General features: G+C 66.7%; 66 protein-coding genes, 2 other RNA genes and 1 pseudogene (2 of these 69 running past the window's edge). 43 read left to right on the top strand and 26 right to left on the bottom strand.

From position 1 onward, the window contains the following. On the bottom strand, positions 1–406 hold the beginning of the coding sequence (locus tag U1872_RS15180; RefSeq protein WP_332793754.1) for a 1,9-bis(guanidino)-5-aza-nonane synthase. 644 nt of this gene lie to the left of the window's left edge; only the first 406 of its 1050 coding nucleotides appear in the window; the start codon lies at positions 404–406; its stop codon lies beyond the left edge, outside the window. A 142-nt stretch (positions 407–548) separates the two neighbouring features. Beyond that, positions 549–1784, bottom strand: coding sequence for a type III PLP-dependent enzyme (locus U1872_RS15175; protein WP_332793753.1), 1236 nt, complete (start codon positions 1782–1784; stop codon positions 549–551). Positions 1785–1922: 138 nt separating this feature from the next. Here U1872_RS15175 and U1872_RS15170 point away from each other — a divergent pair, with 138 nt between their 5' ends. The 3 genes from U1872_RS15170 (at position 1923) to U1872_RS15160 (ending at position 4961) form a co-directional block, all read left to right on the top strand. Further along, on the top strand, positions 1923–2891 hold the full coding sequence (locus tag U1872_RS15170) for a threonine ammonia-lyase (RefSeq protein WP_332793752.1): 969 nt from the start codon (positions 1923–1925) through the stop codon (positions 2889–2891). A 66-nt stretch (positions 2892–2957) separates the two neighbouring features. Continuing rightward, a complete protein-coding gene (locus U1872_RS15165; RefSeq protein ID WP_332793751.1) occupies positions 2958–3125 on the top strand; it encodes a hypothetical protein in 168 nt (55 codons plus the stop codon). An 87-nt stretch (positions 3126–3212) separates the two neighbouring features. After that, entirely contained in the window at positions 3213–4961 is a 1749-nt protein-coding gene (locus tag U1872_RS15160) for a chloride channel protein (RefSeq protein ID WP_332793750.1), read from the top strand. A gap of 44 nt (positions 4962–5005) precedes the next feature. On the opposite strand, the gene U1872_RS15155 is transcribed toward U1872_RS15160, so the two are convergent. Then, on the bottom strand, positions 5006–5662 hold the full coding sequence (locus U1872_RS15155; RefSeq protein WP_332793749.1) for an alpha/beta hydrolase: 657 nt from the start codon (positions 5660–5662) through the stop codon (positions 5006–5008). Between the two features lie 115 nt (positions 5663–5777). Here U1872_RS15155 and U1872_RS15150 point away from each other — a divergent pair, with 115 nt between their 5' ends. From U1872_RS15150 to U1872_RS15115, 8 genes are all read left to right on the top strand, one after another. Continuing rightward, positions 5778–6863 (top strand): cysteine desulfurase family protein, encoded by a 1086-nt coding sequence (locus U1872_RS15150; RefSeq protein ID WP_332793748.1) that lies wholly within the window; start codon positions 5778–5780, stop codon positions 6861–6863. After that, positions 6860–7954, top strand: a complete 1095-nt coding sequence (locus U1872_RS15145) for a cysteine desulfurase family protein (protein WP_332793747.1) — start codon at positions 6860–6862, stop codon at positions 7952–7954. Before U1872_RS15150 ends, U1872_RS15145 begins: the two co-directional genes overlap by 4 nt. Next, on the top strand, positions 7951–8283 hold the full coding sequence (locus U1872_RS15140; protein WP_332793746.1) for a 2Fe-2S iron-sulfur cluster-binding protein: 333 nt from the start codon (positions 7951–7953) through the stop codon (positions 8281–8283). The genes U1872_RS15145 and U1872_RS15140 overlap by 4 nt, the downstream gene beginning before the upstream one ends. Before the next feature lie 45 nt (positions 8284–8328). Then, the gene (locus tag U1872_RS15135) at positions 8329–8544 is read left to right on the top strand and encodes a hypothetical protein (RefSeq protein ID WP_332793745.1); all 216 of its coding nucleotides are present in this window, start codon (positions 8329–8331) and stop codon (positions 8542–8544) included. Between the two features lie 67 nt (positions 8545–8611). Next, an RNA gene (gene ffs, locus U1872_RS15130) (signal recognition particle sRNA small type) lies at positions 8612–8707 on the top strand. Positions 8708–8928: 221 nt separating this feature from the next. Continuing rightward, entirely contained in the window at positions 8929–10581 is a 1653-nt protein-coding gene (locus U1872_RS15125; protein ID WP_332793744.1) for a DNA polymerase III subunit gamma/tau, read from the top strand. Then, the gene (locus U1872_RS15120; protein WP_332793743.1) at positions 10578–10901 is read left to right on the top strand and encodes a YbaB/EbfC family nucleoid-associated protein; all 324 of its coding nucleotides are present in this window, start codon (positions 10578–10580) and stop codon (positions 10899–10901) included. Before U1872_RS15125 ends, U1872_RS15120 begins: the two co-directional genes overlap by 4 nt. A 67-nt stretch (positions 10902–10968) precedes the next feature. Further along, entirely contained in the window at positions 10969–11175 is a 207-nt protein-coding gene (locus U1872_RS15115) for a hypothetical protein (RefSeq protein WP_332793742.1), read from the top strand. A 1-nt stretch (position 11176) separates the two neighbouring features. Here the strand turns inward: U1872_RS15115 and mtgA are convergent, their stop codons facing one another. Genes mtgA through U1872_RS15095 form a run of 4 tightly spaced genes read right to left on the bottom strand, consistent with a single transcriptional unit; the run spans position 11177 to position 15232 of the window. Further along, positions 11177–11923, bottom strand: a complete 747-nt coding sequence (gene mtgA, locus U1872_RS15110; RefSeq protein WP_443025390.1) for a monofunctional biosynthetic peptidoglycan transglycosylase — start codon at positions 11921–11923, stop codon at positions 11177–11179. Positions 11924–11946: 23 nt separating this feature from the next. Next, positions 11947–13314 carry a flavin monoamine oxidase family protein gene (locus U1872_RS15105; RefSeq protein ID WP_332793741.1) on the bottom strand — a complete coding sequence of 456 codons (1368 nt, stop codon included), beginning with the start codon at positions 13312–13314 and terminating at the stop codon, positions 11947–11949. Positions 13315–13318: 4 nt separating this feature from the next. Next, entirely contained in the window at positions 13319–14224 is a 906-nt protein-coding gene (gene rpoH / locus U1872_RS15100; protein WP_332793740.1) for an RNA polymerase sigma factor RpoH, read from the bottom strand. Between the two features lie 57 nt (positions 14225–14281). Continuing rightward, positions 14282–15232 (bottom strand): RluA family pseudouridine synthase, encoded by a 951-nt coding sequence (locus U1872_RS15095; protein WP_332793739.1) that lies wholly within the window; start codon positions 15230–15232, stop codon positions 14282–14284. A gap of 16 nt (positions 15233–15248) precedes the next feature. On the opposite strand from U1872_RS15095, the gene U1872_RS15090 reads away from it, so the two are divergent. The 11 genes from U1872_RS15090 to U1872_RS15040 all read left to right on the top strand — a co-directional run bounded on the left by U1872_RS15090 (position 15249) and on the right by U1872_RS15040 (position 23663). Then, entirely contained in the window at positions 15249–15671 is a 423-nt protein-coding gene (locus tag U1872_RS15090) for a M67 family metallopeptidase (protein WP_332793738.1), read from the top strand. Between the two features lie 40 nt (positions 15672–15711). Beyond that, positions 15712–16356 carry a histidine phosphotransferase family protein gene (locus U1872_RS15085; RefSeq protein WP_332793737.1) on the top strand — a complete coding sequence of 215 codons (645 nt, stop codon included), beginning with the start codon at positions 15712–15714 and terminating at the stop codon, positions 16354–16356. Positions 16357–16423: 67 nt separating this feature from the next. Continuing rightward, positions 16424–18715 carry a chemotaxis protein CheA gene (locus U1872_RS15080; RefSeq protein WP_332793736.1) on the top strand — a complete coding sequence of 764 codons (2292 nt, stop codon included), beginning with the start codon at positions 16424–16426 and terminating at the stop codon, positions 18713–18715. Continuing rightward, positions 18715–19143, top strand: a complete 429-nt coding sequence (locus tag U1872_RS15075) for a chemotaxis protein CheW (RefSeq protein ID WP_332793735.1) — start codon at positions 18715–18717, stop codon at positions 19141–19143. Before U1872_RS15080 ends, U1872_RS15075 begins: the two co-directional genes overlap by 1 nt. 90 nt (positions 19144–19233) lie before the next feature. Further along, positions 19234–19599 carry a response regulator gene (locus U1872_RS15070; protein ID WP_332793734.1) on the top strand — a complete coding sequence of 122 codons (366 nt, stop codon included), beginning with the start codon at positions 19234–19236 and terminating at the stop codon, positions 19597–19599. 13 nt (positions 19600–19612) lie between these two features. Next, a complete protein-coding gene (gene cheB, locus U1872_RS15065) occupies positions 19613–20692 on the top strand; it encodes a chemotaxis-specific protein-glutamate methyltransferase CheB (RefSeq protein ID WP_332793733.1) in 1080 nt (359 codons plus the stop codon). Between the two features lie 59 nt (positions 20693–20751). Further along, entirely contained in the window at positions 20752–21549 is a 798-nt protein-coding gene (locus tag U1872_RS15060; RefSeq protein ID WP_332793881.1) for a CheR family methyltransferase, read from the top strand. A gap of 74 nt (positions 21550–21623) precedes the next feature. Beyond that, the gene (locus U1872_RS15055; protein ID WP_332793732.1) at positions 21624–22313 is read left to right on the top strand and encodes an N-acetylmuramoyl-L-alanine amidase; all 690 of its coding nucleotides are present in this window, start codon (positions 21624–21626) and stop codon (positions 22311–22313) included. Between the two features lie 11 nt (positions 22314–22324). After that, positions 22325–22705, top strand: an RNA gene (gene rnpB / locus U1872_RS15050) — RNase P RNA component class A. A gap of 63 nt (positions 22706–22768) precedes the next feature. Next, positions 22769–23314: a J domain-containing protein gene (locus U1872_RS15045; protein ID WP_332793731.1), complete on the top strand. Its 546-nt coding sequence runs from the start codon at positions 22769–22771 to the stop codon at positions 23312–23314. A gap of 10 nt (positions 23315–23324) precedes the next feature. Continuing rightward, on the top strand, positions 23325–23663 hold the full coding sequence (locus tag U1872_RS15040) for a hypothetical protein (protein WP_332793730.1): 339 nt from the start codon (positions 23325–23327) through the stop codon (positions 23661–23663). Here the strand turns inward: U1872_RS15040 and U1872_RS15035 are convergent. Both U1872_RS15035 and U1872_RS15030 read right to left on the bottom strand, forming a co-directional pair. Next, a complete protein-coding gene (locus U1872_RS15035; RefSeq protein ID WP_332793729.1) occupies positions 23643–23777 on the bottom strand; it encodes a hypothetical protein in 135 nt (44 codons plus the stop codon). The genes U1872_RS15040 and U1872_RS15035 overlap by 21 nt on opposite strands. A 102-nt stretch (positions 23778–23879) precedes the next feature. Continuing rightward, on the bottom strand, positions 23880–24953 hold the full coding sequence (locus U1872_RS15030) for a serine hydrolase domain-containing protein (protein WP_332793728.1): 1074 nt from the start codon (positions 24951–24953) through the stop codon (positions 23880–23882). Between the two features lie 24 nt (positions 24954–24977). On the opposite strand from U1872_RS15030, the gene U1872_RS15025 reads away from it, so the two are divergent. After that, positions 24978–25322, top strand: coding sequence for a hypothetical protein (locus U1872_RS15025; RefSeq protein WP_332793727.1), 345 nt, complete (start codon positions 24978–24980; stop codon positions 25320–25322). 12 nt (positions 25323–25334) lie between these two features. Here the strand turns inward: U1872_RS15025 and U1872_RS15020 are convergent, their stop codons facing one another. From U1872_RS15020 to U1872_RS14975, 10 genes are all read right to left on the bottom strand, one after another. Further along, positions 25335–25745: a SufE family protein gene (locus U1872_RS15020; protein ID WP_332793726.1), complete on the bottom strand. Its 411-nt coding sequence runs from the start codon at positions 25743–25745 to the stop codon at positions 25335–25337. Positions 25746–25919: 174 nt separating this feature from the next. Further along, positions 25920–26162, bottom strand: a complete 243-nt coding sequence (locus U1872_RS15015; protein WP_332793725.1) for a hypothetical protein — start codon at positions 26160–26162, stop codon at positions 25920–25922. Positions 26163–26192: 30 nt separating this feature from the next. Further along, positions 26193–26474, bottom strand: coding sequence for a hypothetical protein (locus U1872_RS15010; RefSeq protein WP_332793724.1), 282 nt, complete (start codon positions 26472–26474; stop codon positions 26193–26195). Between the two features lie 193 nt (positions 26475–26667). Then, positions 26668–26940, bottom strand: coding sequence for a hypothetical protein (locus tag U1872_RS15005; RefSeq protein ID WP_332793723.1), 273 nt, complete (start codon positions 26938–26940; stop codon positions 26668–26670). 38 nt (positions 26941–26978) lie between these two features. Beyond that, positions 26979–27257: a hypothetical protein gene (locus U1872_RS15000; RefSeq protein WP_332793722.1), complete on the bottom strand. Its 279-nt coding sequence runs from the start codon at positions 27255–27257 to the stop codon at positions 26979–26981. 14 nt (positions 27258–27271) lie between these two features. Continuing rightward, positions 27272–27565: a hypothetical protein gene (locus tag U1872_RS14995; RefSeq protein ID WP_332793721.1), complete on the bottom strand. Its 294-nt coding sequence runs from the start codon at positions 27563–27565 to the stop codon at positions 27272–27274. A gap of 41 nt (positions 27566–27606) precedes the next feature. Then, positions 27607–27984 carry an envelope stress response membrane protein PspC gene (gene pspC / locus U1872_RS14990; protein WP_332793720.1) on the bottom strand — a complete coding sequence of 126 codons (378 nt, stop codon included), beginning with the start codon at positions 27982–27984 and terminating at the stop codon, positions 27607–27609. 1 nt (position 27985) lies between these two features. Beyond that, on the bottom strand, positions 27986–28255 hold the full coding sequence (pspB, locus tag U1872_RS14985) for an envelope stress response membrane protein PspB (RefSeq protein WP_332793719.1): 270 nt from the start codon (positions 28253–28255) through the stop codon (positions 27986–27988). A 1-nt stretch (position 28256) separates the two neighbouring features. Further along, positions 28257–28925 carry a phage shock protein PspA gene (gene pspA / locus U1872_RS14980; RefSeq protein ID WP_332793718.1) on the bottom strand — a complete coding sequence of 223 codons (669 nt, stop codon included), beginning with the start codon at positions 28923–28925 and terminating at the stop codon, positions 28257–28259. Positions 28926–28970: 45 nt separating this feature from the next. Further along, a complete protein-coding gene (locus U1872_RS14975) occupies positions 28971–29129 on the bottom strand; it encodes a hypothetical protein (protein WP_332793717.1) in 159 nt (52 codons plus the stop codon). A gap of 159 nt (positions 29130–29288) precedes the next feature. Here U1872_RS14975 and pspF point away from each other — a divergent pair, with 159 nt between their 5' ends. After that, complete coding sequence (gene pspF / locus U1872_RS14970; RefSeq protein WP_332793716.1) at positions 29289–30335, top strand: phage shock protein operon transcriptional activator; 1047 nt, start codon at positions 29289–29291, stop codon at positions 30333–30335. A gap of 64 nt (positions 30336–30399) precedes the next feature. Continuing rightward, on the top strand, positions 30400–31005 hold the full coding sequence (locus U1872_RS14965) for a superoxide dismutase (RefSeq protein ID WP_332793715.1): 606 nt from the start codon (positions 30400–30402) through the stop codon (positions 31003–31005). A gap of 485 nt (positions 31006–31490) precedes the next feature. On the opposite strand, the gene U1872_RS14960 is transcribed toward U1872_RS14965, so the two are convergent. The 4 genes from U1872_RS14960 to U1872_RS14945 all read right to left on the bottom strand — a co-directional run bounded on the left by U1872_RS14960 (position 31491) and on the right by U1872_RS14945 (position 36099). Beyond that, the gene (locus tag U1872_RS14960) at positions 31491–32111 is read right to left on the bottom strand and encodes an inner membrane-spanning protein YciB (protein ID WP_332793714.1); all 621 of its coding nucleotides are present in this window, start codon (positions 32109–32111) and stop codon (positions 31491–31493) included. Then, positions 32108–33037: a signal recognition particle-docking protein FtsY gene (ftsY, locus tag U1872_RS14955; protein ID WP_332793713.1), complete on the bottom strand. Its 930-nt coding sequence runs from the start codon at positions 33035–33037 to the stop codon at positions 32108–32110. The genes U1872_RS14960 and ftsY overlap by 4 nt, the downstream gene beginning before the upstream one ends. Next, a complete protein-coding gene (mtaB, locus tag U1872_RS14950) occupies positions 33034–34386 on the bottom strand; it encodes a tRNA (N(6)-L-threonylcarbamoyladenosine(37)-C(2))-methylthiotransferase MtaB (protein WP_332793712.1) in 1353 nt (450 codons plus the stop codon). Before mtaB ends, ftsY begins: the two co-directional genes overlap by 4 nt. Before the next feature lie 75 nt (positions 34387–34461). Next, a complete protein-coding gene (locus tag U1872_RS14945; protein WP_332793711.1) occupies positions 34462–36099 on the bottom strand; it encodes a putative bifunctional diguanylate cyclase/phosphodiesterase in 1638 nt (545 codons plus the stop codon). A gap of 229 nt (positions 36100–36328) precedes the next feature. On the opposite strand from U1872_RS14945, the gene ffh reads away from it, so the two are divergent. From ffh to rimM, 3 genes and pseudogenes are all read left to right on the top strand, one after another. Beyond that, entirely contained in the window at positions 36329–37819 is a 1491-nt protein-coding gene (ffh, locus tag U1872_RS14940; protein WP_332793710.1) for a signal recognition particle protein, read from the top strand. A 42-nt stretch (positions 37820–37861) separates the two neighbouring features. Then, positions 37862–38329: pseudogene (gene rpsP / locus U1872_RS14935) on the top strand (30S ribosomal protein S16); the annotation flags it as partial. Between the two features lie 119 nt (positions 38330–38448). Beyond that, positions 38449–38967: a ribosome maturation factor RimM gene (gene rimM / locus U1872_RS14930; protein ID WP_332793709.1), complete on the top strand. Its 519-nt coding sequence runs from the start codon at positions 38449–38451 to the stop codon at positions 38965–38967. On the opposite strand, the gene U1872_RS14925 is transcribed toward rimM, so the two are convergent. After that, positions 38957–39862 (bottom strand): NAD(P)/FAD-dependent oxidoreductase, encoded by a 906-nt coding sequence (locus U1872_RS14925; protein ID WP_332793880.1) that lies wholly within the window; start codon positions 39860–39862, stop codon positions 38957–38959. The two genes, rimM and U1872_RS14925, sit on opposite strands and share 11 nt — an antisense overlap. 93 nt (positions 39863–39955) lie before the next feature. On the opposite strand from U1872_RS14925, the gene U1872_RS14920 reads away from it, so the two are divergent. From U1872_RS14920 to U1872_RS14895, 6 genes are all read left to right on the top strand, one after another. Beyond that, on the top strand, positions 39956–40300 hold the full coding sequence (locus U1872_RS14920) for an AbrB/MazE/SpoVT family DNA-binding domain-containing protein (RefSeq protein WP_332793708.1): 345 nt from the start codon (positions 39956–39958) through the stop codon (positions 40298–40300). Next, the gene (locus U1872_RS14915; RefSeq protein WP_332793707.1) at positions 40297–40671 is read left to right on the top strand and encodes a type II toxin-antitoxin system VapC family toxin; all 375 of its coding nucleotides are present in this window, start codon (positions 40297–40299) and stop codon (positions 40669–40671) included. Before U1872_RS14920 ends, U1872_RS14915 begins: the two co-directional genes overlap by 4 nt. Beyond that, positions 40668–41399, top strand: coding sequence for a tRNA (guanosine(37)-N1)-methyltransferase TrmD (trmD, locus tag U1872_RS14910; RefSeq protein ID WP_332793706.1), 732 nt, complete (start codon positions 40668–40670; stop codon positions 41397–41399). Before U1872_RS14915 ends, trmD begins: the two co-directional genes overlap by 4 nt. A gap of 1 nt (position 41400) precedes the next feature. Then, positions 41401–41793: a 50S ribosomal protein L19 gene (gene rplS, locus U1872_RS14905; RefSeq protein ID WP_010186138.1), complete on the top strand. Its 393-nt coding sequence runs from the start codon at positions 41401–41403 to the stop codon at positions 41791–41793. A 333-nt stretch (positions 41794–42126) separates the two neighbouring features. After that, positions 42127–43140 carry a trypsin-like serine peptidase gene (locus tag U1872_RS14900; protein WP_332793705.1) on the top strand — a complete coding sequence of 338 codons (1014 nt, stop codon included), beginning with the start codon at positions 42127–42129 and terminating at the stop codon, positions 43138–43140. Between the two features lie 60 nt (positions 43141–43200). Continuing rightward, entirely contained in the window at positions 43201–43446 is a 246-nt protein-coding gene (locus U1872_RS14895) for a hypothetical protein (protein ID WP_332793704.1), read from the top strand. A 54-nt stretch (positions 43447–43500) separates the two neighbouring features. Here U1872_RS14895 and U1872_RS14890 read toward each other — a convergent pair whose 3' ends face one another. Both U1872_RS14890 and U1872_RS14885 read right to left on the bottom strand, forming a co-directional pair. Further along, positions 43501–44193: a pentapeptide repeat-containing protein gene (locus U1872_RS14890; protein ID WP_332793703.1), complete on the bottom strand. Its 693-nt coding sequence runs from the start codon at positions 44191–44193 to the stop codon at positions 43501–43503. Between the two features lie 51 nt (positions 44194–44244). Next, positions 44245–45114, bottom strand: coding sequence for an alpha/beta hydrolase (locus U1872_RS14885; protein WP_332793702.1), 870 nt, complete (start codon positions 45112–45114; stop codon positions 44245–44247). A 91-nt stretch (positions 45115–45205) separates the two neighbouring features. On the opposite strand from U1872_RS14885, the gene U1872_RS14880 reads away from it, so the two are divergent. The 9 genes from U1872_RS14880 to U1872_RS14840 all read left to right on the top strand — a co-directional run. Further along, on the top strand, positions 45206–46564 hold the full coding sequence (locus U1872_RS14880) for a DUF418 domain-containing protein (RefSeq protein WP_332793701.1): 1359 nt from the start codon (positions 45206–45208) through the stop codon (positions 46562–46564). 82 nt (positions 46565–46646) lie between these two features. Continuing rightward, complete coding sequence (locus U1872_RS14875) at positions 46647–48881, top strand: S9 family peptidase (protein WP_332793700.1); 2235 nt, start codon at positions 46647–46649, stop codon at positions 48879–48881. 147 nt (positions 48882–49028) lie between these two features. Continuing rightward, on the top strand, positions 49029–49745 hold the full coding sequence (locus U1872_RS14870; RefSeq protein ID WP_332793699.1) for an MgtC/SapB family protein: 717 nt from the start codon (positions 49029–49031) through the stop codon (positions 49743–49745). A gap of 61 nt (positions 49746–49806) precedes the next feature. Further along, positions 49807–50835 (top strand): aspartate-semialdehyde dehydrogenase, encoded by a 1029-nt coding sequence (locus U1872_RS14865; protein WP_332793698.1) that lies wholly within the window; start codon positions 49807–49809, stop codon positions 50833–50835. Continuing rightward, the gene (locus tag U1872_RS14860) at positions 50835–51356 is read left to right on the top strand and encodes a hypothetical protein (RefSeq protein WP_332793697.1); all 522 of its coding nucleotides are present in this window, start codon (positions 50835–50837) and stop codon (positions 51354–51356) included. Before U1872_RS14865 ends, U1872_RS14860 begins: the two co-directional genes overlap by 1 nt. Beyond that, positions 51353–51796, top strand: a complete 444-nt coding sequence (locus U1872_RS14855; RefSeq protein ID WP_332793696.1) for a GFA family protein — start codon at positions 51353–51355, stop codon at positions 51794–51796. The genes U1872_RS14860 and U1872_RS14855 overlap by 4 nt, the downstream gene beginning before the upstream one ends. Continuing rightward, a complete protein-coding gene (locus tag U1872_RS14850; RefSeq protein ID WP_332793695.1) occupies positions 51793–52239 on the top strand; it encodes a GFA family protein in 447 nt (148 codons plus the stop codon). Before U1872_RS14855 ends, U1872_RS14850 begins: the two co-directional genes overlap by 4 nt. Further along, complete coding sequence (locus tag U1872_RS14845) at positions 52220–52981, top strand: alpha/beta fold hydrolase (protein ID WP_332793694.1); 762 nt, start codon at positions 52220–52222, stop codon at positions 52979–52981. Before U1872_RS14850 ends, U1872_RS14845 begins: the two co-directional genes overlap by 20 nt. A gap of 52 nt (positions 52982–53033) precedes the next feature. Next, positions 53034–53370: the start of a M2 family metallopeptidase gene (locus tag U1872_RS14840; protein ID WP_332793693.1), read on the top strand. 1502 nt of this gene lie beyond the right edge of the window; the window shows 337 of its 1839 coding nt (coding positions 1–337); the start codon lies at positions 53034–53036; the stop codon falls past the right edge of the window.

Genomic DNA, 53370 nt, shown 5'->3' with positions numbered 1-53370 from the left:
AGGTGTCGTAGATCCGGTCGATCAGCAGCGAGCGCAGCGTGTCGTCGTCGGGCACTTCGAGCGCCTGGTAATGCTTGTGGCCAAGGCCTTCGAAGAAATCCATGTCGACGATCGACGCGCCGGTCGCGACGACGCCGTCGATCATGTTGTTGCGCAGCAGCTCGGCATAGAGATCCATGCAGCCGCCCGCCGAAGTCGAACCGGCGATGACGAGGAAGATCGAGCAATCCTTGTCGGCGAGCATCTGGTTGTAGATGTCGGTCGCGCGGCCGAGGTCGCGGCTGGTGAAGCTCATCTTCTTCATCGCGTCGACGATCGGGCGCGCGTCGAACTTGGTGATGTCGATATGCTCGACGGTGGTCGAGAGGAGCTCGGCCTTGCGGTTGGTGGTGGCGATGTCGTTCATCAAAGTCTCCATATTCCCCTCCCGCTTGCGGGAGGGGTTAGGGGAGGGCATGTCGACCCGCGTCCCCAATGATTACAGGCCCTCCCCCGACCCCTCCCGCAAGCGGGAGGGGAGGAGGTCAGGCGATAGTGCTTGTATCGTGTTACAGCGTGACGACGTTCGAAGCGACCTCTGGCTGCTCGTCGCCATACACCTCTTCGCCGTACAGCGACACCATCGGCTCGTCGTCGACGATCACCGTCTCGTCCGAACCAAAGCCGTTGAACGCGGTGCGCATCGCTGAACCATAAGCGCCGAGCATCCCGATCTCGAGATAGTCGCCGGCCTTCACGTCGGCGGGCAAATAGAACGGGCCCACCATATGGTCCATGTCGTCGCAGGTCGGGCCGTAGAAGCTGAACGGCATGTCCTTCGAACGGCTCTCGGGCTCGCGCAGCAGCTCGACCGGGAAACGCCAGCCGATATGCGCCGCATCGAACAGCGCGCCATAGGCGCCGTCGTTGATGAACAGCTCGTCGCCACGACGCTTTTCGACGCGCACCACGATCGAGCTATACTCGGCGCACAAAGCACGGCCGGGCTCGCACCACAGCTCCGACGAATAGCTGACCGGCAGCGATTCGAACGTGCGGTGGATCGTCTCGAAATAGCGCTCGAGCGGAGGCGGCTCCATCCCCGGATAGGAGGAGGGGAATCCACCGCCGACGTCGATCACGTCGACCGTCACCGCTGCGTCGACGATCGCCGCGCGGACACGCTCGAGCGCGTTCGAATAGGCTTCGGGCGTCATCGCTTGCGAACCGACATGGAAGCAGATGCCGAGCGCATCCGCGGCCTGGCGAGCGCGGAACAGCAGTTCCTTGGTCTCGCCCGGCGCCGCGCCGAACTTCGACGCGAGGCTCAGCTTGCTATGCTCCGACGAGACGCGGAGGCGGACGCACAGCGTCAGATCCTCGGCGCCATCGGTCGCATCGACGATCTTCTCGAGCTCTTCCACGCTGTCGAGAGAGAAGGTCTTCACGCCATGATCGAAATAGGCCGCACGAATCGCCTCGGGCGCCTTGACCGGGTGCATGAAGCACAGGGTCGCGCCCGGCAGCGTCGACGCAACCAGCCGCACCTCGGCGATCGACGCCACGTCATAATGCGTGATGCCATTGTCCCACAGGATCTTGAGCAGATCCGGAGACGGGTTCGCCTTGACCGCATACATCGAGCGACCCGGGAACTTCTCCGCGAAGAACCGGGCCGCACGCGCAGCAGCGTGCGGGCGAACGAGCGTTACCGGCTGAACCGGCTTCTGCTTAGCGATGTCGATGCCAGCAATGGCAGTCGAAGGGGTGGTCGCTAACCCCAGCGCGCGATGTAGATTGTGCAATTCAAGGGACCTCCAATGTCCGCAGACAAGTTCACGAAAACACTGCCTTGCGGTTGGAAGTCCCATGGGGCAGCGGATGGGCGAAATAGGGTCACGCTTTTGCAATGTAAAGCGGTTTTGGACCCCTGGAGATGACACGTGACAATTTTGAGACAACCGACGCGCGCAGGGGTGCGCGACGCCGCCGCCAAGGTCGCCGCGATCGTCCCGCCGACCCCACTATTCGTCGTGGATTTCCAAGGGATTGCGATCGCTTTCAAGGCCGAGTGTCTGCAACCGATCGGGGCTTTCAAGCTGCGCGGGGCGTGGCACCGATTGACCGCGATCGAGCCCGATTTTCGCGGGCGCGGCGTGGTGGCCTTCTCGTCGGGCAACCATGCGCAGGGAGTCGCCTGGGCAGCGCGCCGGCTGGGGATGCCGGCGACGATCGTGATGCCCGCCGATGCGCCCAAGGCGAAACGCGAGGGGACGCTGGCGCTGGGCGCCGAAGTGGTGAGCTACGACCGTGCGACCGAGAGCCGCGAGAAGATCGCCGCGCGACTCGCCGAGGCGCGGGGCGCGGTGCTGGTGCCGAGCTTCGACGATCCGTGGGTGATCGAGGGCCAGGGCAGCGCGGGGATCGAGGCGGCGGCGCAGATGGCGGCGGCGGGGCTGGGGAGCCCGACTTGCGTGGTCGTCCCGTGCGGTGGCGGGGGGCTCGCCGCTGGGCTTGCGCTGGCCTTGCCCGAGGCTGCCGTCACCGTGGTCGAGCCCGAGGGGTGGGACGACATGCGGCGCTCGCTCGAGGCCGGGTGGATCGAGCCGGTCGGCGAGTCGCCGCCGCCGACGGCGTGCGATGCGCTGCAGACGCTGCGGGTGTCGCCGCTCACCTTTGACGTGCTGTCGCGGCGTGGTGCGGCCGGGGTGGCGGTGAGCGAGCGCGAGACCCGCGCGGCGCAGCGCTGGGCGGCGGAACGGCTGCGATTGGTGGTCGAGCCGGGCGGTGCCGTCGCGCTGGCCGCGTTGCTCGCCGGCAAGGTGCGCGCCGAGCCGGGGTTGCTGGTGCTGCTGTCGGGTGGAAATGTCGATCTGGCGGCGTATGGCGCGGTACTGGCGGGGACCGACTGATCCTCCCCGGCACGGGGAGGATCAGCGACGGTCGACTTTGCGCGTGCGTTGAAGCTAGGGTCGGGCATGACTGCGCTCGAAGGCCTCGCCCCCGCCATCGCCATGCTTGCCGCGTTCGCCTGCCTGATCGGCGGCGGCGTGCTGATTGCCAAGCGGCAGAATGTCCGCAAGGGCGTGCTGATGCTGGTGATGGCCGCGGTGCTGGTCGGCAACGTGGTGATCTGGACGTTGTAGTGCGCTGGGGTAGCGCACTGGGGTAGCGCGCTGGCACCCGCGGCAGCGTCGCGCTAGAGGCGCGACTTCCTAACGGTCGGACCGCCTTTGTCTCTTTCTCGCCGCCTGATTCTTCCTTGGGCCTGGGCTCGTCGGCGTCTCCGCTCGAGCGAAGCCGCGTTCATCCTGCTGGCAGTGCTGGTTGGCGGCGCGGCGGGGCTGGGCAGCATCGTGCTCGGCGCGATCGCGCGCACGCTGCAGCATGTCCTGTTCGCGGTGCCGCACGCTGCGCGGCTGAGCGGGATCGGCGCGATGCCGACCTTGGCGCTGTTCGCGCTCCCGCTTGGCGGGGTCGTTCTGGCGCTCTTCTCGTGGGCGACGCACGCGCGCAAGCGGCGGATGATCGACGCGGTCGAGGCGAACGCCTTGCATGGCGGGCGCATGTCGATGCCCGACAGTCTGGTGATCTCGGGGCAGACGGTGTTGTCGAACGGCTTCGGCGCCTCGGTCGGGCTCGAGGCGGCCTATGCGCAGATCGGCGGGGCACTCGCCGCGCTCGCCGGCGGCGCGATGCGCTTGCGTCGCGCCGATCTGCGCAATCTCGTCGGCGCCGGCTCGGGTGCCGCGATCGCCGCGGCGTTCGGCGCGCCGCTGGCGGGCGCCTTCTACGCGTTCGAGATCGTCATCGGCGCCTATACGCCCTCGGCGATCGCGCCGGTCGCCGCGGCGGCGATCACCGCGGTGTTCGTGTCGCAGGCCTTCGGTATCCAGCCTTATGTCATAGAGACCGTGTCGGGCGCGGTGACCGAGACGCACCATTATCTGATCTACGCGGTGCTCGGCATCGTGTGCGCCGCCCTGGGAATCGCGCTGATGCGCGCGGTGGCTCTGGTCGAGGCGGGGCTGCGCCGTGCTGCGGTGCCCGATTGGTCACGGCCGGTGCTGGGCGGGCTGCTGCTGATGCCGATCGCCGCGGTATCGCCGCAAATCCTGTCCGCGGGGCATGGCGCGCTGCACATGGATCTCGCGGAAGGGATCTCGCTCGGCTTTCTCGCGACGATCCTGCTCGCGAAATGCGCCGCGTCGATCGTCTCGCTCGGGTTCGGCTTTCGCGGCGGGCTGTTCTTCGCCTCGCTGTTCGTGGGGACGTTGGTCGGGCATCTCTTCGCGGGCTGTTTGAACGCTGCGGTCGGGTTCGAGGTGATCGATCCGCACAATGCGGCGCTGGTCGGAATGGCCGCGCTTGCGGTGGCGATCGTCGGTGCGCCGATGACGATGGCGATGCTGGTGCTCGAGGCGACGCACGATTTCTCGCTGACCGGCGCGGTGCTGGCGGCGTCGCTCGTCTCGTCGACGGTGGTGCGCGAGACGTTCGGCTACAGCTTCTCGACATGGCGGCTACATCTGCGCGGCGAGACCATCAAGAGCGCGCGCGACATCGGCTGGGTGCGCAGCCTGACCGCCGGGCGGATGATGCGGCGCGAGCCTGCGGCGACACTCGCGAGCACGACGATCGCCGTATTCCGCCGCCAATTCCCGCTCGGCGCGACAAGCCGCGTCGTGCTTGCAGACGAGGCCGGGCGCTATGCCGGGATCGCGCAGGTGCCGACCGCTTATGCCGAAACGCTCGATCCGGCGGCAGCGGTGGGGAGCATCGCGATCCATCGCGACGCGGCGCTCGCGCCCGACATGGATATTGCAGCGGTGATGCAGCGCTTCGATGCGTCGGGCGCCGATGAACTGGCGGTGCTCGATGCCGAGCGGCATGTGCTGGGGCTGCTCTCGGAAGGTTTCGTCCGGCGGCGCTATGCCGAAGAGCTCGACAAGGCGCAGCGCGCGTTGTTCGGCGAAACCTGAGAAGGTGGCACCCGCCGCCTTGAAGCGACGGGTGCCGGAGTCGATCAGCGAATCGGCGAGTTCGGGTCGAGCCGCATGTCGAGATACTTGTCCACGCTGCCCATCAGCTGCGGCATTTCATGCTCGAAGAAATGGTTCGCCTTGGGGATCGTGTCGTGGTGGATCGTGATGTGCTTCTGCGTGCGCAGCTTGTCGACGAGCTTCTGCGTCGCGAGCGGCGGCGAGACCTCGTCATTCTCGGCCTGGATGATGATTCCGCTCGCCGGGCACGGCGCGAGGAAGGTGAAGTCGTACATATTCGCCGGCGGCGCGACCGAGATGAAGCCGCGGATCTCCGGGCGGCGCATAAGCAGCTGCATGCCGATCCACGCGCCGAAGCTGACGCCGGCGATCCAGGTGGTCTGCGCCTCGGCGTGGAAGCTCTGCACCCAGTCGAGCGCCGACGCCGCGTCGGACAGCTCGCCCACGCCGTTGTCGAAGGTGCCCTGGCTCTTGCCGACGCCGCGGAAGTTGAAGCGCAGCGTCGCGAAGCCACGGCGCTGGAAGGTCTTGTAGAGCTCCATCACGATGTGGTTGTTCATCGTGCCGCCGGCCTGCGGATGTGGGTGCAGGATCATCGCGACAGGTGCGCGCGGGCGGGGTCCGGGGGCGAAACGACCTTCGAGGCGACCATCGGGGCCGGGAAAAATGACTTCTGGCATCGGACCTGCTGACTGTAGAATGTGAGGCGCGGCCCGTGGGATATGGGCGCGGGGACGTTGTGGGCTATATAGGCAAAGTCCCGCTTTTCGCAATCATAACGGAGCCGACCCGCTTTTGACCGACCGTCCCACTTCCCGCCTGTATCTTGATCATGCCGCGACGACGCCGCTGCTGCCCGCCGCGATCGCCGCGATGGAGGCCGGGATGCGCGGTTGGGCGAACCCGTCCTCGCCGCATGCCGAGGGGCGTGCGGCACGCGCCGCGCTCGAGGCGGCACGCCGGGCGATCGCGTCGGCTTATGGCTGGAGCGGCGAGACGATCCTGACGAGCGGGGGGAGCGAAGCGCTGGGGATCGCGCTCGGGCGGAGCGTGGCGGAGCGGCGGTTGATCTCGGCGGTCGAGCATGACGCGGTGATTCGCGCGGGCGGCGATGCGGGCGTTCTGCCGGTCGACGAGACGGGGTTGCTCGATCTTGCCGCGCTCGAGGCGGCGCTCAGTGGCGCGCGGGCGATCGTCGGCGTGCAATGGTGCAACAGCGAAACCGGCGTGCGCCAGCCGATCGGGGAGATTGCGGCGATCGTCCACGCTGCGGGAGCGCTGTTGCTCGTCGACGGCGCGCAAATGCCGGCGAGCGCCGCCGCTGACGTGGTCGCGCATGCGGATTTTCTGGCGATATCGGCGCACAAGCGCGGTGGCCCGCCGGGGATCGGAGCGCTGCTGGTCCGCGACATCGCGACGCTCGTGCCGACCGGGGGGCAGGAGCGCGGCTATCGCGGCGGGACCGAGAATGTGCCCGCCGCGCTCGGCTTCGCCGCTGCGCTCGCCGAAGCGGAGGACGTCGCGGCGATGCTGCCACTGCGCGCGAAGCTCGACGACGCGATCGTTCGTTCGGGCGGGCAGGTGGTCGCGGCCGATGCGCCGCGGCATCCCGCGATCGGCGCGTATCGCATGCCGGGGTTGGCGGCGGCGACGCAGCTGATCCGCTTCGACATGGCGGGAATCGCGGTGTCGGCGGGGAGTGCGTGCTCGTCGGGGAGCATGAAGCCGAGCCATGTGCTCGGCGCGATGGGGTGGAGCGTCGAGGGGGCGCGCGAGGTGGTCCGCGTCAGCTTCGGGCGCTCGACCAGCGAGGCGGACGTCGATCGCTTCATCGCCGAGTGGCGCGGCGTCGTCCGCTCGGCGCGCGTGTTCGCGGCATGATCTACCTCGATTATCAGGCGACGACGCCACTCGCGCCCGAGGCGCTCGATGCGATGCTGCCGTGGCTGCGCGACCAGCATGCGAACCCGCACTCGACCCATGCCGCCGGGCGCAAGGCCAAAGCGGCGGTCGAACATGCCCGCGCGCAGATTGCCGCGCTGCTGCCGCCGGGGGGCAGGGTCGCCTTCACCAGCGGCGCGACCGAGGCGCTCAACTGGGCTATCAAGGGGACGAGCGGTGCGATCGTCACGCTCGCGACCGAACATGCCGCCGTGCTCGACACGGTGCGCGCGAGCGGACGGCCGGTGACGATCCTTCCGGTTGGCCGCGATGGCCTGGTCGATCTCGATGTGGCCGAGGCGGCAATCGTTCCCGGCGTCGGGCTCGTCGCAGCGATGCTGGTCAATAACGAGATCGGCGTGGTTCAGTCGACCTTCACGCTCGCCAACATGGCACGCGGGGTCGGCGCGCGTTTCCTGTGCGATGCGGTGCAGGGGGCGGGACGAATCCACATGTACGATGGTTTCGATCTGGTCGCGATTTCGGCGCACAAGATTCATGGGCCCAAGGGTATCGGCGCGCTGTTCGTTCGCGATGGCGTCGAGCTTGGTACCTTGCTGCACGGCGGAGGGCAGGAAGCCTTGGGGCGCTCGGGGACGCTGTCGCCCGCGCTCTGTGCCGGGTTCGGGGTGGCCGCGGCGCTGATGGCGGGGGAGTATCCGGGGTATCATGCGCACGTCGCGGCGCTGTGGCAGCTCGCGGTCGCGCGTTTGGGCGGGGACTGGCACATCAACGGGTCGACCGAGCAGCGCTATCACGGCAACCTCAACATCCGCCGCGACGGGCTCGACGTGGCGCGGCTGATGTCCGAGCTGCGCGACATTGCCTTCTCGGCGGGGTCGGCCTGTGCGAGCGGTTCGGGGCGGTCGAGCCACGTGCTGCGCGCGATCGGGCTCAGCGAGGCGCAGGCACGCTCGAGCATCCGGCTCGGCTTCGGGCGCTACACGACCGAGGCTGAACTGACCGAAGCGATCGACCGGATCATGGCGGCGGCCGACGCGCAACATATCGCAGGGGGGATCGCGGCATGACGCGTGTGACGTTCATCGGGGTCGACGGCACGCTGCGCGAGGTCGTCGCCCAGCCCGGCGAGCGCCTGCTCGAGGTCGCGCAGGCGGACGGCCAGCCGCTCGAGGGCACGTGCGAGGGGCAGATGGCCTGCTCGACCTGCCACGTTATCGTCGCGGCGGAGGATTTCGCCAATTTGCCGCCGCCGAGCGAGGATGAGGAGGACATGCTCGACCTCGCCGCGGGCGCCACGCGCACCAGCCGGCTGGCCTGCCAGATCCTGCTAACGGCTGATTTACATCACTTAACTGTGCGCATTCCGGGTGAAGTGCGGAACATGCAGGGGCGTTGATCATTCCGCCTCCGTACCCCTTCGGTACGCACCAGGAGATTTTCAATGAAGCTTGCAGCCCTGCTCTCGGCCGGCCTGATCGCCGCCGCCGCCCTCGTTCCGGCGACCGCCAGCGCGCAGCAGAACCGCCACGACCGCGTCGTGACGCGCACCGTCCACACCGAGCGTCAGGGCGGCTATCGCAACCACACGCGTCGCGTCTGCAAGGTGACGTATCGCCACCATAAGCGCATCCGCACCTGCCGCACCGTGCGCCGCTAAGCGCCCATAGCGAAGGCCCGCCGATAAAGCGGGCTTGATCCCGCCGCCCGACCCCGCCATATGCGCTGCGGGAGTCGGGCGGACGTGGTCGTCGCCAACCTGGTCAGATCCGGAAGGAAGCAGCCACAACGATTTCGCCCCGGGTCGTTCCGGCTCCCACCACGCAGCCGCGCAAAGCTGCACCGCAGGTGCAGCCAGCTACCGCTGCAAGCGCGGCCGGCGGCGTCATCAGCGCCGTCCGACGACACGGCTTCGCCGGGTCGCTCCCCACGACACGTAATTACCTACCCGGCCGAAGGCGCGCCGCGTCGCGAGCGTTTCTGCCTGCCGACGGCCCAACACAACCCTTCGACTTACGCGCTTCGCCGCGCTAGACCGTCCGCAATGTCCGACTCCTTCGATCTCGACCTTCCCACCACCGCCTCGAAGGACGCCTACCGCGTCCTCGCGCGCAAATATCGACCGCAGACCTTCGGCGAGCTGATCGGCCAGGATGCGATGGTCACTACGCTCGGCAATGCGATCCGGCGCGGGCGCCTCGCGCATGCCTTCCTCCTGACCGGCGTGCGCGGCGTCGGCAAGACCTCGACCGCGCGATTGCTGGCGAAGGCGCTCAACTGCATCGGGCCCGACGGAACTGGCGGCCCGACGATCGACCCGTGCGGCGTGTGCGAGCCGTGCGTCGGGATCGCCGAGGGGCGGCATATCGACGTGATCGAGATGGACGCCGCGAGCCATACCGGCGTCGACGACATGCGCGCGGTGATCGATGCGTCGCGGATGACGGCGTTCGTCGCGCGCTACAAGATCTACATCATCGACGAAGTCCACATGCTGTCGAAGAACGCGTTCAACGCGCTCTTGAAGACGCTCGAGGAGCCGGCCGAGGGCGTGAAGTTCGTGCTCGCGACGACCGAGGTCAACAAGGTGCCAGTGACGGTGCTGTCGCGCTGCCAGCGCTTCGATCTGCGGCGCATCCCGGCCGAGAAGCTCGCCGAGCATTTCGCGCGGGTGTCGAAGGCCGAGGGCGTCGAGGCCGAGCCAGAGGCGCTCGGCCTGATCGCACGCGCGGCCGAAGGGTCGGCGCGCGACGGCCTGTCGATCCTCGATCAGGCGATCGCGCATGCCGACATGGAGGGCGGGGCGGTGAGTGCTGCCGCGGTGCGCGACATGCTCGGCCTGTCCGATCGCGGTGCAATCCGTGACCTGATGGCGCTGCTGCTGGCGAGCGACGGCGTCGGTGCGCTCGCGGCGCTTCGGCGGCAGTATGATCTCGGCGTCGATCCGCTCGGCGTGCTGCGCGGGCTGCTCGAGACGGTCCACGCGACGACGCTGGTGAAACTGGGTGCCACGCAGGAAGCGGGGCAGGCGACCGAGGAGCGCGAGGCGCTGGTCAGCTGGGCCGAGACGCTGTCGTTCGCGGTGCTCCACCGGCTGTGGCAGTTGTTGCTCAAGGGGCATGACGAGGTCGCCCGCGCCGCGATGCCGATCGAGGCGTGCGAGATGGCGCTGCTGCGGCTGGTCCATGCCTCGAGCCTGCCCGATCCCGGCGAACTCGCGCGGATGATCGCGGCGGGTGCGCCGATGATGGCGGCACCCGTTCAGCAATCCGCCGCGGCGCCGTCGCAGGCGCCCGCCGCCGAAGCGCCGCTGCCGAGCACTATCGAGGGCATCGTCGCAGCACTCGAAAATGCCGGCGAACTCGCGCTCGCGTCACGCGTGGTGCACCATGCCAGCGTGATCAGCATCGTCGAGACCGAGCTGGTGCTGAGCGGCGCGCGGCCGCTGCCGGCCGATCTCGTCGGCGATCTCGGCGCGGGGCTCAAGCAGGTCACGCAGCGCAACTGGAAGATCACCACCTCGCCCAAAACCGGCGCACCGACGTTGCGCGAGGCCGAAGCCGCCCAATATGAGAGTTTCAAGGCCAGCATATTGGCAAGCCCGATGATCCACGCGGCGCTCACCGCCTTTCCCGGCGCCGAGCTGCCCGAGATCGAAATCAAGAGCTTGCTCGAAAAGAGGAGACATACCGCATGAAGAGCATCGAAGACATCATGGCGATGGCGCAGAACGTCCAGGCCGAACTCACCAAGGCGCAGGACGGGCTCGACAAGATCGAGGTCGAGGGCGCGGCCGGCGGCGGGCTGGTCAAGGTCCGCGCCACGGCCAAGGGGCGCATCATCGGCATCGAGATCGACCCGTCGCTGCTCCAGCCGAGCGAGAAGCAGATGGTCGAGGATCTCGTCGTCGCCGCCTTCAACGACGCCAAGGCCAAGGCCGATGCCGCGTCGGGCGCCGAGATGGCCAAGATGACCAGCGGCATCCCGCTCCCGCCGGGGTTCAAGCTGCCGTTCTGATCGCCCTGCCAAACGGAACGTTTGCCAGCGCATGATGTTGGTCCTCCAGGGAAAACAGGAGGGTCACATGGTCGACGTTACCGAGCCGCCGGAGACCGGCGTGATCGAGCGCCGCGCCGGCGGCGGGGCGGTGGTCGCGATCGGCCTGATCCTGGTCGTCGCGATCATCGTCGGCGCATTCTATCTGACGAACCGCCGCCCCGACGCCGCCGTCCACGCCGATCCGGTCGCGGGTGCGACCGACAAGCCCGCAGCCCGCGGGGCGGCCCAATAGCCTAGCGCAAGCAGGCATCCAGCCCGTCGTTGCGGACCACGCCCACCCGCCGGGCGATCGTGTTGCCGTGGCGGCGGGTGAAGCCGCGCGGCGCGACGGCGGCGCGCTTCTTGGGCAACGGCAGCACCGCGGCGATGCGCCCCGCCTCGTCGGGCGACAGATGCGCCGCATCGTGGCCGAAATAGCGCTGCGACGCGGCATCGACGCCGTAGGTGCCGATCCCCGTCTCGGCGACGTTGAGATAGACCTCCATGATCCGCCGCTTGCCCCAGATCGTCTCGATCAGCACGGTGAAATAGGCTTCGAGCGCCTTGCGGACATAGCCGCCGCCCTGGATCAGGAAGACGTTCTTGGCGGTCTGCTGGCTGATCGTCGAGCCGCCGCGGATCCGCCCGCCGCGTGCGTTGCGGGCATAAGCGGTCTCGATCGCGGCGATGTCGAAGCCGTGATGCGCGCAGAAGCGCGAATCCTCGCCCGCAATTGCCGCGCGCGCCATGTTGCGGTCGATCTGCGACAGCGGGCGCCAATTTTTGTCGATGCCGTGCCCGCCGAGCGCATCGCCGATCATCGTCAGCGTGATCGGCGGCGGGACGAAGCGATAGAGCACCACCATCACGACCGACAGCAGCAGGAAGGCGAGGACGAGCCGCACGATCCAGCCGATCAGGCGGCGCACGATGCCGCGCCGCCGTATCGGCTTGCGCTGGTGGGGAAGGGGGCCGGCACGGCTTTGCCTGAGATCGCTCATGGGCGACTCTTAGGGCGCGCTGGTCAGCGCTGTCCACCACGTGCGGCAAGCACCGCGGCCGCGGCGGCGGTTCCGGTCGCATAGGCGCCGTGCGCGGTCGAGAAATCGTGCGGCGAACAGGCCTCGCCGGCGAAGAACAGGCGATCGTCGACCGGCGCGGCAAGCACCGCGCGTTGCGCCGCCGCACCGACGCGCGCGTGCGAATAGCTGCCGTGGATGTGCGCGGCGTGGCGCCAGCGGGTGCGGCCGAGCAGGGTCAGCCGCGCGCGCCAGTCGCTACCGAGCAGCGCGACCAGTTCCGTGATCGCGAAGTCGGCGGCGGCGCGGTCGCCCTTCGCTTCGAGCAGTTCGGCGCAGTCGCCGCCGAGGAAGCATTCGATCAAAGGCCAGCCGAACGGCGCCAGGCGGTAGGAGGCGGTGCAGGCGCTGTGCGGATTGCCGATGAGATGCCCGCCGCGTGGCAGTTCGTCGCTCGCCACCTGCAGGAAGATCTTGTCGGCGAGGCCGAGCGGCAGGTCGGCCGCGGCGGCGTGCTTGGCGGGCAAGGGCGGGTCGAACACGATCGTCTCGCGGGCGAGCGCGGTGGTGGGGACGGCGATGATGACGTGGCGGGTTTCGATCGTCCCGCGGTCGGTCTCGATCCGCAGCGTCGTGCCGCGATGATCGATGCGCGAGACGACAGTGTTCAACTGGATCGGCAGGCCGTCCGCGTGGCGCGCGACGAGCGTGCCATAGCCTTGCTCGACCGCCCAATTGTCGTCGGTGGCGGCATCCTCATAGGCTGCCCAGTCGTGGAGCGAGACGTCGGACAGGGGCGCGCCGTTGGCATAGCCCGAGATCGCATCGATCATCGGGCGCCATGGGTCGTCGGGGGCGATGAAATCGCCGAGGGAGCGGTCGGGGCCGGCGAGGGCGGCGTGAGCTGCCGCGTTCCAGCGCTCCCAGGCTTGGTGAGAGGCGTGCTGTTCGTCGAGCGGGAAGCCGAGGTCGCGCCATTGGCTGCCCCAGTTGGACGGGCTGCGGTCGACCTTGAGGTCGTGCTGTTCGGCGAGGGTTGTCCACGGGTTGCGCTTGGCTGAGTGGAGCCAGCCGCATCCGAAGTCGACGACGACGGTCTCCACCTCGCGCTTCCCCAGCGAAGGCCGGGGCCCAGTCGTGGCGTCCAATGAGGTAGGGTGCAGCGCCCGGCCATCACCACCTTCGCTACTGGGCCCCGGCCTTCGCCGGGGAAGCGCGAGTGGGGGGAGGTCGAGCGCTACGCTATGCGCACGGCCACCGATTCGGTCGCCGGCCTCGACCAGCAAGACTTCGAGCCCCGCATCGTGCAACACCCGCCCGGCGGCGATCCCCGCAGCGCCGGCACCGACGATCACGACATCGGCACCGGCCACGCGCTTACGCCGCGACGAGCATCCGGTTGTCGCCGGCGATCCGCATCATCGCCTTCTGCAACTTCTCGAAAGCGCGCACTTCGATCTGGCGGACGCGCTCGCGCGACACGCCATAGACTTGCGACAGCTCCTCGAGCGTCTTGGGCTCGTCGGTCAGGCGACGCTCGGTCAGGATGAACTGCTCGCGCTCGTTGAGATCCTCCATCGCCGCGGTCAGCATCGAGTGGCGGACGTCCGCCTCCTGCGCCTCGGCGACGACGGTGTCCTGCAGCGGCGCATCGTCCTGCAGCCAATCCTGCCACTGGCCGTCGCCATCCTCGCGCATCGGCACGTTGAGCGAGGTGTCGCCGCCCATCGCCATGCGGCGGTTCATGCTGGTCACCTCGGCCTCGGTCACGCCGAGGTCCTTGGCGATCTTGGCGAGATGCTCAGGGCTGAGATCGCCATCCTCGAACGCGTCGAGCTTGGACTTCATCCGGCGCAGGTTGAAGAACAGCTTCTTCTGCGCCGCCGTGGTGCCCATCTTCACGAGGCTCCACGAGCGCAGGATGAATTCCTGGATCGAGGCGCGGATCCACCACATCGCATAGGTGGCAAGCCGGAAGCCGCGATCGGCTTCGAACTTCTTCACGCCCTGCATCAGGCCGATATTGCCTTCCGAGATCAACTCGCTGACCGGCAGGCCATAGCCGCGATAGCCCATCGCGATCTTCGCCACGAGGCGGAGATGCGACGTCACGAGCTGGGCTGCGGCATCGGTGTCGCCATGCTCCTCGAAGCGCTTGGCGAGCATATATTCCTGCTCGGGCGCGAGGATCGGGAATTTCTTGATCTCGGAGAGGTAGCGATTGAGGCTCGCTTCGCCGCCAAGGGCGGGGATCGTCGCGGGGACGTTGCTGCGGGCTGCCATGATCGTGTCTCCCTTTAATAGGTCGGGTGCCGTGAAACGCGGACGCCAGGCCGAATGCTATACCAAGAGGGCGCTGAACAGTTCCTGCATGTCGGCAGGCATTTCGCTGTCGAACGCCAAAGCGTTACTATTCATAGGATGAATGAACCCCAAACGGGCGGCGTGCAACGCCTGCCGTCGGAAACCCAAGGTTTCCAGAACAGCTTTGTGGCCTTGCTTTGTTCTACCGTAAACCGGGTCGCCGAGCAAGGGGTGCCCGAGCGAGGCCATATGGACGCGCACCTGGTGCGTGCGTCCGGTCTCCAGTCGACATTCCACCAATGCGCCCCCGTTCAACCGCTCTAGCGTAGTATAGTGCGTAACGGCCCGCTTCCCGCCCGGAACGATCGCAATTTTCTTGCGGTTCGACGGCGAGCGCGCGAGCGGAGCGTCGACCGATCCAGCGGTCGGGGTCGGGCGACCCGACACGATTGCCTTGTAGCGCCGGTCGATCGTATGGTCGTGAAACTGCCTGGCGAGCCCCTCATGCGCCCGGTCGGTCTTGGCCGCGACCATCAGGCCCGACGTGTCCTTGTCGATCCGGTGGACGATCCCCGGCCGCGCGACGCCGCCGATGCCCGACAGATTGCCCGCGCAATGATGCAGCAGCGCGTTGACCAGCGTCCCGTCGGCATTGCCTGCGGCAGGATGAACGACCAGTCCGGCCTGCTTGTCGATCACGATGAGATGCTCGTCCTCGAACACGACGTTCAGCGCGATGTCCTGCGCGGCGTTGGTCGAGGGGGTGGGGGCGGGGACGTCGACACGGTAGACGCCGCCGGGGATCGCCTTGCTCGACGGGTCGCTGACGCACTTTCCGCGCGGATCGGTCACCGCGCCGCCGGCGATCAGCGCCTTCAGCCGTTCGCGCGACACCTCGGGCAACGCATCGGCCAAGGCACGATCGAGCCGCAGCCCCTGCGCCTTTTCGGATACCTGTGCTTCGATGGTGGCAACCCCCCGGTTCATGCTCTAGAATCTGGGTATGGCAGTCGAAATTTCAAGCACTCTGCTGGCGAGACTGCTAACCGAGGCCCGTTCGTCGCCCGACGAGGAGCTGTGCGGGCTGCTGTTCGGCACCGCCGATGTGATCGCCACCGCCGAGCGCTGCGCCAACGTCGCGCCCGACCCATCGCGTTTTTTCGAGATCGACCCGGCCGCCCTGTTCGCGGCGCACCGCGCTGCCCGCAACGGCGGCCCGACGCTGATCGGCCATTATCATTCGCATCCCGCGGGCACGCCGGTCCCCTCGGCGCAGGATGCCCGCTGGTCGCTCGGCGATGACGCCTTGTGGTTGATCGTCACAGCGGAGGAAGCACGATTGTGGCGGTCCGCCGCGCCCGGACAGTTCGTTTCGGTGGCGTTGCAAAGCACAGCCGATGCTTGCGCCCGCCGCCGCGCACCCTAAGAAGAAGCCCACCCGTCGTGACCCGAAAGCCGAATATCCGATGACGATGACCTCCGTCGATTTCGCGAGCCTGCTCTGCTCGCGCCTGTGCCACGACCTGCTCAGCCCGGTCGGTGCGCTCAACAACGGGCTCGAACTGCTCTCCGACGAACATGATCCCGAGATGCGCGCCCGCTGCCTCGAATTGCTCGCTGAAAGCGCCAAGGCATCGGCCAACAAGCTGAAATTCTTTCGCCTGGCGTTCGGCGCGGCGGGCGGTTTCGGCGAGACCGTCGATTCGCGCGAGGCGCGTGCCGCGATCGAAGGGCTGTTCGGCGACGGGCACAAGGTCACGCTCGGCTGGATGGTCGAGGACGCGACTTTGCCCAAGCCGGCGATCAAGGTTCTGCTCAACCTCGCGTTGATCGCCGGTGACGCGCTGGTCCGGGGCGGGCAGCTCGACGTCGGCGCCGAGAGCGCCGACGGCCAGGTCGAGATCGTCGTGCGCGCCACCGGGCCGCGCATCGTGCTCGACGGCGAAATGCGCGCCGCGCTCACCGGGACGCAGGGGCAAGCGGTCATCACCCCGCGCGCGGCGGCCGCCTATCTCGTCCAGGCGCTGGTCGCCGAGGGCGGCGGCACGGTGCAAGTGTCCGATCCGGGCGAGCCGGTGTTGCTGTTCGGGGCGGCGCTGAAGTCCGGCTGACCGGTCGGTCTACACCGGCCCTTAACCATTTCGGGTCAAGGTCGTCCATGCCGTTCCGCGGGGGCTCATGGACGATCTACTGCAAGAATTTATCGCCGAAACGCGCGAAACGCTCGAAGCGCTGTCGGGCGAGATCGTCGCATGGGAATCCGCGCCCGGCGATCGGGATCGGCTCGACGCGATCTTCCGCTTCGTCCACACCGTAAAGGGAAGCTGCGGCTTTCTCGATCTGCCGCGGCTGGCGCGCCTGAGCCACGCCGCCGAGGACGTGCTCGCCGCGGTACGCTCGGGCGAGCGCACCCCCGATGCCGCACTGGTCAACGCCGTGCTCGCGATCGTCGATCGCATCGGCGAACTCGTCGAGGCGATCGATGCGGGGCACGCCGTCGACGATTCGGGTGAGGATCTGCTGGTGGCCGCACTCGATGCCGGGGCCCAGATGCTCGCACCCGCGACGCTCCCGGCCGCGCCGCGCGCGCCGAGCCGCAGCGTCCGGCTCAACGTCGACCTGCTCGACCGGATGATGAGCGGCATGTCCGACATGGTGCTCGCGCGGAACGAACTCGCCCGGCGGCTGCGTGACGACGGCGCCGACCCGAGCGTCGAAGCGGCGCTCGAGCGGCTTTCGCTGACCGTGGCCGAGATGCGCGATACCGTCACGCGCACGCGGATGCAGAAGATCGACGCGCTCTTCTCGGCCCTGCCGCGGATGGTGCGCGATACCGCCGCCGAGCTCGGCAAGACCGTCGCGCTGCATATCGAGGGCAGCGACGTCGAGCTCGACCGCGAGATGATCGAGATGATGCGCGATCCGCTGGTCCACATCATCCGCAATTCGGTCGATCACGGGATCGAGGCACCCCCGTTGCGGAGGATGGCGGGCAAGCGCGAGAGCGGCGCGCTGACCGTCGCCGCGCGCCAGTCGGGCAATCAGATCGTCATCGAAGTGTGCGACGACGGCCGCGGTGTCGACGTCGAGCGGCTGATTGCCAAGGTCGTAGGGGCCGGTGTCCGCAGCGAGGCCGAACTGCGCGCGATGAGCGAGCGTGCCAAGCTCGACCTGATCTTCGAGCCCGGTCTGTCGACCAAGGACACCGCCACGGCGATTTCGGGGCGCGGCGTCGGGATGGATGTCGTGCGCGCCAACGTCGAACAGATTGGCGGACGGATCGAGCTGTTCAACACCCCCGGCAAGGGGCTGCGCATCGCGATCCACGTTCCGCTCACGCTCTCGATCATGTCGACGATCGGGGTCGGGGTCGGGGACCAGCGCTTCGCCATCTCGCGCCAGGTGATCGAGGAGATCGTGCGCGTCGGGGGGGCGGCGATCCGCGTCGATCGAATCGGCGATACGCTTACCGCGACCGTTCGCGATCGGCGCATGCCGCTGATCGATTTGGGCGGGATGCTCGGGTTCACGCCGCATCCGCCGGCGATGCTGGTGATCGTCAGCGTGTCGGGCGGGAGCTATGCGCTCGCGGTCGATGCGGTGCTCGACCATGAGGAACTGGTGATCAAGCCCGCCGCGCCGGCGATCATGGCGACCGGCGTCTATGCCGGGCAGACGTTGCCCGACAGCGGCTTGCCGATGCTGATGCTCGACTGCGCCGGGATCGCCCATGTCGCCGGCCTCGTCTTCAGCCGCGAAACAGTGGCCGAGGAGTCGGTGACCGAAGCTGCCGAACCCGGCGTGCAGGCATTGCTGTTCGACGATCTCGACGGCGTGCGGCGGATCGTGCCGCTGTCGGTGATCGACCGGGTCGAGCCGGTCGCGGCCGGTGCGATCCGACTCACCGCGGGGCAGCTGCGCCTGTCGGTCGAGGGCGGGATCATCCCGCTCGTCGCGTTGGGCGACTGGGCGACGCGCGCGACCGTCTCGGTGTTGCGGTTGCGCGACGGCACGACCGAGATCGGCTATGCGATCAGCGAGGCGCTCGACATCGTCGAGCTGCCGACGACCCTCGTCCCGGCGCGCGATCCAGGCCCGATCGCCGGAGTCGTGGCGATCGCCGGCGAGCAGATCGAGGTGCTCGACCTGCACTGGATCTTCTCGAACCAGGCCGACGGACGCGGCGATGCCGACGCGCCGCTGTGCCTGCTTGACGGCCCCGAATCGGCATGGATGGCGACCTTCCTCAAGCCGGTGCTCGAAGCGTCGGGTTATCGCGTGACGACGCTGCTGCGCTCGGGCGACCGGCCGCACGTCGTCGTGCGGATGGACGACGAGACACCGCTTGCCACCGCCGCGATCCCCATCGTCCGTCTGCGGCGCGATGCCGACGGCGATCCTGGCAGCATCTTCCGGTATGACCGCCCCGCCGTCCTGGCTGCGGTAACGCGTTCGGCTGGAGGCCGCTGATGGCGCTGTTCCTGATCGCCCAGATTGCCGGGCGGACCGTGGCGATCGACTCGTTCCAGGTCGAATCGGTGGTCGACATCGGCGCCATCATCCCGGTGCCGCGCGCAGAACGCCAGGTGCGTGGGCTCGCCGCGTTGCGCAGCCGGGTGGTGACGGTGATCGATACGCGCGCCGCGCTCGGGCTCGAGGAAGGCCCTGCGGATGCAACGCGCGCGGTGATCACGATCGTCGACGGGCATCATTATGCGGTGCTGGTCGATGCGCTCGAGGACGTCGCGCCGTTCGATCTCGCGCCGCTGTCGGCGGGCATCGTGCTCGACAAGGGCTGGCTGACCGTCGGGCGCGGCCTGATCGAGCGCGATGGCGAGCCGATCCTCGCGATCGCGCTGACGGGCCTCATTCCGCGCGCGCCCGCGCTTGCCGCCTGATTATACGGAGTAGCGCGGCGCTACGAGTTAACGCGACGCTTACGCATTTCGGGCAACGTCGGTTCCAGAATGCTCAAACAGGGTGAATTCATGAAGACCTGCCTCGTCGTCGACGATTCGAAAGTGATCCGCAAGGTCGCCCGCCACATCCTGGAAACGCTCAATTTCCGCGTGACCGAAGCCGGCGATGGGCGCGAGGCGCTCGACGCTTGCCTCGTTTCTGCGCCCGACGTGGTCCTGCTCGACTGGAACATGCCGGTGATGAGCGGGATGGATTTCCTGCGTGCCTTGCGAGACAGCGCGGTCACGACCCGTCCCAAGGTCGTGTTCTGCACCACCGAGAATGGCATGGCGCACATCCGCGCCGCGATCGAGGCGGGCGCCGACGAATATGTCATGAAGCCGTTCGACCGCGAGACGCTGGAGAGCAAGCTCCAGATCGTCGGGATGGCCTGACCGAGTCAGCACGGTGCCTGCCCGGACCGTCCCTCTGCCCGTCCGCGGCCACGATCTCGACGCTCCGTCGCGCATCCTGATCGTCGACGATTCAGCGGTCGCGCGCGCGGTGATCGAGCGCGCGATCGCGGACACGCGACAGTTCATCGTTACCGGGGCCGTCTCCAACGCCGCAGCGGCGCTCGCCTTCCTGGCACGGTCGCGCGTCGATGCGATCGTGCTCGACATCGAAATGCCCGGGATCACCGGTCTTGCCGCCTTGCCCGACCTGATGGCGGCGGGGCAGGGTGCAAAGGTGCTCGTCGTGTCGTCGGCTGCGCGCGACGGGGCGGCGGCGACGATCGAGGCGCTGGCGCTCGGTGCCGCCGACACGCTGGTAAAACCCGAGGCCGGCGGCTTTGCCGGGCCCTTTTCGTGCGCCTTGATCGAGAAGCTGACGCGCTTGCTGGCGCGCGAGGCGCCCGTCGAGCTCGCCCCGCTGCACCGCATCGCGACAGCCGACAGCCCCACGGCACAGGGGTTCGACATCGTCGCCATCGGCGCTTCGACCGGCGGAATCCACGCGCTCAGCCTGGTGCTGCGCGAATTGCCGCCGAGCTTCCCGCTGCCGATCCTGATCACCCAGCATTTGCCGGCGTCGTTCATGCGGTATTTCGCGGCGCAGATTGCGGTGATGGCGAACCGGCCGTGCGATGTCGCGACCGATTCGATGCGGATCCGCCCTGGTCGCGTGGTCGTCGCGCCGGGCGACGCGCATCTGCGGGTCGTCAGTACCGGCGACGGGGCGGCGATCCGGCTGTCGCGCGATTCCGCTGGCAGTGGCTGCCTTCCCTCGGTTGATCCGATGTTTGACAGCCTCGCCGACGTCTATGGCGCGCGCGCGCTCGGCATTGTGCTGAGCGGCATGGGCCGCGACGGCAGCGTCGGCGCGAAGCGGTTGGTCGCGCGCGGCGGTGCCGTGCTGGTGCAGGACCAGGCGAGTTCGGTCGTCTGGGGTATGCCCGGCGCGATCGCCAGCGCGGGGATCGCGAGCGCCGTGCTGACGCCGCGCGAGATTGGCCAGTGCGTCGCCGCGCGTCGGCGTCCGGCATGAGCCACGCCGACCCGATCGCGATCCCGGCCGGTCCGCTCCGCGCGTCGCGCGAAGGCGCGATGGGCGTGCTCACCGCGATGCTCGAGGCACGCACCGGCCAGCAACTCGCCGCGACCCGCGCCTGGCGGGTCGATGCGGTGCTCGCGCCGCTGCTGCGCACGCTCAACCTCGACTCGCTCGACGCGCTGGCCAGCGCGGCGTTGCGCTCGCCGCAGATCGGCGAGCAAGTGGTCGATGCGCTGCTAAACCAGGAGAGCTCGTTCTTCCGCGACGCCGCGGTGCTCGATCTCGTCGCCGATGCGGTCGTCGCGCGCCAGGCCGCAGTGCCGATGCGGCGCCCGCGGCTGTGGTCGGCGGGCTGTTCGGTCGGGCAGGAGCCGCTCTCGCTGGCGATGCTGTTCGCCGAGCGCGACCCTGGCGGCAGAGCACTGGCGCCCGAGATCCTCGCCACCGACGTCTCGAAGGCAGCGCTCGCCCGCGCACGGGCCGGGCGCTACTCGCAATTCGAGATCCAGCGTGGCCTGCCCGTACGGCGGATGGTCCAGTGGTTCGAGACCGACGGTCCCGACTGGGTCGCGGTGCCTGACCTGATCCGCCGTATCGCCTTCCGGCGGCTCAACCTGGTGTGCGATGCGATGCCGGGCGGGCGCTTCGACGTGATCCTGTGTCGCAACGTCCTGCTGTACCTCACCCCCGTGCATCGGCGCGAGATCCTCGACCGCTTCGCCACAGCGTTACGCCCCGACGGGCTGCTCGTGCTCGGCGCGGGGGAAACTGTGATCGGCCAGACCGACGCCTTCCGTCCCAGTGCGGCGTATCGCGGCCTGTACGAACCGGTCCCCGCGCGCGACGGCTAAGGCGCGACTGACGGGGTTCCTTGCGGGTCGTGTCCGTGCTTAAGCTGTGCTCCGGACTGCGTAAGGGTTGCCCCATGACGATCATCGACACGCCCTCGCCCAATTTCGACGACCGCTCCCTGCCGGTTTCGATGATCGTGCTGCATTACACCGGCATGCAAAGCGGGCAGGCCGCGATCGACCGGTTGCGCGATCCCGAGGCAAAGGTCTCGGCGCACTATCTCGTCGCCGAGGATGGCCAGATCCTGCGGATGGTCGCCGAGGACAAGCGCGCCTGGCATGCCGGAAAGTCGCTGTGGCGCGGCATCGAGGACGTCAATTCGGCGAGCATCGGCATCGAGATCGTCAATCCCGGCCATGAGTTCGGCTATCGGCCGTTCATGGAGGAACAGATCGACGCGCTCATCCCGCTCGTCGCCGATATCACCGCGCGCCACGCGATCACGCGCGGCAATGTCGTCGGCCATTCGGACGTCGCCCCATCTCGCAAGCAGGATCCGGGCGAGCTGTTCCCCTGGAGCCGGCTCGCCAAGGTGCGCCTCGCCTTGCCGCGCCCGACCAAGAAATTGCTCGACCCGCTGTGGACCGACGCCGGCTTCCTCGTCGCGCTCGAGCGCTTCGGCTATGACGTGAAGGACAAGCTCGCCGCGGTCGTCGCTTTCCAGCGGCGCTTCCGCGCGGAACTGATCGATGGCGAGATTGACGGCGAATGTCGCAGCATCCTGCTCGCTTTGCTGTTGCCCAAGCCGCAAGGGGACGACTAAGAGCCTCTCAGCCAGAGGGTCGGGCGGCCGCGGGTGCTTCAGGGCACGCGAGGAAAGTCCGGGCTCCGCGAAACGACGGTGCCGGGTAACGCCCGGCGGGGGCAACCCTAGGGAAAGTGCCACAGAGAGCAGACCGCCGATGTCCTTCGCAAGAAGGAACAGGCAAGGGTGAAAGGGTGCGGCAAGAGCGCACCGCGCGACCGGCAACGGAAGCGGCATGGTAAACCCCACCGGGAGCAAGATCGAATAGGGGTGGCATATGGGCTTCGTTTCAGCTCGTCACCCGGGTTGATTGCTTGAGGCGGCGTGCAAGCGTCGTCCTAGAGGAATGGTCGCCTATCTCCGTCGCATGGCGGGGTGGACAGAACCCGGCTTACAGACCCTCTGGCGCTTTTTCGGGTCGTTTCACAAAAGCGTCATGGCGCTTACACCGTTCGATGCTTAGATGGCTCGCTATGGCGCGCACTTCATCACGATCGGTCGACTGGGGCTTTCCACGCTGGCGCGCCTATGGCGAAGCCGGCAGCGAGGCCGCGACGGTGCGCCTGTGCGACCGCCACGGCTGCACCGAAAAGGGCGATTGCCCGGCACCCAAATCCCCCAACAGCCCCGAGCGCTGGTATTTCTGTCAGATCCATGCCGGCGAGTATAACCGCGGCTGGAACTATTTCGAAGGCCTGAGCGCCGAGGAAGCCGCCGAACGCGAGCGCGCCGAGACGCAGACCGCCGAGGGCTATACCGAATCGCGGCACCATCAGTGGGCTGGCCCCGGCGACGGGAGCCGGTCGCGCGACGAGATCCGCGCGCTCGAGGTGCTCGAGCTCGACGTCGATGCCGATTTCGAGACGGTGCGGATGGCTTGGCGGCGGCTGGCCAAGTCGAACCACCCCGACGTGCGACCCGGCGATGCCGAGGCGGCGGCGCGGTTCCTGGCGATCCAGGCGGCTTATGATGTGCTCAAGGCGGCCGAGGATCAGCGCCAGTGGAAGCCCGCGGTGTGAGGATCAGCGGTTGAAGACGGTCCGCGCGGACTGGGCGAACACCATCCTCGTCTGCAAGAAATGTTCGAAGAAGCTCGGCGGTGGTTTCGGCCCCAAAGGCAAGACCGGGCTCGCCAAGGCGCTGCGCAGTAAGCTGGACGTGCGCAAGGGCCGCAAGGGCAGGCTCGGCATCGTCGACGTAAAATGCCTCGGCATCTGCCCGCGCGGCAGCGTGACGGTGGTGAATGCCGCGACGCCGGGCGAATGGCTGCTGATCCCCGAGGGACTGCCGATCGCCGCAGTGGCGGCAGAATTGGGGCTCGGCGTTATGGACGCAGCGCTCGATCGCCTAGAACAGCAGGCCGATTGACCACAGCGTTCCGAACAGCGCGAGAACCGCGGTCGTCGCCTGGCAGATTCCCCAGATATCGTCCTTGCAGAAAGCCGAGGGGCTTTTGCCCACTTCGCGACTGGTCAGCATCATCACTCTCCTCGACCGGCACCGTCACGCGGTGATCGTATCGATAGTGAAGCTGATCCTGATCAAGCCGCACGTCAAGCCAATTCGCGCCGGATCGGCCCTGTCTCAGCGGCGGGGCGGGACCCGATCAGCGGAGGGGACGCGCTCGACGATCTGCCCCAGCGTCGTCCGCAAGTGCGTGAAGGCCGGTGTGTCGTCCTGCGTCTTGCCGAGCCGGACGAGGACAAGCCGTTGCTCGGTCGAGGCGATCACGAACTGGCCGAGATGGCCGAGGCACGACACCAGTGTCGCAGGCCCATGCCCTGGGAACAGCGCAGGGCGCGGATCGGCGGCGCCGGGCCGGTTGAGCCAGAGCTGCCCGCCATATTCGCGATTGTCGGGCGAGGGCGTCTTCATGAAGGCGAGCCAGTCGGGCGTCACGATCTGCGTGCCGTCGGGCGCCTTGCCGTCGAGCAGGACGGTACCGAGCCGACCATAATCTGCGAGCGTCATGTAGATCAGCGAACCGCCGATCTGCGTGCCCGCGCTGTCAAATTCGAGTCGTGCGCTGGTGATCCCGGCCGGCGCGAACAGCCGGCGCTCGGCGAACGCCTGATAGGTGCGGGCGCGGACCGTCGGGTCTTGGCTGGCGGTCAGCGTGCGCGTGACGATCTCGGCGAGGATGATCGTAGTGAGCGAGCTATATTCGAACTTGGCGCCGGGCCGCGCCTCGAGCTTCGCGCCGATCGCGCGCCTGGCCATCGCCTGCGTGCCGCTGACGAACAGCACCTGATTGGTGTCCGATGCCTCGACCGGATCGCCGATCTCGGTATGCCCGAGCCCGGATGACATATTGAGCAGCATCCGCAGCGTGATTGCGCGGCGCGGGTCGTTCGCGCCGTGCCATTCGGCGATTGGCGCGGGCGCATCGAGCGCGAGCTTGCCGTCGGCGACCAGCTCGCCGACGAGTAGCGCGGTCACGGTCTTCGCCATCGACCAGCTGATGAAGCGCGTCGTGTCGGAATAGCCCGGCGCATAGCGTTTTTCGACGACATGGCCGTCACGAATCATCAGCGCGGCGCGGGTTTCGCCGAGCCCAGTGCCGAACAAGGGCGCGAGCGGGCCGGGCTCGGGCGCGGCGACCGATCCGGTTGCGAGGAGCGCGCTCGCTAGCGCCAGCCAGTGGCTTATCATCCGCATGTCGGAAGCCTAGGCTTGGCCGCGATGAATGCAAGACGCCTGGTCCTTGGGTCGTTGCTCGCCCTCGTGCTGATCGCCGCGGGCGCGGGGTATGCGTGGGTGCGCGGGCACCGCGCGCAGCTTGAGCTCGGCGTCGGCTATGCCGCGCGCGTCGGGTGCGGTTGCCGCTATATCAGCGGGCGACCACTCGGCGATTGCCACAAGGATTTCGAGCCGGGGATGGAGCCGATCCGACTGTCGGAGGATCCCGCGACGCGCACCGTGACCGCCTCGGTCCCGCTGATCGCGAGCCGCAGCGTGCGCTACGATCCGGTGCTGGGCTGCCAGCCCGAGCGCTTCACGGGAACGCCGCTAGCCGTGCCGCACTGAGGGCGGGGCGGCTCAGGCTTGGGCGTAGCGCGCCGCGGTGTCGCGGATCAAAGCGATCATGTTGGGGATGCCTTGCGTGCGGTTCGAGCTCAGCTGCTTGCTGAGGTCGAACGGTGCCAGTTCGCCAGGAATGTCGGTGGCGAGGATTGCCGCGGGCTGCTGGTCCTGCACCGCGAGCAGGACGAGCGCGATGATCCCCTTGGTAATCGCCGCGTTCGAATCGGCGAGGAAGTGGAGCGTGCCGTCGTCCTGCGCCATCGGGTAGACCCATACCGAGGCCGAGCATCCGCGCACCAGCGTCGCATCTGTCTTGAGCGCGTCGGGCATTTCCTCGAGTTCGCGGCCGAGATCGATGAGGAGACGGTAGCGGTCGTCGGCTTCGAGGAAGCTGTATTCGGATTCGATGTCGGCGAGGGTTTGCATGGAGAGGGCTATAGGCGTCCAGCTGGCCCTTAGTCACCCCGGCTGATCTTCATTTCGCCCCTCCCCTTCAGAGGAGGGGATGGGGGTGGGGGAGGTCTCACCGAGACTGCCTGGCGCTCGGTGCGCGGCGCGGCCCCACCCCAACCCCTCCCCTGAAGGGGAGGGGCTAAAAGTTCAGAGATCCACCCCCGCGGCGATCGCCTCGAGCTTGCGGATGCGCTCCTTGAGATCGGCGATCTCGATCCGCGCGCTGGCGTTGGGCAGCGATTGCTGCGGGGCCGGCTCGCCGAACGCATGCAGCTCCTGCTGCTTGAAGGCGAGCCAGCCGCGCCAGCCGGTGAGGGCGGCGCCGGTCAGCATCGCGAGCCCGGCGAGGCCGGCGGTGGCCATGGTGATGTAGAAGGTCGGGTCGGTCATCATCCCTGCTCCTGCGAAAAGGGTCATCGGTTAAGCCCGTGGATCTTGGCGATCGCGCAGCTTCTCGATCTCGCGATCGAGACGGGCACCGCTGTCGTTGCTATCGGTGGCGAGGCGCTCGAGGACGGCGAGCCGGTCCTTCATCGCCCGCAGTTCGTCGCGCAGCCGGTCGTTCTCGGCTTGTGCTGCGGGATCGTCGCGGAAGCGGACATCCTCGCCATGCTTGGTGTGGACCAGGCCGTAGCGTGCCATCAGCACACGGCCGAGCGTGACCACGACGATGATCGCAACGACCATTTCAAACGGGTTCATTTGGGTCACTCCTGCAAAAGGGTGGAAAACGGAGGCCGCTTCACTCGGCGGGGACGGCGGCTTCGCGAAGCTTGCGGCGGCGTGGGCGGTCGACGGTTTCGGTCGCCCAGACACCCCCCGCCGTGACGACGGCGAGCACGATAAAGAATGCGATCATGATATCCTCGGGGAGAAAGGGTTTATTTGTAAAGAGTTAGTTGAGCGGTGCGTCACGCAGCCGGTCGATTTCGTGCGAGAGGTCGACGCCGCGGTCGGTGATGATGCGCTCCAGCACGCGAACGCGCTGTTCGAGCCGTTCGGTCTGCGCGGCATATTGCGCGGCCTTCTCGGCGACCAGCGTCGCCTCGATCTCCATTCGGCGCTCCTGATGGCCGAGCCACGGGCGTACGATGAAGATGCCAATCACGGCGCAAAGCGGGATGCAGATTGCAAAGATCGGGATGAGCAGTGCGATGGGGAAGCCCATGATGATGTCCTCGATGGAGAGCCGAACGATCAGCCCGCTCAGCGGGCGTCGATCCGCAATTGTTCGATTTCGCGGGCGGTGCGGACCGCGGGGTCGATCGTGATCCGCTCGAGCACCGCAAGGCGCTGCCGCAGGGCGTCTACCTCGACCATCCGTCGCTCATCCTCCTCGCGACGCAGCGTCGCTTCGCGGTGGAGCGCCGGGTCGGCGGCGGTCAGCGCCTGGCGGACTTTGCGGCGCGCAAAGCCCTGGATCATCAGCAGGCCGCCCGATCCGGTGAGCAGGCCCATGATGAAGGCGGGTTCGGGAGGCATCATCGGTCGTCTCCCGCTCAGCGCAGCGCGTCGATTTCGCGCGAGACACGCTCGGCGGGATCGGTGGCGATGCGTTCGAGCACCGCGAGGCGCTCCTCGAGCCGGCTGACCTGGCCGTGCAGCTTCTCGTTCTCGGCCTTGAGCAGGTCGGTCTGGCGCGTCAGGCTGAGGTCGCTCTCGCGGGTGATCAGCTGGCCCTTCTTGGTCTCGATCGGGTAGCCGTGCTTGGCGCGGACCCAAGTGGTGAAGGCCCAGGCGACCGGCCCCGCGGTGATCGCGGCGATCGGGATCAAAAGTGCTAGGTTGCTCATGTGTTTTCCCCTGTTTGGCTTTGCCCCAAGCCCGGATCAGATCAGCGCAGGCTGTCGATCTCGTCGGCGAGGCGCGTATTGCGGCTGGTGTACATCATCTCGATGTCGGCGAGGCGACGGTCGATGTCGCGGAACTTGCTGCGGACCTCGGCGGTCGATCGCGTCGGATTGGCGCGCACGCCCTGCCAGAACTTGGCGTCCTCGGCGCTGTCGTAGAGGCCGAGCGGCTTCTTGTCGGCAACGAAGGCGATGACGATGTAGGCGAGCAGGACCCACCCGCTGGTGACCAGCGTCAGCATCGCGGTGCCGACGCGGACCAGGGTGACGTCGATGCCGGTGTAATCGGCGATCCCCGAGCATACGCCCAGCCATTTGCTGTTCTGCTTGTCGAGGTAGAATTTGGTGCGGCTGGCGGACATTTCAGTTCCTCCGTGCTGGATCGTAAGGGGTCGGCTCGGCGAGCGGCATGCTCGCGCGCCATTCGGGATGATCGACGGCGATGATCCGCTCGACCGTGCCGAGGCGCTCCTCGAGCCGGCGGGCGAGCGAGTAGAGCTCGTCGAGCAACTTCTCGTCTTCATTGGTGATCTTGGGCGCCTGCCGCCACTTGGTGACGTAGTGCAGGATCACCCAGGGCATCCCGATGAAGAGCGTGCCGCAGACGGCGATGGGGACGAGGATGTCCTCCATCTTAGCCGTCCTTTCCGACGCGGGCCTTCATCGCGGCGAGTTCGGCATCGACCTTCTCGGCCGCCTTGAGCTCCGCGATTTCCTCGTCGAGCGTCTTGGGCGGTGCGCCGAAGCCGGCGACTTCGGCGCGGCCCTCGGCCATGTCGACGCGGCGTTCCATGATCTCGAAGCGGCTGAACGCGTCCTGCATCTTCGGGCCGGCGTAGAGATCGCGCAGCTTGAACTTGTTCTGCGCCGATTCGAGCCGCGTCGCGATCGAGTTCTGGCGGGTGCGGGCTTCGCGCAGCTTGCCGGTGAGCTTGGCGATGTCCTCTTCCGAGCTTCGCAGCGCCTCGTCGAGGACGCCGATCTCGCCGCTCAGCTGGCCGGCCATGTCGGCGGCCTTCTGCTTCTCGACGAGCGCGGCCTTGGCAAGGTCCTCGCGGCCCTTCGACAGCGCCAGCTCGGCCTTTTCGGTCCAGCTTTCCTGCAAGCTGCCGAGCTTGCTGATGTGGCGGCGCATTTCCTTCTGATCGGCGATCGTGCGCGCGGCAGAGGCGCGGACTTCGACCAGCGTTTCCTCCATCTCGAGGATGATCATGCGGATCATCTTTGCGGGGTCTTCTGCCTTGTCGAGCAGGTCGGTGAAGTTTGCGGCGATGATGTCGCGGGTTCGGCTGAAGATGCCCATTGGTGTACTCCTTCGGGGGTTTTACGCAGATACTGGCGAAAAAATTCAGGCGATCGAGGTGATCGCCGCAGGGGCGGTAGAAGCGGGGGCGGCAGTGGCCGGACCGACGGTGCCGACGATGGCGACCGACCCGATCAGGACGGTGGCGACGAGGGCGACGAAGATCTGGGTGACCGAGTTGCCCGATTTATATTCGCTGTTCATTTCGTGTCTCCTTGGCGGAAGTGCGGTGCCCCGTGGGGCGATGCCAACAGCATTGCAGGGAGCGTGCCAGTTTTCGGAATGGCGGATTTGCGCGCTTTCGAGTGTGCTGGTCGAAAAACACACTTGCCAAGGCTTGGGATTTTACGCCAAGCGTTGGGAATGGAACGAACGACCCAGGTTATCGGACAATCGGGCGCGTTTCTCGACGCGCTCGAACTCGCCAGCCGCGCGGCGGCGCTCGACCGGCCGGTGCTCGTCATCGGCGAGCGCGGGACGGGCAAGGAGCTCGTCGCCGAGCGTCTGCACCGCCTGAGCCCGCGCTGGGACCAGCCGCTCGTCATCATGAATTGCGCGGCGCTGCCCGAGACGCTGATCGAGGCCGAGCTGTTCGGGCATGAGGCGGGCGCGTTCACCGGCGCGACCAAGGCGCGGGCAGGGCGCTTCGAGGAGGCGCATCGCGGCACCTTGTTCCTCGACGAGCTCGGCACGCTGTCGATGGCCGCGCAGGACCGGCTGCTGCGCGCGGTCGAATATGGCGAGGTGACGCGGATCGGATCGTCGCGGCCGATGCGCGTCGATGTCCGCATCGTGGCGGCGACCAACGAGCATTTGCCCGACAAGGTCGCGCGGCATCAATTCCGCGCCGATTTGCTCGACCGGTTGAGCTTCGAGGTGGTGACGTTGCCACCGATGCGCGCGCGCGTGGAAGACATACTGGTGCTGGCCGAGCATTTTGGCCGGCGCATGGCGTCCGAACTCGGGCGCGACCATTGGCCGGGCTTCACCAAAATGGCCGAAGCGGCGCTGGTCGCGTACCAATGGCCGGGCAACGTGCGCGAGCTGCGCAACGTCGTCGAGCGCGCGGTGTATCGCTGGGATCTGGATGGGCCGATCGACGCAATCCAGTTCGACCCGTTCCACTCGCCGCACCGGCCGGCGACGGTCGTGTCGCTTCCCGAGGCTAGCGCAGTCGCAGCAGCGGCACCGCCCGTCGCAGCGCCGTCGCCCGTCGCGCCGAGCGAACCGATGGATTACAAGGCGCGGCTCGCGCGCTTCGAGTGCGAGATGTTGCAGTCGGCGATGGCCGAGAACCGCTTCAACCAGCGCGCCACTGCCGAGGCGCTGGGGTTGAGCTACGACCAGTTACGCCACGCGCTGAAGCGCCACGGGCTGATTTCGGGCGCGGCGACAGAATCGGTTGCGTAACGAGCGGGCCGGACCCATTTGCCGGGCCTGACGTTTGCGTATCGAGCTTTCAAGGAGAAGACCCATGGCTTTCGAACTTCCCCCGCTGCCTTATGCCTATGACGCGCTGGAGCCGACCATCTCGAAAGAGACGATGACCTTCCACCACGACAAGCATCACGCGGCCTACACCGCCAGGCTCAACGAGGGCGTTGCCGCCGACCCGAAGCTCGAAGGCAAGACGATCGAGGAAATCCTCGGCATGATCTCGAGCCTGCCGCCGCTGGTGCGCAACAATGGCGGCGGTTTCTGGAACCACGATTTCTTCTGGAAGATCATGGGCCCGGCCGGCTCGACCCAGCCTTCGGGCGCGCTTGCCGAGGCGATCACCGCTTATGGTGGCCTCGACAAGCTCAAGGAAGATTTCAACACCAAGGGTGCGGGCCAGTTCGGTTCGGGCTGGGCATGGGTGATCAAGGACGAAAGCGGCGCGCTGAAGGTCGTCTCGACGCCGAATCAGGACAACCCGCTGATGGACGACGCCAAGGACAAGGGCACGCCGATCCTCGCCAACGACGTGTGGGAGCATGCCTATTATCTCACCTACATGAACGACCGTCCCGGCTATCTGAAGGCCTGGTGGAACGTGGTGAACTGGGACGAAGCCGGCAAGCGCTTCGACGCGGCCTGAGGCGCAGCGGCGGGTTCAAACGATTGCAGTTGCACACAACGCACTCGATCAATCGTATATTGCAGTTGCTAAAGATCCTGCTGCACTGCACAAAGAGTGTGCCTTTCAGGCATCCTCTCCTTAAACTTTCATGGCCGGTCGAAAGACCGGCCTTTTTTTTGTTTTAGTGGCTGTTATAGGCGAACCGATGTCGTAGCGCCGGATCAGAACAAAAACGACGGAAGAGGGGCCGCCGGTCAAAACCGGCAACGGCGACACGATCGTGCGGGGGATCGAGCGAATGCGCTCTCCCCCGCGATTTGCTGAATGCGTGATTTCATCCTTTGCTCTCTCCCGCATTCGGGAGAGGCAACGGAGATTTTGGTTCGCCTTTTTCAGGCGGGCCTAGTCGCAGTCGGTGAGGGCGTTCTTCTGGCTATGCGCCGACGAGAAGAAGACCCTCACCCAACCCTCTCCCATGAAGAATGGTAGAGGGCTAGAAAGCTTCACTCCACTGGCGGGACAGGCGGGTCGTCCTGCGTGCTGAAGCCGTGCTTCATCAGCATCGGCACATTGGCGAAGGCGAAGATCAAGGTCAGCGGGATCACGCCCCACAGCTTGAAGCCCAGCCAGAAGGCATAGCTGAATTCGTGGCGGACGATTTCATTGATGACCGCCAGGAAGGCGAAGAACACCGCCCAGTTGATCGTCAGCTTGCGCCAGCCGGTCTCGTCCAAGCCGGGATAGGCAGCTTCGAGGAACAGGCTCAGCAGCGGCCGGCCCGTCGCCAGGCCGAAGATCAGGATCGCCGAGAGCATCGCGTAGATGACCGTCGGCTTGATCTGGATAAATTCCTTATTGTGGAAATAGAGCGTCAGCCCGCCGAAAACGAGGACGAGCGTGCCCGTCAGCCACAGCATCGGCGAGATCCGCCCCGAGCGGACGAGCGAATAGACCATCGCCGCGATGCTCGCGATCATGAACGCGGTCGTCCCCGCGATCAGTTTTACCATATCGAGGCCGGGCGTCAGGAAATTGACGAGGAAGAAGATCGCGATCGGGCCGATGTCGACCGCCAGGCGCTGCCCGGCGCCGAGCGGCGCCTTTTTGATTGGGGTAGGTGTCATTTGCGGACCCCTTCCACGCCGGCGATGATCCGCGCAACCTCGTTCGCGTCGAACGGGCGCAGATCGCCCATTCCCTCGCCGACGCCGATCGCGTGGATCGGCAGGCCATATTGCTCGGCCGCCGCGACGAGCACGCCGCCACGCGCGGTGCCGTCGAGCTTGGTCATCACGAGCCCGGTGACGCCGGCGTCCTTCTTGAACACCTCGATCTGGCTGAGCGCATTCTGGCCGGTGGTCGCGTCGAGCACGAGCAGCACGTCGTGCGGCGAATCGACGTTGAGCCGACCGAGCACGCGGCGGATCTTCGAGAGCTCGTCCATCAGCTCGCGCTTGTTCTGGAGGCGCCCGGCGGTGTCGACGATCAGCACGTCGATGCCGGTCGCGGTCGCTTGCTTGACCGCTTCATAGACGATTCCCGCGGCGTCGCCGCCTTCCTTGCCGGAAATGATCGGCACCCCGGCGCGCTCGGCCCAGGTGGCGAGCTGCCCGATTGCGGCGGCGCGGAAGGTGTCGCCGGCGGCGAGCATCACGCCGTAATCCTGCTCCTTGAGCAGATGCGCGAGCTTGGCGATCGTCGTCGTCTTGCCCGATCCGTTGACGCCGATCACCAGGATGACGTGCGGGCGCGGGAAGCCAGTGATCTCGAGCGGCTTGGCGACCGTATCGAGCACCTTCTCGATTTCCTCGGCGACTACGAGGCGGATGCCGAGATCCTCCATGTCGCGCTCGAACACCCCGGTCGAAAGCCGCTGGCGGATGCGCGCGGCGGTTTGCGGGCCGAGGTCGGAGGCGATCAGCGCTTCCTCGATCTCGTCGAGCGTCGCGCGGTCGAGCGGGCCGGTGCCGAGCCCGGCAAGATTGCCGAGCAACCGGTCGGAGGTGCGCTTGAACCCGCCGAGGAGTTTGTCGTGCCAAGTGGGGGTCATGCGGGGATTCCGGTGAGAATTTTGCCGTCGGTGGCGGTGATGTGGATTCGGGCGATGCCGCCTGATGGTCGTGTCGGCCCTTCCACCGTTCGTGCTGAGCCTGTCGAAGCACCGCTCGCTACGGGAAGCGGCGCGCGCGGTGACGCGTGCCCTTCGACAGGCTCAGGGCGAACGGGGGGGAGGGGGAAGCGCACCTCAGCGAAGCCGGGCGTATGCCCGCGATCGCCCGGTCGCTCGACCAGCACAGCCTGCGTGGTGCCGACCAGCCCCCGCAGCCACGCCGTCTTGCGCCGCGCACCCGCCTCGCGCAGCTGCGCCGCGCGCGCCTTGCGCACCGGCACCGGCACCGCGGGCATCCGTGCCGCCGGCGTGCCGTCGCGCTCCGAATAGGGGAAGATGTGCGCGTGGACGACCGCGCAATCATCGATCAGCGCGAGCGTGTCGGCGAACATCGCGTCATCCTCGGTCGGGAAGCCGGCGATCAGGTCGGCCCCGATCGCGATGTCTTCGCGCGCGCTCTTGAGCCGTTCGACCAGCGCGACGCTTTCCGCGCGCGAATGGCGGCGCTTCATCCGCTTGAGGATCATGTCGTTGCCCGCCTGGAGCGAGAGGTGGACGTGCGGCATCACGCGCTGTTCCTGCGTCAGCAGCGCGAACAGCCGGTCGTCGATCTCGATCCCGTCGAGCGACGACAGTCGCAGCCGCTCGAGCGCGGGCACGTGGCGCAGGATCCGTTCGACCAGCAGCCCGAGGCTCGGCGCACCCGGCAGATCGGGGCCGTAGCTGGTGAGATCGACCCCGGTCAGCACGATCTCGCGATGCCCGGCATCGACCAGGCCGGCGATCCGGTCGACCACCGCGCCCGCCGGAACCGAGCGGCTGTTGCCGCGACCATAGGGGATGACGCAGAAGGTGCAGCGATGGTCGCAGCCATTCTGCACCTCGACGAAGGCGCGAGCGTGCGCGGCGAAGCCGGGCGCGAGGTGCGGCGCGGTTTCGCGGACCTGCATGATGTCGCCGACGACGACCTGATCGGGCGCGCTCCACGCTGCAGCGGAGAGTTTGTCGTGATTGCCGAGCACGCGATCGACCTCGGGCATCGCTGCAAAGCTCGCCGGGTCGATCTGCGCCGCGCATCCGGTGACGACGAGCTGCGCCGACGGACGCTCGGCCCGTGCGCGGCGGATCGCCTTGCGTGTCTCGGCGACGGCGCCGTTGGTGACCGCGCAGCTGTTGATCACGACCAGATCGCGGCTGCCCGGCCCAGCCTGGCCGACGAGCGCGCGGATCGCCTCGCTTTCGGCGATGTTCAGGCGGCAGCCGAGGGAGATGATCTGCGGATCGGGCATCGCGTCGCGATCTAGGGGGCGTAGGGCGGTAAGTCCATGCTCCTCCCCGCCCTTCCAGGGAGGGGAGGAGCCGTGTCAGCCCGCGCGGCGCGCGTCGGGCAGGTCGATCGTGCGCTCGCTCTGTGCGACATGCAGCAGGCGTCGCTCCGCCAGCAGTCGACGGGTGTTGGCGATGCTCGTCGGGCGCCCATACAGGAAGCCCTGGCCCTTGCCGCAGCCAAGCGCGCGCAACCGATCCTCGATCGCCACATCCTCGATCCCCTCGGCGGTGATCGGGAGGTTGAGGCTTTCGCCCAGCCGGGTGATAGCGGTGACGATCGCGGCGCTCTCGCTATTTTCGTTCATCGACATGATGAAGCTCTTGTCGATCTTGATCCGGTCGAACGGCAGCGCGCGCAGATGCGCGAGCGAGGAGTAGCCCGTCCCGAAATCGTCGAGCGCGAGCCGGATGCCCTGGTTCTTGAGGCTGCCGACGATCGATTGCGCGAGCGGCAGATTGTCGAACAGCGCCGTCTCGGTGATCTCGATCTCGAGCCGGCTGGCGGGAAAGCCCGTCTCGGTCAGCACCTTGATGATCTTCTGCGCGAGCCACGCATCCTTGAGCTGGCACGGCGAGATGTTGACCGACAGCGACAGCGCGGGATCCCAGTCGCGCGCGGCGAGGAACGCCTGCCGCATCAGCGACAGCGAGAGGTCGGCGATCATGCCGGTTTCCTCGGCGATCGGAATGAAGATGTCGGGGCTGATCACGCCGCGCGTCGGATGCTCCCAGCGTGCGAGCACCTCGAAGCCGCCGAGCCGCCCGGTCGACAGTTCGATCTGCTGCTCGAAATAGGGCACGATCTCCTGCCGCGGGATGGCGGTGCGCAGGCCGACCTCAAGCTCGTTGCGCACTTGCAGTTCGCGCTCCATCGACAGGTCGAACCAGGCGAAGCGGCTGCGTCCCGAATTCTTGGCGGCATACATCGCGATGTCGGCGGAGCGCATCAGCGCATCGATGCTGACGCAATCGAAATCGGACCGCGCGATGCCGACCGAGACCGAGATGTGCAATTGCAAGCCCTCGACCTGGAACGGCTGCGCGAGACGACTGACGAGCTTCTCGGCAACGCGCTCGACGGTCGAGGGGTGCGGCGAATCGAACAGGAAGGCGCAGGCAAACTCGTCGCCGCCGAAGCGCGCGGTCAGCGCGACGCTGGGCATCGCGTCGGCAATCTCGACCGCGACCTGCTGGAGCAAGGCGTCGCCGATCGCGTGGCCGTGCATGTCGTTGACCATCTTGAAATGGTCGAGGTCGAGCATCAGCAGCGCCATCGCCTTGCCGCGCGCCCGCGCGCGGACGAACATCGCAGCACCTTCCTCGGCCAGGCTGCGCCGGTTGAGGAAGCCCGTCAGCGGGTCGCTGGCGGCGAGTTGCTGCGCGCGTTCCTCGGCGGCGGTGCGGATCGTCACCTCGTGCGCCAGCTCGCGGTGGCGCCGCCAGCCGAACAGGATGAGTGCAACGTTGAGCAGCAACGCGATCACCAGCGTCTGGTCGGGCCCTGCACCACCATAGAAATGGGTCCGCACCGTTGTAGACAGAACCGAGCTGCCGGTGCCGACGAACAACAGGATCGAGGCGACGGTTATCGCACCATTGAGGATGTTGCGCCGCGGGGCATTCGGGGGCGACCCCGCATGCCCCGCATCGCCGACACCAGTCTCACCCGTCATTATCGTCCACCCGCCCTGTCTTGGAAGCGCCGGTTTGTCACGCCAGCGGTGTAGATGGGGTTAAGCCCGATGGTTGCGTAATCATTCGAACCACGGTAGGGTGATCGCGATCGTTCCTGCACAGGACCGTGAAGGCTGCCCCATGGGGCTACGCCGGCCGACGAGGTTTCGTCCGCCGGCGTTCTTTGCGTTACGGTGCGGCGGCGATGTTTTGGAAGGGTTTTTTCGGATGTTCGAGAGCCTGAGCGACCGTCTTGGCGGTGTGTTCGATCGGTTGCGGGGGCGCGGTGCGCTCACCGAGGCGGACGTGCGCGGTGCGATGCGCGAAGTGCGAGTCGCGTTGCTCGAGGCCGACGTTGCGCTGCCGGTGGCGCGCGATTTTGTCGACAAGGTCACCGAACAGGCGATCGGCCAGAACGTGTTGCGCTCGGTCACGCCGGGGCAGCAAGTCGTCAAGATCGTCAGCGATGCGCTGACCGAGATGCTCGGCGCCGAGGCGGCGGAGCTCGAACTCGGCGTCACGCCGCCGGCGATCATCATGATGGTCGGCCTGCAGGGCTCGGGCAAGACGACCAGCACGGCGAAGATCGCGCTGCGCCTCGCGAAGCGGCAGGGCAAGAAGGTCTTGATGGCGTCGCTCGACGTCAATCGCCCGAACGCGCAGGAACAGCTCGCGGTGCTCGGCACGCAGGCTGAAGTCTCGACGCTGCCGATCGTCGCCGGCCAGCAGCCGGTCGATATCGCGCGGCGCGCAGTGCAGGCGGCCAAGCTGCAGGGCTATGACGTCCTGATGCTCGACACCGCGGGTCGTCTCCACGTCGATCAGGCGCTGATGGACGAGATGCGCGCCGTCGCCGACGTCGCCAGGCCGAACGAGATCCTGCTCGTCGTCGACTCGCTGACCGGGCAGGACGCGGTCAACGTCGCGCAGAACTTCTCCGAGCAGGTGCCGCTGACCGGCATCGTGCTGACCCGCATGGACGGCGACGCACGCGGCGGTGCGGCGCTGTCGATGCGTGCCGTCACCGGCAAGCCGATCAAGTTCGCGGGCATGGGCGAGAAGCTCGACGCGCTCGAGGCGTTCGATCCCAAGCGCGTCGCCGGCCGCATCCTCGGCATGGGCGACGTGGTCGGCCTCGTCGAGCGCGCGGCCGAAGCGATCCAGGCCGAAGACGCCGAGAAGATGGCCGCCAAGATGGCCAAGGGGCAGTTCGACCTCGACGATCTGCGCGCTCAGCTCAAGCAGATGCAGCGGATGGGCGGCCTTGGCGCGCTTGCCGGCATGATCCCGGGCATGGGCAAGGCCAAGGGCATGGTCGACCAGGTTGGAGGTGAGAAGGTGCTGGTGCGGATGGACGCGATTATCACCTCGATGACCGCCAAGGAGCGCCGCAAGCCCGAACTGCTCAACGCCAAGCGCAAGATCCGCGTCGCCAAGGGCTCGGGGACGACCGTGCAGGACGTCAACAAGCTCCTGAAGATGCACCAGGAAATGGCCAACGCCATGAAGAAGATCAAGAAGATGGGCGGCCTCGCCGGCATGGCCAAGATGTTCGGTGGCGGCGGTGGTGGAATGGGCGGCCTCGGCGGCGCGCTCGGCGGAATGGGCGGGATCGATCCGGCCAAGATGCTGAGCGGCGGCGGGGGCGGTCTCCCCGGCCTCGGCGGCGGCCAGACCAAGCTCCCCCCCGGCTTCGAGAATTTGCTCAAGAAGAAATAAGTTCAACCCAATCAACACATTAAAGCAAGAAGGTACTCTATCATGGCAGTCAGCATTCGTCTTTCGCGCGGCGGTTCCAAGAAGCGCCCGTACTACCGCATCGTCGTCGCCGATGCGCGCGCACCGCGCGATGGCCAGTTCATCGAGAAGATCGGCACCTACAACCCGCTGCTCGCCAAGGATGACGAGAAGCGCATCGTGCTCGACACCGACCGTGCGACCTACTGGCTCGGCGTCGGCGCGCAGCCGACCGACCGCGTTGCCCGCTTCCTCGACGTGAAGGGTGTGCGCGAGCGCGCTGCCCGCAACAACCCGAACAAGGGCAAGCCCGGCGAGAAGGCCACCGAGCGCGTCGAAGAGCGCCAGAAGAAGCTCGACGATGCCGAGGCCGCCAAGGTCGCAGCAGCCGCCGCTGAGGAAGAAGCCAAGGCTGCTGCCGCAGCTGCTGAGGAAGAGGCCAAGGCCACTGCTGCAGCCGAGGCTGCTGAAGCTGCCGAAGCTGCCAAGTCGGCACCGCCTGCCACCGGCAGCAACGAAGAGACCGAGCAGGTCATGGCTGCCGAAGTCGAATCGGCAACCGAAGACGCGACCAACGAAGGCGAGAGCGCCTCGGCACCGGCCGAGGGCTGATGTCTGACAACCCTTCCGCAAGCGGAAGGGGGCCGGACGCCCCCGTCACGCTCGCCGTCATCATCGGCGCGCACGGCGTGACGGGGGAGGTCCGTCTCAAGGTCTTCACCGAGGATCTTGGTGCGTACAGCGACTTCAACGGCGGCACGCTGTCGTTGAAGTCGGTGCGCCACGGCAGCAACGGCATGATAGCGCGGATCGCCGAAGTGACCGACCGCAACAAGGCCGAGGCCTTGCGCGGGACCGAACTGACCGTGCCGCGCTCGGCGCTGCCGCCGCTTGAAGACGGCGAATATTATCATGCCGATTTGCTGGGCTTGACCGCGGTTTCGACCACGGGGGAGGCACTCGGTCATGTCGTCGCGATCGACGATTTCGGCGCGGGCGACGTGATCGAGATCGAACGGCCGTCCGAGGACGGCAAGCCGGGCAAGCGCTTCATGATCCCGATGAACGCCGATGCGGTGCCCGAATGGGACGCCGACAAGCTCGTCGTCGAGGTCGGCTTTATCGTCTGAGCGGCTGACGCTCGTCGAGCAGGTTGCGGATGGTCGTCGCGGCGACGCCCGCTTCGCCCATCGCGTGGCTGATCTGATCGAGGCCCTTTACGACATCGCCCGCGGCAAACAGGCCGGGGATCGAGGTGCGCTGGTGGTCGTCGACCTCGAGACACCCCTCGTCGGTCGCGTTCGCGCCTGCCGCGACCGCGAGCTTCGAGCGGATCGTCGAGCCGAGCGCCGGATAGACGCTGTCGAAGCGCAGCGCGCCGTCGGGGGTGGTCACGATGATCTCGTCGCCTTCGACATGGATCGGTGTGCACGGGCCGTCGCGGTGCACGATACCTGCTTCGTCGAGCTTGGCGCGACAGCTGTCGTCGAGATCGTGCGCGCCGCCGGGGGCGATCAGCGTAATGTCTTTGGTGTAGCCGCGCAGGAACAGCGCTTCCTTCATCCCGTGCGTGCCGGTGCCGATCACGCCGACGCGCTTGTCGGTGACCTCGTAACCGTCGCAGATCGGGCAATAGCGGATCAGGCCCCGCTCGAGCGCAGCGTCGTGGACGGCATCGTCCATCTCGGGGCGGAGGTTGACCACACCGGTTGCCAGCAGCACCGATCGTGCGGGGAAGCTGCGGCCTTCGACCTCTACGATGAAATCGTCGCCGCTTCGGACGATCGCGGTAACCTCGGCCTCTTCGCGTTGCGCGCCGAATTCGGCCGCCTGCTCGCGCATCAGGCGGAGCAGTTCGGTGCCCTTGATCCCGCCGGGATAGCCGGCATGGTTGTGCGTCCGCGGGATCAGCGAAGCACGGCTGCTACCGCAATCGAAGAGTCTGATTTTCAAGTGAAAACGCGCGAGATAGATCGCGGCGGTGAGGCCTGCGGGGCCGGCGCCGATGATGATGCAATCGTCCATGGCTGCGATACGCGCGGCCATCACGAGAGGTTCCTTTACAATCGAAGTGACCGTATATACATGACGTATATACGCTATATTCGGAGCTTCGCTATGAGCGCAGATCGCATGTCCGAGCTTCATCGCCTCCTGGGATCGGCTCCGTGGCTAAAAGTCAGGGAGCGACGCGACTATCGAGTTAAGGTTTTCCAATCAGGCAACTCTGTCGCATTGCGGCTGCCCGCGGAACTTGGCCTTAAGCCAGGACTGGAAATGAACTTGCGCGTCGAAAACGGGGAAATCGTATCTGTCGAACCGGTGGAACGGCCGAAGCGCAAATTCAATGCCGCAAAAGTGGCGGGGTCGGCAAGCGATCTGACGCCTTTGCCCGACGCGGATCGCGCGTTCGCAGATCGCCCCCTGTCTTGGCACGGCAGCCACGACGGGTCGACGGCGTGAAATATTTGCTCGACAGCAATATCATCATCGCCTTGGCGATGGGGAACAGCGACCAGCTGACAAACCGCGCCTCGCAATGCGACGAGGATGAGATCGTCACCAGTGCTGTGGCACTTGCCGAGGTCGTCTATGGGTCGGCCCGCGACAAGCCGCCTGCACTCGATCAACTTCGCGCTTTCATCGAGGAGGTGCCCGTGTTGGCATTCGACTATAAGGCCGCCGTCGCTTACGCCGCGCTGCCGTTCAAGCGGGGCGGATATGACCGGCTGATCGCTGCCCATGCGCTGTCGCACGACCTTACGGTTGTTACCGACAATCAACGGCATTTCACGGACATCCCCGGACTCCGCGTAGAAAATTGGATGGCATGACCTTCGCCGCCACCGTCCTGACGCTCTATCCCGAGATGTTCCCCGGCCCGCTCGGTCTGTCACTCGCCGGACGGGCGCTCGGCGAGGGGCGGTGGAGCCTCGACGCGCGCAACATCCGCGATTTCGCGACCGACAAACATAGCACCGTCGACGGCACGCCGGCGGGTGGCGGGGCAGGGATGGTGCTGCGCCCCGATATTCTCGCCGCGGCGATCGACAGCGTGCCCGCCGGACGCCCGCTGCTTGCCATGACCCCACGCGGCGCGCCGCTGACGCAGGCGCGCGTGCGCAGCCTCGCCGAAGGGCCTGGCGTCACCATCCTGTGTGGCCGCTTCGAAGGCTTCGACGAACGCATCTTCGCGGCGCGCGAGGTGGAGGAAGTGTCGATCGGTGACTACATATTGTCGGGCGGCGAGATGGGGGCGCTCGTCCTGCTCGATGCTTGCATTCGGCTGCTCCCCGGCGTAATGGGCGCGGCTCGCAGTGGTGTGGACGAGAGCTTCGAAACGGGGCTGCTCGAATACCCGCAGTACACCCGACCTTATGAATGGGAAGGGCGCACGATCCCCGAAGTGTTGCGATCGGGGGATCATGCGAGGATTTCGGCATGGCGCAAGCACATGGCCGAGACCGAAACACGGCTAAGGCGGCCGGATCTATTGGAGCGCCATGAGGGTGCTCGGGTCCAGTCGCCCTCTGGCGCGCGACGAACGAAGAAGGACGCATGAGATGAATCTCATCCAGACGATCGAAGCCGAGAACATCGCCAAGTTTCTCGAGAACAAGAAGATCCCCGAATTCCGCCCCGGCGATACGCTGAAGGTCGGCGTGAAGGTGGTCGAAGGCGAGCGCACCCGCGTCCAGAACTATGAAGGCGTGTGCATCGCGCGGTCTAACAAGGGCATGGGTTCGAACTTCACCGTACGGAAGATTTCGTTCGGTGAAGGCGTCGAGCGCGTTTTCCCGCTTTACTCGCCGAACATCGACAGCATCGAAGTCGTCCGCAAGGGCGCGGTGCGTCGTGCCAAGCTGTATTACCTGCGTGGCCGCACCGGCAAGTCGGCGCGTATCGCCGAGCGCCGCGACACGCGTCCGGCCAAGACGGTCGCTGCCGCCGAGTAATCGGTCGGTTCGCTGCAAGGCGCGATTGGGGCGCGGGAACTTCGGTTCCCGCGCCCTTTTTGTTTGCGCTGAATGTCGATCGTTTCGGCTGTAATCCTCGCCTCGCAATTGGTAGTCACTGCAGTGCAGCGACGAATCCGCAATGTTATGGTTTTATTGCAGTTTCAACTTGAGTAGTATACTTTCCCTTAAGTCGACTCCCGATGCGAATCGTGATACGCAGTTCCTAGTCGCGGTTGGACGTGAACTCAGTCAGTAGTGTTGCTATCGTGCGCTGCATTTGCCGCGATCACTGCGCATGATCCGTGCCCTCTTGTTGAAAAGGACAGAGCAGTGAGCAAGGACTTGAAAGGCGTGATGTTCCAGGATATTAAGGAAACCGAAGGATCCGAGCCCGGGATCGACGTGATCGACGCGCCAATGCCCGATCCCGTTCCCGCGGGCAAAGCCGACCCGGCCTCTGGCAAGACGCAATATGAGGTCGTCGGCTCCGTCGACCGCAACGTGAAGAACCCGGCGACCGAGGCGGCGAACACGGCCTCAACCCCGCTGGTCGCTGAGACCAGCTGGGAGCTCGGCAGTCCGGGTGCGGGCCTCGGCGAAGCGGCGGATCTCGTGCTGCCGGATGCGCTCCTTGGCAGTTATCCGGAGCTTCTCGATCAGTTTCGGGAAGAGGTCATTATCTTCCCGGACGACCGGATCCGCGTGCAGAACACCACCGTCTATCCCTGGCGTGCGATCTGCGCGCTGCGGATCCAGGCAGCCAATGGCCAGCAATTCATCGGGACCGGCTGGATGATCAGCCCGCGGACCGTCATCACCGCCGGGCATTGCGTCTTCCTGCACGATGCCGGCGGCTGGGCACGCTCGATCGAGGTGATCCCCGGTATGAACGACGCGAGCCGCCCCTATGGCAGCCACGTTGGCACGGCGCTGCGCAGCGTCACAGGCTGGACGCAGGGCAAGAATCGCGACTTCGATTATGGTGCGATCATCCTCCCTCCGGCCAATCGGCCTGGCGTACAGACCGGCACCTTCGGCTTCGCCGTTCGCGATGACGCGTTCCTGAAGAACGCGATGCTCAACCTGAGCGGCTATCCCGGCGACAAGGGCGGTGCGCAGCAGTGGTTCCACGCGCAGAAGGCGAAGGCGACCTCGTCGCGCGTAATCACCTATGACATCGATACGATGGGCGGTCAGAGCGGATCGCCGGTGTGGGTGCTGCAGAATGGCCAGCGGTATGCCGTGGGTGTCCATACCAATGGCGCCGCGTCGGGCAATTCGGCGACGCGCATCGTTTCGGACATGTTCGCCAATCTGGTGAACTGGAAGAATCTAGGCGCCTGAGAGGAGCGCCGTGGCGCCGGTCCGTTCGGCGCTACGGCGTTTCCGCAGTGGGATCACTTTATGAAGCTGTTCTTCGCCGATGCTGCGGGAAGCCCCTTGAGCGGCGCGGTGATCGCCGTCCTGTCGTCGCCGTCAGGGCTCACCGATATTGGCTATGTCACCGATCCCAACGGCGCGATCGCGTTCACCGCGCCGGTCGGAGGCGCCTATCGCTTCGTGCTGACGGCCGGGGACGGCAGGCAATGGCACGCCAGCGCGACTCTGCAGTCCGAGGAGGAGGTCAGGGTCGTGGCGCAACCGATCTGATCCGGCGCGCGCCGTGCCGGCGGTGAAGCGCCTGCGGCCTCCGATCACGCCTGCCTATAGCACGCGCAAGCCCAGTTCTCCGAGCAACTGCCCGGCCTGCTCGCGCGAGATGGTCGCGCCGCGGAACTGCCGCGCATCGACCAAAGCGATCCCGCCGAGATCGGCGCCGCGCAGGTCGGCTCCCTCGAACCGACATCCCGCCACCCCGGCATCGCGCAGGCTGCAGTCCTCGAACACGGTCGCGCGAAAGTCGCTTTTGCGCAGGTCGGCCTGCCCGAGATCGATCTTGCGCAGCGTCTGCTTGCGGAACGAGAAGCCGGGAAGCTTGGCGTTGATCAGCAGCACCTCGTCGAGCCGCAGGTCGAACGCCTTGGCCTCGCTCAGGTCCGCGCCGGTCAGCTTGCAGCGCGCGAAGCTGGCGCTGGTAAGCGTCGCGCCGCGCAACGCGGCATTGTTGAGATCGCACGCCGCGAAGCGCGCGTCGCTCAGATCGGCGCGCACGAAGCGCGCAAAGGCGGCGCGGCACGACGTCCACGCCGTCGCCTCGAGCCGCGCTCCGGTCAGATCGACCCGGCGCAGGCTGCAACGCTCGAATTGCCAGTGCGAGAGGTCGAGGCCCGACAGATCGACGTCATCGAGATCGCAATCGACCAGCAGCGCCGGCGCCGGGAGCGTTTCGAGATCGTCACGGGTCAGCGTCCGCTCGCGGACGGTGGCAGCGGCGGGGTGGTGAGGGGCAGCGGTCATTGCGCCTGCGTAGAGCGTTACGGGCGATCACGCGATGGGCCTGCACCGTGCCTAGTCGAACGGAATCACCCGCACCGTATCGGGAAGCGGCGTGGGCGGCGGCGACAGCGGGTCGAGCCGTGCGACGATCCGCTCGAGGATCGGCGCGATCGTCGCGGCGTCGGGCTGATGCCCCGCGCCGCGGATCACCGCGCTGAACCCCGAGCGGCGCGCAGCGTGCGCGGCCTTGTGGATTTGCTCGCCCATCGCCGCGGGAACGGTCTCGTCGGCGAGGCCGTGGATCAGGAAGAAGGGCTCGTCGAGCGTCGCCACCGCCGCGAGATTGTCGTAGCGATCGCTGATAAAGGCGCGCGCGATCTTGGGCGCCATCGCGCGTAGACCGGTGAAGGTGCCGATCGTCACCAGCGCGTCGAGCGTGTGGCGCGTCGCCAGCCCGAACGCGACGCCGCCGCCCAGGCTGTGCCCGACGACCAGCACCCGCCCGGAACCCGCCAGCCGCCGCGCTTCGGCATAGAAGGCGTCGGCATCGCGGCCGAGGCCGGGCTCGTCGGCGCGACCGGGATTGGCCGAATAGCCGCGATATTCCGCGGCGACCACGCCATAGCCCTGCGCGACGAGCGGCGCGAACCAGGCGAGCGTGGTGAGCGCGCTCGAGGCATTGCCGTGGAAGACGAGCAGGGTAGGGCGCCCGGGCACCGGGGCGATCTCTGCGCCGGTGATCGCGAGACCGTCGCTGGTCCGCACCGTCACGCGCTGCGCTCCAGGGGTGAGGAGTGCGGTGGTGATCGGGGTCTTTGGGGCAGGGTAGATCCGTTCGTGGATCTGGCCTGCGGCCGCACTCGAGCCTGCGTAAAGCAAAATCATCCCGATCGCGACCGTGCCCGTCGCTAACGCCTTGGTCGAGAGTGCCCGATACCGCATCCGTCGCTTCCCCATCCTGTCCTGTGTATGAGTTGCACAGAACACCTCGATTTGCTATGCGTCGTGGCGATTTTTGGTCATGGGGGGAAACATGTCCGACGTCGCGATGACCACTGCCGCCGAACCCGATGGAGCGCCGCGCATCGCGGTGCTCGACATCCTGCGCGGGATCGCGATCCTCGGCATCCTGTTCATGAACATCAACGACATGGGCCAGTCGCTCAACGCGTCGTTCGACGATATCCGCCATCTCGGCTGGTCGGCGAGCGATCAGCTCGCCTGGTGGCTGCGCGAGGTGCTCGCCAACGGCACCGCGCGCTGCCTGCTCGAATTGCTGTTCGGCGCCGGGATGGTGATCCTGACTGACCGCGTGGCGGCGCAGGCAGACGAATGGGTCGTCCTGCGGCGCTATTATGGGCGCAACCTCATCCTGTTCGCTTTCGGGCTGGTGCACGTCTTCATCCTGCTGTGGCCCGGCGACATCCTGCATACCTATGGCATCGCCGCGCTGGTCGCCTTCCTGTTCCGGCGCCTGCAGCCGCGCTGGCTGATCATGGTCGGCATCTCGCTGGCGCTGTTCCAGCTCGTCGGTGGGGGCTATTTCGGCTATTATCAGACGCTGCAGACCCGCGCGCAGGTCACCGCGATCGAAGCGCGCGTCGCCGCCGGCGCCAAGCCAACGGCGGACGAACGCGAGCTCCTCAAGAGCAAGGCCGAGCGCGACAAGAAGCGGGCGGAATCGCGCGCCAAGCTGCGCAAGGACGTGGCAGCCGAGGACCGCGACCGCGTCGGGAGCTTCGCGACCTGGGCCGGCGCGCAATGGCGCATCTTCTTCGACATCCAGTCGCAATTCCTCGAACTGCTGTTCGTCTGGGAAGCGGCGAGTGTGATGCTGATCGGTGCCGCGCTCTACAAGCTCGGCGTGCTGCAGGGGCGGCGATCGCGACAATTCTACCTGTGGATGGCGCTGGTCGCCTATGGCATCGCGATCCCGCTGCGCATGGTCGGCGCGCACGAGCAGATGCTGTTCGGCACGGGGCCGTACAGTTTCTGGGCGACGTACGAGATTGCCCGGCAGGCGATGACGCTCGGGCATGTCGCGCTGGTCAACCTGCTCGTTGCCACAGCCTTCGGCGCGCGGCTGCTGCGGCCGTTCGTCGCGGCGGGGCGGACGGCGCTGACGATCTATATCGCGCAGACGCTGATCTGCCTGTGGGTGCTGTACCCGCCCTTCATGCTCGGTCTTTACGGCAAGATGACGTGGGGGCCGCTGATGGTCACCGCGCTCGTCATCGATGCGGTGCTGCTGGTCGGGGCCAATCTGTGGGTGCGCCAGTTCAACATCGCCCCGGTCGAATGGGCGTGGCGCTCGCTGGTCGAGCGGCGCGTGTTGCCATGGCGCAAGCGTCCGCGCGCGCCGCGTGTCGAAGGCGCGCCCGCGCTCGCTTAAGGTCCCTTTACCTCGCGCACGCACCCCGCGATAAGCGCGCTCCACCGCCCGTCTGGGGCGCGACAGGGACTGGAGATGCGGGATGCGGGCGAGTTGGGCTTTTGCGGGCGTGATGCTCGCCTGTGCGGCGGTGCCGGCCATGGCTGCTGATCCCGTGACCACCCCGCTGACGCTGAAAGCGGTGTTCGGCAGCCCCGATCTCTCGGGCGTCCAGCCGCGCGGCGTCAAGCTCTCGCCCGACGGGACGCTGCTCACCTCGCTGCGCCCGCGCGCCGAGGAGAAGGAGCGCTTCGACCTGTGGGCGCGCGACACGCGCACCGGGCAGGAGCGGATGCTGGTCGATTCGAAGAAGGTCGGCTCGGGCGCCGAACTCTCCGAGGCTGAAAAGATGCAGCGCGAGCGCGCGCGCATCGCCGGCTCGAAAGGCATCGTCACCTATGACTGGGCGCCTGACGGCAAGACGATCCTCGTGCCGATCGACGGCGACCTGTATCTCGCCGGACTCGACGGCACCACGCGGCGGCTGACCAACGCGCCGGGCGATGGCGCGCTCAACCCGGTGATTAGCCCCAAGGGCGGTTTCGTCAGCTTCGTGCGCGGGCAGAATCTGTTCGTCCAGCCGCTCGGCGGCGGCGACGCGCGCGCGGTCAGCAGCGATGGCGGCGGGACGGTGCATTGGGGCGAGGCCGAGTTCGTCGCACAGGAAGAAATGGACCGGCGCACGGGCTATTGGTGGTCGCCGCAGGACAGCCACATCGCGGTCGAGCGCTTCGATGAGGCCCCCGTCGGGATCGTCACGCGCGCCGCGATCGGCGCGAACGGGACCAAGGTGTATGACCAGCGCTATCCGGCCGCTGGCACGCCCAACGTCGCGGTCGCTTTGTACGTGATGAAGGCGGACGGGTCGGGGAAGGTCAAGGTCGACCTGGGCAGCAATCCCGACATCTATCTCGCGCGCGTCGACTGGACGCCCGACGGCAGCGCTTTGCTGGTCCAGCGCGAGAGCCGCGACCAGAAGACGCTCGACATGCTCAAGGTCGATCCTGCGACCGGCAAGGCCAAGGTACTATTCACCGAGAAATCGGGCACGCGCAGCTGGTTGAACCTGTCCGACGCCTATCGTCCGATGAAGGACGGGAGCCTGATCTGGCGTTCGGAGCGGACTGGCTTCGGCCATCTGTATCGCTTCGCCGCGGGCAAGTGGACCGCGCTGACCAAGGGCGACTGGGTCGTCCAGGCACTGCTCGGCGTCGACGAGGCCAAGGGCCGGCTGTTCTTCACCGGCAACAAGGACGGCGTGCTCGAGCAGCACCTCTATTCGGTCGATATCGCGCATCCGAACCAGATCACGCAGCTGACCGAAGCGGGCTGGTGGAACAACGGCACGATGGACGACGCGGCCACGCGGATGATCGTCTTGCGCTCGAGCCCGACCCAGCCGACGCAGGTCTATCTCGCGGACGCCGATGGCAAGCGGCTGTCGTGGATCAACGAGAATGCGATCAAGCCGGGGCATCCCTATTACCCGTATCTCGCGAGCCACCAGCAGACCAAGTTCGGCACGATCAAGGCCGATGACGGCACCGAGCTCTATTACGAGATGATCACCCCGCCGCTCGAGCCGGGGAAGAAATATCCCGTCTTCTTCCAGCATTATGGCGGCCCCGGCACCGGGCAGCAGGTCACGCGTGGCTGGGGCGGGGCGTTGCCGCAGTACCTCGTGCAGCACGGCTATATCTATTTCCAGATCGACAATCGCGGCTCGTACAATCGCGGCAAGGCGTTCGAAGATCACATCTATCGCGCGATGGGGACGGTCGAGGTCGCCGACCAGCTGGCGGGGGCGAAGTTCATCAAGAGCCAGCCATTCGTCGATCCCGCGAAGGTCGCGATCTATGGCTGGTCGTATGGCGGCTACATGACGCTCAAGATGCTAGAGGCGAACCAGGACGTCTATGCGGCCGGCGTCTCGGGCGCACCGGTCACGCAATGGGAGCAGTACGACACCCACTACACCGAGCGCTACATGGGCTCACCGGTCGCCGACAAGCAGGCCTATGTCGCGTCGGACGCGCTGGGCAAGGCGCCCGCGATCAAGGATCCGCTGCTGCTGATCCACGGCATGGCGGACGACAATGTCGTGTTCACCAACTCGACCGCGTTCGCCGCACGGATGCAGTCGACCGCGACGCCGTTCGAGATGATGTTCTACCCAGGCTACACGCACCGCGTCGGCGGACCGGGGATCAGCGAGCATCTGTGGGGGACGATTCTGACGTTTCTCGATCGGAACGTGAAGGACAAACCCGCGCGGTGACCCAACCCGCTTCCCCGGCGAACGCCGGGGCCCAGCAGCGGAACAGGGAGGGTCGCGCGCAGCGCTTCGTCTTCGAAACCTTCGCTACTGGGCCCCGGCCTTCGCCGGGGAAGCGGTAAAAAGACAATCCGGTAAAGACGCCCCATCATGCGCTTCCTCACCACCTTCCACCTGTTGCCGTTCCTCGACACGGTCGTCAGCTATCTCGTCGCGTTCGTGCTCGGCACGCTGATCGGCGCGGAACGCCAGTATCGTCAGCGCACCGCGGGCCTGCGGACCAACGCGCTCGTCGCGCTCGGCTCCTCCGCATTCGTCGATCTCGGCCAGCGGCTCGGCGGCGACGTCGAGTCGATCCGGATCATCGCCTATGTCGTGTCGGGGATCGGCTTCCTCGGCGCCGGCGTGATCATGAAGGAGGGGATGAACGTCCGCGGGCTCAACACCGCGGCGACGCTCTGGTGCTCGGCGGCGGTCGGCGCGATCGCGGGGAGCGACATGGTCGCCGAGGCGGTGCTGCTCACCGGCTTCGTCATCCTCGCCAACACCATGCTGCGCCCGCTGGTCGACGCGATCAACCGCATCCCGCTCGAGGGCCGCAGCGTAGAGGCGACCTATACCGTCACGATCACCACCGAGGCGGTAGAAGCCGGGCCGATGGGCGACCTGCTGACCGAGCATCTCGAAACTGCGCAACTCCCGGTCGCCGAGCTCGACATCATCAACCGCGGCGAGGACCGCGTGGAGATTGTCGCGAAGCTCGTCAGTACCAATATAGCGGTGAGCGAGCTCGACGCGCTGACCGATCACCTCGCGACGGTGCATGGAATAACCCATGCGACCTGGCAGGCGCGCACGCACGATTAGCAAAGCGATTGGACGTGCCCGCGTAATGACGCTACGGGCGCGTTCCGAATTGGAGGAAAACATGGGTTATCGGATCGTTGTCGCGGGTGCGACGGGCAATGTCGGGCGCGAGATGCTCAATATTCTGGCGGAGCGCGAATTTCCGCTGGCGGATATTGCGGTCGTCGCCTCGTCGCGCAGCCAGGGCGACGAAGTCGACTTCGGCGAGACCGGGCGCAAGCTCAAGATCCAGAATATCGACCATTTCGATCCGACCGGCTGGGACATGGCCTTGTTCGCGATCGGCTCGGAAGCGACCAAGATCCACGCACCTCGTTTCGCCGCTGCCGGCTGCACGGTGATCGACAATTCGTCGCTGTACCGGATGGACCCCGACGTGCCGCTGATCGTGCCGGAGGTGAATCCCGATGCGATCGCGGGCTATACCAAGCGCAACATCATCGCGAACCCCAACTGCTCGACCGCGCAGATGGTCGTCGCGCTCAAGCCGCTGCATGATTTCGCCAAGATCAAGCGCGTCGTCGTCGCGACCTATCAGTCGGTGTCGGGCGCGGGCAAGGCGGGGATGGACGAGCTGTTCGAGCAATCGCGCAACATCTTCGTCGGCGATTCGGCCGAGGCCAAGAAGTTCACCAAGCAGATCGCGTTCAACGTGATCCCGCACATCGACAGCTTCCTCGACGACGGGTCGACCAAGGAAGAGTGGAAGATGGTGGTCGAGACCAAGAAGATCCTCGACAAGTCGATCAAGATCACCGCGACCTGCGTGCGCGTTCCGGTGTTCGTCGGGCATTCGGAAGCGATCAACATCGAGTTCGAGAACGAGATCTCGGCCGCACAGGCGCAGAAGATCCTGCGCGAGGCGCCCGGCGTGATGCTGGTCGATAAGCGCGAGGACGGTGGATACGTCACGCCGGTCGAATGCGTCGGCGAGTACGCGACCTTCATCAGCCGCGTGCGCGAAGACCCGACCGTCGAGAATGGCTTGTCTTTGTGGTGCGTTAGCGACAATCTCCGCAAGGGCGCGGCGTTGAACGCAGTGCAGATCGCGGAGTTGCTCGGGCGGCGGTATCTCAACAAGGGGGACTGATGATCGGACTCGGGTTGCTGGCGGTCGCGGCGGTGCAGATGTGCCCCGTCGCGAATGCGCGCTACGTCCTGCGCAGCAATCCGGGCGTCACGGTCCATTTCGAAAATGCGCCGATCAACGTCGACTGGCCGCAAGGCGTGGTGGTGGCGGTCCACGGTGCTAGGACCGGGCGGACCAGCTACTGGCTGCCTTGGTATGGCGGCACCGACGGTGGGCGCCATATCCGCGGGACTGCACTGCTCGATCGTTCGAAAGATTTGGAGGCGCAGCGACGGGTGGAGCGCAGGGGAGACCTTGACTTCTTCCTCCTCGATTCCCGCTATCGCTTCTTGTCGAGCCTGCCCAAGCGCGGCAGCGCAGCGCCGGCGCATCTGTTGATCCCAAACCTGGATCTCTGGCATTTCTTCGATGCTGCGGGGCGGCGTGACGACTCGCCGCGGGCCTTTTTCGATTTGGTAGGATGTCGGCGGTCGACATCGCATGATCGTGGGAAGGACGTCATCCTTCCCCACGTCGCATGATCGCCGGCGGCTGCCGCTGCGGCGCGACGCGCTACACGCTCGCGCTCGATGCGATGCCGCCGGTCTATTGCTGCCATTGCCTGGATTGCCAGAGCTGGTCGGGCAGCGCGTTCAGCGAGCAGGCGCTCATTCGTGACGACGCGATCACGGTTACGGGGCCGGTGGTCGACTATCGCATCACCAATGCCAGTGGAGCGGAATCGCACCAGCGGCTGTGCGACATGTGCCATGCGCGGATCTACAACACCAACAGCGCGCACGCCGGGATCGCGGTCGTGCGCGCGGGTACGCTCGACGCGAGCGACACGCTGAGCCCGCGCACGCACCTCTGGGTTAAGCGCAAGCAGCCGTGGGTGACGATCGCTGACGACGTCCCGACCTTCGCCGAGAATGCGCCGCCGGCTGAGTTCATCGCCATAATGATGGGAGCGAGACCATGACCGAAACCATGACCGGCGGCTGCCAATGCGGCCGCATCCGCTACCGCGTCGAAATCGAGGATGACGACGCGTACCTGTGTCACTGCAAGATGTGCCGGCGCGCGACGGGCGGCATCTCGATCGCTCTGAAAGTCGTCAAGATCGCCAGCGTTAGTTGGGAGCGCGAACCCGATCGCTACCAGAGCTCGCCGATCGCGCAGCGCGGATTTTGCAGTGCGTGCGGGACGCCGCTGACTTTCGAATTTCTCGAGCCCGGCGAAAACATGGATCTCACCGTCGGCAGTTTCGACGATCCGTCGCGTTTCCGCCCGATGCATCATTTCTCGCCCGAGACTTGGCACGCGGCATGGCTCGACACTAAGGACCTCCCGACGACGCGCGTGGCGGATAATCCCTCCACGGCCGATCGATGGATGAAAGCGCTTGGCAAACTCCCCGACTGAACCGCACTTCTTCGAAAGCTTCGACGGCACCCGCCTGGCATGGCGCGAAATGGGCGAGGGCCGCCCTGTCGTGCTGATCCACGGCTATTTCTCGAACGCGACGATTAACTGGATCAAATACGGCCATGCCGCGAAGATCGCCGCGGCGGGCTTTCGCGTGATCATGCCCGATTTGCGCGCGCATGGTGACAGCGCCAAGCCGCGTGATGCCGCCTCCTATCCGCCCGACGTGCTGATGCGCGACGGCTTCGCGCTGATCGAGCAACTCGGGCTCACCGACTACGATCTCGCCGGCTATTCGCTCGGTGGGCGCACGACGATGCGGATGCTTGCCAAGGGCGCGACGCCTCGCCGCGCGGTGCTGTCGGGGATGGGGCTCGAGGGCATCCTCCATACCGCGGGCCGAGGGCACTATTTCCACAACGTCCTGACCAATCTCGGCAGCTTCGCGCGCGGGAGCAGCGAGTGGCTAACCGAGGCGTTCCTCAAGACCACCGGCGGAGATCCCGTCGCGCTGCTGCGGATCCTCGACACCTTCGTCGATACGCCGGCCGAAGCGATCGCGGCGATCGAGACGCCGACCCTGATCGTCACCGGGGTCGATGACGACGACAACGGCTCGGGCGAGGCGCTCGCCGAAGCGATGCCGCACGCCGCCTTCCAGTCTGTGCCGGGCAGTCATATGAGCGCGGTGCTCAAGCCCGAGCTCGGCGCGGCAATCGCGGACTTTCTCGCGGCTTGACCGGGCGCGTGATGCGGCACAGATTGCCGCATCACGTACAACGGGGCCTTCCATGATCCGCACAGGTATTTCTTCGCTCGCGCTCGTTCTGGCGCTGGCGACCACGCCGCCGCTCGCCGCGGCCGCGCCGGCGCCCGCTGCCGCAACGGCTGCACCGACCACCGCCGACGCCGACGCCTTCGTCGCCCGCGCGGAAAAGGAACTCGCCGATTTCTCCACCCCCGCGCAGCAGGCGGCGTGGATCAACGCGACCTACATCACCGATGACACCGATGCGATCGCTGCCAAGTTCGGCGCGGAGGGGACCGAGATGCAGGTCCGCCTCGCGCTCGAGGCGGCGAAATATGCGAGCCTGCCGGGGCTCTCGTTCGACACCAAGCGCAAGATCA

Origin of the sequence: Parasphingomonas frigoris (assembly GCF_036663815.1) — a bacterium.
GTDB lineage: Bacteria > Pseudomonadota > Alphaproteobacteria > Sphingomonadales > Sphingomonadaceae > Sphingomonas.
The sequence above is the reverse complement of the archived record's forward strand: the minus strand, read 5'-3'. Positions and strand labels throughout refer to the sequence as shown.

Excerpts from the sequence above, each read along its gene's own strand:
- U1872_RS14895 (WP_332793704.1), top strand. The coding sequence starts at position 43,201 with ATGAAGCTGTTCTTCGCCGATGCTGCGGGAAGCCCCTTGAGCGGCGCG.
- mtaB (WP_332793712.1), bottom strand. The coding sequence starts at position 34,386 with ATGCCCGATCCGCAGATCATCTCCCTCGGCTGCCGCCTGAACATCGCC.
- pspA (WP_332793718.1), bottom strand. The coding sequence starts at position 28,925 with ATGGGCATCTTCAGCCGAACCCGCGACATCATCGCCGCAAACTTCACC.
- U1872_RS15135 (WP_332793745.1), top strand. The coding sequence starts at position 8,329 with ATGAAGCTTGCAGCCCTGCTCTCGGCCGGCCTGATCGCCGCCGCCGCC.
- U1872_RS15025 (WP_332793727.1), top strand. The coding sequence starts at position 24,978 with ATGAATGCAAGACGCCTGGTCCTTGGGTCGTTGCTCGCCCTCGTGCTG.
- U1872_RS15140 (WP_332793746.1), top strand. The coding sequence starts at position 7,951 with ATGACGCGTGTGACGTTCATCGGGGTCGACGGCACGCTGCGCGAGGTC.
- U1872_RS14960 (WP_332793714.1), bottom strand. The coding sequence starts at position 32,111 with ATGACACCTACCCCAATCAAAAAGGCGCCGCTCGGCGCCGGGCAGCGC.
- U1872_RS15095 (WP_332793739.1), bottom strand. The coding sequence starts at position 15,232 with ATGAACCGGGGGGTTGCCACCATCGAAGCACAGGTATCCGAAAAGGCG.
- U1872_RS14880 (WP_332793701.1), top strand. The coding sequence starts at position 45,206 with ATGTCCGACGTCGCGATGACCACTGCCGCCGAACCCGATGGAGCGCCG.
- U1872_RS14875 (WP_332793700.1), top strand. The coding sequence starts at position 46,647 with ATGCGGGCGAGTTGGGCTTTTGCGGGCGTGATGCTCGCCTGTGCGGCG.
- U1872_RS15035 (WP_332793729.1), bottom strand. The coding sequence starts at position 23,777 with ATGATGCTGACCAGTCGCGAAGTGGGCAAAAGCCCCTCGGCTTTCTGC.
- U1872_RS15015 (WP_332793725.1), bottom strand. The coding sequence starts at position 26,162 with ATGACCGACCCGACCTTCTACATCACCATGGCCACCGCCGGCCTCGCC.
- U1872_RS14855 (WP_332793696.1), top strand. The coding sequence starts at position 51,353 with ATGATCGCCGGCGGCTGCCGCTGCGGCGCGACGCGCTACACGCTCGCG.
- U1872_RS15115 (WP_332793742.1), top strand. The coding sequence starts at position 10,969 with ATGGTCGACGTTACCGAGCCGCCGGAGACCGGCGTGATCGAGCGCCGC.
- U1872_RS14945 (WP_332793711.1), bottom strand. The coding sequence starts at position 36,099 with ATGACGGGTGAGACTGGTGTCGGCGATGCGGGGCATGCGGGGTCGCCC.
- trmD (WP_332793706.1), top strand. The coding sequence starts at position 40,668 with ATGACCTTCGCCGCCACCGTCCTGACGCTCTATCCCGAGATGTTCCCC.
- U1872_RS15045 (WP_332793731.1), top strand. The coding sequence starts at position 22,769 with ATGGCGCGCACTTCATCACGATCGGTCGACTGGGGCTTTCCACGCTGG.
- pspF (WP_332793716.1), top strand. The coding sequence starts at position 29,289 with ATGGAACGAACGACCCAGGTTATCGGACAATCGGGCGCGTTTCTCGAC.
- U1872_RS14995 (WP_332793721.1), bottom strand. The coding sequence starts at position 27,565 with ATGAGCAACCTAGCACTTTTGATCCCGATCGCCGCGATCACCGCGGGG.
- ftsY (WP_332793713.1), bottom strand. The coding sequence starts at position 33,037 with ATGACCCCCACTTGGCACGACAAACTCCTCGGCGGGTTCAAGCGCACC.
- mtgA (WP_443025390.1), bottom strand. The coding sequence starts at position 11,923 with ATGAGCGATCTCAGGCAAAGCCGTGCCGGCCCCCTTCCCCACCAGCGC.
- U1872_RS14885 (WP_332793702.1), bottom strand. The coding sequence starts at position 45,114 with ATGCGGTATCGGGCACTCTCGACCAAGGCGTTAGCGACGGGCACGGTC.
- U1872_RS15055 (WP_332793732.1), top strand. The coding sequence starts at position 21,624 with ATGACGATCATCGACACGCCCTCGCCCAATTTCGACGACCGCTCCCTG.
- U1872_RS14850 (WP_332793695.1), top strand. The coding sequence starts at position 51,793 with ATGACCGAAACCATGACCGGCGGCTGCCAATGCGGCCGCATCCGCTAC.
- U1872_RS15060 (WP_332793881.1), top strand. The coding sequence starts at position 20,752 with ATGGGCGTGCTCACCGCGATGCTCGAGGCACGCACCGGCCAGCAACTC.
- U1872_RS15020 (WP_332793726.1), bottom strand. The coding sequence starts at position 25,745 with ATGCAAACCCTCGCCGACATCGAATCCGAATACAGCTTCCTCGAAGCC.
- U1872_RS15090 (WP_332793738.1), top strand. The coding sequence starts at position 15,249 with ATGGCAGTCGAAATTTCAAGCACTCTGCTGGCGAGACTGCTAACCGAG.
- U1872_RS15030 (WP_332793728.1), bottom strand. The coding sequence starts at position 24,953 with ATGCGGATGATAAGCCACTGGCTGGCGCTAGCGAGCGCGCTCCTCGCA.
- U1872_RS15075 (WP_332793735.1), top strand. The coding sequence starts at position 18,715 with ATGGCGCTGTTCCTGATCGCCCAGATTGCCGGGCGGACCGTGGCGATC.
- U1872_RS15125 (WP_332793744.1), top strand. The coding sequence starts at position 8,929 with ATGTCCGACTCCTTCGATCTCGACCTTCCCACCACCGCCTCGAAGGAC.
- U1872_RS15010 (WP_332793724.1), bottom strand. The coding sequence starts at position 26,474 with ATGAACCCGTTTGAAATGGTCGTTGCGATCATCGTCGTGGTCACGCTC.
- pspB (WP_332793719.1), bottom strand. The coding sequence starts at position 28,255 with ATGGAGGACATCCTCGTCCCCATCGCCGTCTGCGGCACGCTCTTCATC.
- ffh (WP_332793710.1), top strand. The coding sequence starts at position 36,329 with ATGTTCGAGAGCCTGAGCGACCGTCTTGGCGGTGTGTTCGATCGGTTG.
- U1872_RS14860 (WP_332793697.1), top strand. The coding sequence starts at position 50,835 with ATGATCGGACTCGGGTTGCTGGCGGTCGCGGCGGTGCAGATGTGCCCC.
- U1872_RS14925 (WP_332793880.1), bottom strand. The coding sequence starts at position 39,862 with ATGGACGATTGCATCATCATCGGCGCCGGCCCCGCAGGCCTCACCGCC.
- U1872_RS15120 (WP_332793743.1), top strand. The coding sequence starts at position 10,578 with ATGAAGAGCATCGAAGACATCATGGCGATGGCGCAGAACGTCCAGGCC.
- rimM (WP_332793709.1), top strand. The coding sequence starts at position 38,449 with ATGTCTGACAACCCTTCCGCAAGCGGAAGGGGGCCGGACGCCCCCGTC.
- U1872_RS15070 (WP_332793734.1), top strand. The coding sequence starts at position 19,234 with ATGAAGACCTGCCTCGTCGTCGACGATTCGAAAGTGATCCGCAAGGTC.
- pspC (WP_332793720.1), bottom strand. The coding sequence starts at position 27,984 with ATGTCCGCCAGCCGCACCAAATTCTACCTCGACAAGCAGAACAGCAAA.
- U1872_RS15000 (WP_332793722.1), bottom strand. The coding sequence starts at position 27,257 with ATGATGCCTCCCGAACCCGCCTTCATCATGGGCCTGCTCACCGGATCG.
- U1872_RS15155 (WP_332793749.1), bottom strand. The coding sequence starts at position 5,662 with ATGCCAGAAGTCATTTTTCCCGGCCCCGATGGTCGCCTCGAAGGTCGT.
- U1872_RS14870 (WP_332793699.1), top strand. The coding sequence starts at position 49,029 with ATGCGCTTCCTCACCACCTTCCACCTGTTGCCGTTCCTCGACACGGTC.
- U1872_RS15145 (WP_332793747.1), top strand. The coding sequence starts at position 6,860 with ATGATCTACCTCGATTATCAGGCGACGACGCCACTCGCGCCCGAGGCG.
- rpoH (WP_332793740.1), bottom strand. The coding sequence starts at position 14,224 with ATGGCAGCCCGCAGCAACGTCCCCGCGACGATCCCCGCCCTTGGCGGC.
- U1872_RS14965 (WP_332793715.1), top strand. The coding sequence starts at position 30,400 with ATGGCTTTCGAACTTCCCCCGCTGCCTTATGCCTATGACGCGCTGGAG.
- U1872_RS15085 (WP_332793737.1), top strand. The coding sequence starts at position 15,712 with ATGACGATGACCTCCGTCGATTTCGCGAGCCTGCTCTGCTCGCGCCTG.
- U1872_RS14920 (WP_332793708.1), top strand. The coding sequence starts at position 39,956 with ATGAGCGCAGATCGCATGTCCGAGCTTCATCGCCTCCTGGGATCGGCT.
- U1872_RS15005 (WP_332793723.1), bottom strand. The coding sequence starts at position 26,940 with ATGGGCTTCCCCATCGCACTGCTCATCCCGATCTTTGCAATCTGCATC.
- U1872_RS14975 (WP_332793717.1), bottom strand. The coding sequence starts at position 29,129 with ATGAACAGCGAATATAAATCGGGCAACTCGGTCACCCAGATCTTCGTC.
- U1872_RS14890 (WP_332793703.1), bottom strand. The coding sequence starts at position 44,193 with ATGACCGCTGCCCCTCACCACCCCGCCGCTGCCACCGTCCGCGAGCGG.
- U1872_RS15080 (WP_332793736.1), top strand. The coding sequence starts at position 16,424 with ATGGACGATCTACTGCAAGAATTTATCGCCGAAACGCGCGAAACGCTC.
- rplS (WP_010186138.1), top strand. The coding sequence starts at position 41,401 with ATGAATCTCATCCAGACGATCGAAGCCGAGAACATCGCCAAGTTTCTC.
- U1872_RS15165 (WP_332793751.1), top strand. The coding sequence starts at position 2,958 with ATGACTGCGCTCGAAGGCCTCGCCCCCGCCATCGCCATGCTTGCCGCG.
- U1872_RS14865 (WP_332793698.1), top strand. The coding sequence starts at position 49,807 with ATGGGTTATCGGATCGTTGTCGCGGGTGCGACGGGCAATGTCGGGCGC.